Origin of the sequence: Streptomyces mayonensis, from assembly GCF_018982965.1 — a bacterium.
Taxonomy (GTDB): domain Bacteria; phylum Actinomycetota; class Actinomycetes; order Streptomycetales; family Streptomycetaceae; genus Streptomyces; species Streptomyces mayonensis.
The window spans coordinates 1-56,725 of sequence record NZ_JACBYP010000007.1 but is presented as its reverse complement, the minus strand read 5'-3'; the positions used below and the strand labels follow the sequence as shown (position 1 = coordinate 56,725).

The following is a 56,725-nucleotide window of genomic DNA, read 5'->3' as shown; positions in this document are numbered from 1 at the left end:
GTCAGTGCGCCGTGCTCGATCGCGGCCTCCAGTTGCTGCGCCAGCTGGAAGTACAGCGGCACGGGGCTGCTGCGATCCACGCTGAGGTCCAGCGACACGGTCGGGTCCACTTCTGGTTTCGGCACGGGCCGAGCGTAGCTCTGCGCACTGACGACGGGAAGTTGTGCAGTCCGATTGTCCGGACATACGGATTGACAGGGCGCGGGCTGTGAGCCCACTTTGATTCCATGCGCATCGGGGTCATCGGTACGGGCCGCATCGGCACCGTTCACGCCAACACGCTCAGCCGCCATCGCGACGTCGGGTCACTGATCCTCACGGACGCCGACCTCGCCCGGGCCCAGGACCTGGCCCACCGTCTGGGCGAGACCGCGGCACCCGGCGTGGACGAGATCTTCCAGTGGGGCGTGGACGCGGTGGTGATCACCACGGCGACGCCGGCCCACGCCGAGCTGATCGGCCGGGCGGCGCGCTCGGGGCTGCCGGTGTTCTGCGAGAAGCCCATAGCGCTCGACCTGCCCGGGACCTTACAGGCGATCGCCGAGGTGGAGAACGCGGGCACGATTCTGCAGATGGGCTTCCAGCGCCGCTTCGACGCCGGGTACACGGGCGCCCGGGAGGCGGTGCGGTCCGGGCGGCTGGGCCGGCTGCACACCGTCCGCGCGGTGACCAGCGACCAGGCGCCGCCACCGGCCGAGTACCTGCCGCAGTCCGGCGGCCTGTACCGGGACACGCTCATCCACGACTTCGACGTCCTGCGCTGGGTGACCGGCCGGGAGGTCGTCGACGTGTACGCCGCCGGGTCCGACGCCGGGCCGCCGATGTTCCGCGCGGCGGACGACGTGGACACCGGCACGGCCCTGCTCACCCTGGACGACGGCACCCTGGCCACGGTCACGGCGACGCGGCTGAACGGGGCGGGGTACGACGTGCGCATGGAACTGGCCGGGGAGCTGGACCAGATCGTCGTCGGCCTGGACGACCGTACGCCGATCGCGTCCACGGAGCCGACCGGGCCGCCGGCCGCGGACAAGCCGTGGACGGGCTTCGTGGAGCGCTTCGGACCGGCGTACGAGGCGGAGCTGGCCGCCTTCGTGCAGGTCGTGCGGGGCGAGCTGCCCAACCCGTGCGACGGGCGCGAGGCGCTGCAGGCCCTGCGGATCGCCGAGGCCTGCGACATCTCCCGCCGCGAGCGCAGGCCCGTAGGCCCCGAAGAGATCCCGGGCGCGCCCACCGGCCACCACCCCGCGGGCGTGTCCTAGCACCAGCCCGCGCCGGCAGCACCTGCCCCGCCACCGGCAGCCCTGCCCGCATCGGCGCGCCCGTCAGCGCATCTCCTGCCGGTGCCCCTCCCGTCCTGCCGGTGTTCCTACCGCTGGTGTCCCTCCTCCTGCTGCTCCACCGGGTGTTCCTCCAGCAGCCCCGCGTCGTGCGCCAGGAGCGCGATCTGGACGCGGTTGTCGAGGCCGAGCTTGGCCAGGATGCGGGAGACATGTGTCTTGACCGTGGCGACGCTCATGAACAGCTCCGTCGCGATGGCCGCGTTGGCCAGGCCGCGCCCGACCGCGACGGCGACCTCGCGCTCGCGGTCGTTGAGGGTGGCGACGCGTGCACGCGCGCGCGTGCGCCGCGTGTCGGACGTGCCTCCGGCCGCCTGCTCCATCAGCCGCCGGGTCACGGCGGGCGACAGTACCGGGTCACCGGCCGCGACCCTGCGCACCGCGTCGACGATCTCGGTGGGCGGGGTGTCCTTGAGTACGAATCCGGCCGCGCCGGCACGCAGCGCGCGCAGCACCTGTTCGTCCGCGTGGAAGGTGGTCAGCACGATGACCTGCGGGGCGTCCCGGCGGGCCCGCAACCGCTCGGTCGCCGTGAGACCGTCCACCACCGGCATCCGGATGTCCATGAGGACGACGTCCGGACGGGTCCGGTCGACGAGTGCACCGGCCTCGGCCCCGTCGGCGGCCTCGCCGACGATCTCGATGTCGTCGGCGCCGCCCAGCATGAAGGACAGCCCCGCACGTACCAGCGGGTCGTCGTCGACGATGAGCAGTCTGATCGCAGTCATGTCCTCACGTAATCACGATTGCCGACGGCCGAGTTGTACGGTGGGTACAGGCCCTCGGACTCTCCCCGGGCTCACCCCGCGCCCTCCCGGGGCCGAGGGTCAGCGGTCCCGCCCCACGGCAGTCGCGCCCGCACCTCGAAGCCGCCTTCGGGGGTGGGTCCGTGGTCCAGGGTGCCGCCGACGAGCGAGGCACGCTCGGCCAGCCCGATCAGGCCCTGCCCGGAGCCGGGTACGGACGGCACCTTCCCCTGGGGCGGGGCGTTGCGCACGGACAGCACCAGACCCTCGCCGGGTCCTCCGCCGACGGTGACCGTCACCCCGGTGCCCGGGGCGTGCTTGCGCGCGTTCGTCAGCGCCTCCTGGGCGATGCGGTAGGCGGTGCGGCCGACGGAGACCGGCACGGCGGCGGGGTCGGTGACGTGTCCGACGAGACCGACCCGCATGCCGGCCCCGCGGGACTCGGTGACCAGCCCGTCGAGCGCCGCGAGCGTCGGCTGGGGCCGGCCCGCGTCGTCGGGCTCCGCCGCCCGCAGCACGCCGATGATCTCCCGCAGGTCCTGGAGGGCTTCGTGGGCGCTCTCGCGGATGACGCCGGCCGCCCGTGCCACCTGCTCGCGGGACGCGTCGGGCCGGAACTCCAGGGCGCCCGCGTGCACGCTGAGCAGCGTCAGGCGGTGGGCGAGGACGTCGTGCATCTCGCGGGCGATGGCCTCCCGGGCCAGCCGTTGCGCCTGCTCGGCCCGCAGCGCCGCCTCGGTCTCGGCGTGCCGGGCCCGGTCGCGCAGGCTGAGCAGCAGCTGACGCTTGGAGCGGACGAGCAGGCCCCAGCCGACCACGGTGAGGGCGAGCAGGAACGCGAGGGCGACGGACGCCGGGAACGCCAGTCCGGGCTCCGGGCGCATCCAGTAGTACAGGGGCGCCACGGCGACGCTCACGCCGCCGATCCACGCCACGTACCGGAAGGGCCGGTGCACGGCGAGCGTGAACAGGGAGACGAGGACGGCGCCCCCGGCGGTGGCGGAGACGAGGGAGACGGGCAGCATCGCCACGGCCAGTTGGACCGGCCACCGGCGCCGGAGCCAGACGGCGGCGCAGGACAGGGCCCCGATCCACTGGTCGGCGCTCGCCATCGCGGGCGAGAGGTCCGTCTCCTGGTCCAGCGCGTCGGCGGCCATCAGGCCGATGGCGACCGCGCTCAGGAAGCACGCGAAGTCGACGATCCAGTCGCGTGCGGTGCGGTGCGGCCGGCCGTGGGGCGCACGCTGGGACCGCGGGTACAGGTCCTCGACCACCGCCGCGGGCAGCACCCAGCGACGCCGGGCGTACGCGGGAAGGGCAGGGGTCCGCTCGTCACTCTTCACAGTCGACAAATCTATGCATCACCGGCGGGCGGGACCCCGCTGCGGGGCGCATCACCTACCGAAGTCGCGCCGTCGTCGACTTAGGTCGCGGAGGGCGGTGCACGGCGCAGTCTTCCGTCGGGCGGGGCCCGACCGGCGGCCGACGCGGGTGAGGGGTCCGCGGGGCGAGAGTCGGTGGCATGAAGGAACTGCTGGAGCTGTGCGGCTTCCTGGCCCTGGTGCAGGGCGTCATGGGCCTGGTGCACGAGTTCACCGACTGGAACTGGGGCCTGGTGCACCGGATCGGCTTCCTCGACGGCTACGAGGTGTACGCGAGTGTGGCGCTGCTCGCCCTCGGCATCGCGCTCTTCGCGGCCGCCGAGAGCCGCAAGTCCGGGTGAGTGCCGTCGACGGGCCGCGGGGCGAAGCGGAGTGGACGCGTCCCGCGGCCGCTGGGAAAACCCGTTGCGGGCGGCCCGCCCCGGATGTCTGACTGGTCGGCCACACCACCAGGGAGGGACCATGAGCACGCCGCTGCCCACCCCCTCGTTGCACACCGCTCGCCTTCGGCTGCGCCCGTTCGAGGACGCGGATGCGAACGACCTCTTCGCGCTGCACAGCAGCGCCCGCATCCTGCGCTACTGGGACTCGCCGCCGTGGACGGAACGCTCGCGCGCCGAGACGTTCCTCCGTACGTGCCGGCGGATGGAACAGGAGGGCACCGGCGCGCGGTTGGCCGTGGAGCGCACCGGTGACGGGACGTTCGTCGGCTGGTGCACCCTGCACAGCTGGAACCCGGACTTCCGCAGCGCGTCGCTCGGCTACTGCTACGACGACACGGTGTGGGGGCGGGGCTACGCGACCGAGGCCGCGCGTGCTCTGCTCGGGTGGGCGTTCGGCACCCTGGACCTGAATCGCGTCCAGGCGGAGGCCGACACGCGCAATGCGGCCTCCGCCCGCGTGCTGGAGAAGCTCGGCTTCGTGCGTGAGGGCACGTTGCGGGAGGACTGCGTCGTGGACGGCGATGTCTCCGACTCGTGGATCTACGGGCTGCTCAGGCGGGAGTGGCAGCCGTCGCCCGAACCGGTTCCCGGCCGTTGAACGACCGGGGCACCACGAAGCGGGCGAGCGGGGTGAGCGGGGCACCGGCCGCGTCGCATGGGCGCCGGCGCCCCGGTTCCATCGGCCCGGCCCCGTCGGGTCTTCTCCCTCTGGTCCCTTCGGGCCTTCTCCCCGCCCTGCTCTGCTTCGACGCCCGGCGAGCCGCATGGACGAGGTTCCGTTCCGACTGAGTGAGGGTGGACATCAGCTTGGGGTTGTTCATCCACCCGTTGAGCAGCGCATGTGATCCTCCCAGTCGCAGGGAGTAGGACCAGGCGCTCTCCCCTCTCAGGTCTCCTTGCCATCCGGCGGCCCACCTCAGCAGGTGAGCGATCTTCTGTGTGTGGCTGTAGTGCATTGAACTCATCGGCCTAATCGGTCAGTTACGTCACATCCAGACATGCAACGGTGCACGGGCCGAGGCGGTTCACTGCGTCATCGGCAGCGAGGGCGGCAGTCGTGCGCGCGGGGTGTGCCGGTGCCGTCCGGCCGGCGCGCCCCGCGCGGGTTGGTGAGTGGTGGCGGGTCAGCCGCCCAGTTCCTGATGGCGGTCAGCCTCCCAGTTCCTGGTGGCGGGCGGCGAGACGGGCGGCTCCGTCCTCCGTGAGCGAGCCGAACAGGCGCAGCCGGGAGATGCCTCCGTCGGGGAAGATGTCCACGCGCGCGTGGGTGCCGACGGCCGTCCCGGGCAGGACGAAGCGGTGGTTGGTGTCGGGCTGCAGCCGGGTGCGTGCCAGTACCTCGCGCCATGCGCCGCCCTCGCCGTCCCTGACGGAGACCGAGGCCCAGCCGGCCGAGTTGCCCTTGAGATACGCCGTGTCGATCTCGACGGCACGGACCTGGGAGCGGTCCACCAGGCGGTACTCGATCCAGTCGTTGCCCCGGTCACGGCGGCGGCGGGTCTCCCAGCCGTCGTCCATCTTGCGGGAGCGGCCGGGCTGAATGGTGTTGGTGGCCGGGGAGTAGAAGAGGTCGGAGGCGTCCTCGACCCGGCCGCCGTTCTCCAGGGCGACCACGTCGAAGGTGCCGAGGGCGGTGAGCCAGGCCGGGTCGGGCACGACCTCGCCGTACACGCGCAGGCGGGCGATGCCGCCGTCGGGGTGCTGCTTCAGGCGCAGGTGGGTGAAGCGCTGCTCGGCCCGGACGGCGAAGCCGTTGGCGGCGTGGCCCCCGACAGGGGTGCGCGGGACGAGGGCCGTCCACTTGACGTCGTCGGCGAGCAGTTCCTCCGGCGAGGGCGAGCCTTCGAGCGAGGCGCCCTCGACGGAGACGGCCTGCGGGTAGTTGCCCCGGAAGTGGGCGGTGTCGACGACGATGCCGCGGACGACGCCGGGGGCGCCGAGGCGGATCAGCGCCCAGTCGTGGGCGTCCTCGGTGGGCCAGGGGTCGCCGGCCGACGCGCCACGGCGCCTGCGGGTCTCCCAGCCGTCCATGACCTTGCCCTTGTGCCCGAAGTGCTCGGGATCGAACTCGGCGGCCTCGGGCACCAGCAGGTTCTCGCGCTGGGCGAAGAACTCGTCGTTGGCGGCGACGACACCTGCGCCCAGTCGCCGGTCGGCGAGGTTGGCGTGCCGGGTGAAGGGGAGGCCGGCCGTGCGGTAGTCCGCGTACGGGTCGCCGCCTCCGTAGGGCTTCGCGTCGCCGGTGAAGCCTGCCGACGAGGTGTTCTGCTGGGCCGTCACAGTGATCAGGTGTTCCTCTCGGGTCGTTCGGGATGGACTGGGTTCAGGAGGTCCGGGCGGGCCGGGCCCGGTCGAGGAGCTGTCCCTTCGGCTCGGTGAACGCGCCGTCCGCCACGATGCGCCTGCCGCGCAGCCAGGTGGACTTCACGACGCCGTACAGGGTCTTGCCGGCGTACGCGGTGACGCGGTTGCGGTGCTGGAGGGCGGCCGGGTCGACGGTGAAGGTCTCGTCCGGGGCGAGGACCGCGAAGTCCGCGTCGTGGCCCGCCGCGACGGCGCCCTTGCGGCCGTCGAGCCCCACCAGGTGTGCCGTGCGCGCCGACATCCAGCGCACGACGTCCTCCAGGCCCAGACCGCGTGCGCGGGCCGCGGTCCACATGGCCGGCAGGCTCAGCTGGAGTCCGGCGATGCCGCCCCAGGCGGTGGCGAAGTCGTCGGTCTTCAGGTCGGCGGTGGACGGGGAGTGGTCGGTGACTACGCAGTCGATGGTGCCGTCGGCCAGCGCCTGCCAGAGCAGGTCCTGGTTGGCTGCCTCGCGGATCGGCGGGCAGCACTTGAACTCACTGGCGCCGTCGGGCACTTCCTCGGCGGTGAGGGTGAGGTAGTGCGGGCAGGTCTCGACGCTCACGCGTACGCCGTCGGCGCGGGCCCCGGCGATCAGCGGCAGGGCGTCGCTGGAGGACAGGTGGAGTACGTGCACACGCGCGTCGAACCGTTTCGCCTGTTCGAGCAGGGCCGCGACGGCCGTGTCCTCCGCGCCGCGGGGACGGCTGGCGAGGAAGTGGGCGTACTCGGGGCCGCCGTGCTGCGGGGCGGCGGCCAGGTGGTGCGGGTCCTCGGCGTGCACGATCAGCAGGCCGTCGAAGGCGGCGATCTCCGCCAGGGACCGGGCGAGTTGCTCCTGGTCGAGGTGGGGGAACTCGTCGACGCCGGAGGGCGAGAGGAACGCCTTGAAGCCGAAGACCCCGGCCTCGTGCAGCGGGCGCAGGTCCTTGACGTTGTCGGGCAGGGCGCCGCCCCAGAAGCCGACGTCGATGTGGGCCTTGTCGGCGGCCACCTCGCGCTTGGTGCGCAGGTGGCCGACCGTGGTGGTCGGGGGGATGGAGTTGAGCGGCATGTCGACGAGGGTGGTGATGCCGCCGGCCGCCGCGGCGCGGGTGGCGGTCCAGAAGCCCTCCCACTCGGTGCGGCCCGGGTCGTTCACGTGCACGTGGGTGTCGACGATGCCGGGCAGGACGACGTGGTCCCCGACGTCCTCCAGCCTGGCCCCCGCCGGGACGGGGGCGTCGTACGGCAGGACGGCCGTGATCTTCTCCCCGGTCACCGCGACCGACGCGGCGCGGCTTCCCTCGGGAGTGATGACACGCGTCGAACGCAGCACCAGTTCAGCTTCGGACACCCGGATCCCCTTCTGTGCGTCTTCCCTGCGTCTTCTCTGCGTGTTCTCTGCGTCTTCTCCGCAGTCTTCTCCGCCGCCAGGTTTCAACGTTCTGTTGAATTCATTGAAGGAGTCTTCACTCCCGCCTCCGGAGCGTCAAGAGGCACCCTTTGTGCAGGCATGCCGGACCACTCACCCTGGACGTTTCCACAACACGGAATTAAGATTCCAGCAAGCAGAACGTAGCTACGTACAAGCCGGTAGTCAACCGGCCGCCGGGTACGCTTCTTTCTCCCGCCAGTCCCGAAAGGAACGTGCCGTGCCGTCGTCCAGCGCCAGCACCACCGACTCAGCCAGGTCCGCCACCGGCGGCGTCCAGTCATTGGAGCGCGCCTTCGACCTGCTCGAACGGATGGCGGACGCGGGCGGCGAGGTCGGCCTCAGCGAGCTGTCGGCGAGCAGCGGACTGCCGCTGCCGACCATCCACCGCCTGATGCGCACGCTCGTGGCCTGCGGATACGTCCGCCAGCAGCCCAACCGCCGCTACGCGCTCGGCCCCCGCCTGATCCGCCTGGGCGAGTCCGCCTCCCGCCTGCTCGGCACCTGGGCCCGCCCGCACCTGGCCCGTCTGGTCGAGGAGACCGGCGAGACCGCCAACATGGCGCTGCTCGACGGCGACGAGATCGTGTACGTCGCCCAGGTGCCGTCCAAGCACTCCATGCGCATGTTCACCGAGGTCGGCCGGCGCGTCCTGCCGCACTCCACCGGCGTCGGCAAGGCACTCCTCGCGGACTTCCCGGCGGACGAGGTGCGGGCGCTGCTGGGCCGCACGGGCATGCCCGCCGCGACGGACAAGACGATCACCACGCCGGACGGCTTCGTCGCGGCCCTGGAGGACGTGCGGCGCCAGGGCTACGCGATCGACGACAACGAGCAGGAGATCGGCGTCCGCTGCCTGGCGGTCTCGGTGCCGGACTCCCCCACCGCGGCGGCCATCTCGATCTCCGGCCCCGCGGGCCGCGTCACCGAAGCGGCCACCGACCGCATCGTGCCGCTGCTCCAGCAGGTCGCGGCGGAACTGTCCCAGGCCCTGCTGGCCACGAACGGCACCCCGACCGCCTGAGCGCCGCCGCTCCTCGAAACCGCCACCGCGGCGCCGACCGGCCCGTCACAGGGACGGTCCACGCAGCCACGGCGGCGGGCGGAACGACGCCTCGGCGTAGGGCGAGGGATGCACGGCCCTGCTGCGGCCGCCCTGGACCTGGTAGACGAGCGGGGCCTGGGACAGGGACGGGTCGGGGTTCTCGTCCGGGAAGGCGGCGTTGGTCTGACCGGCCGCGCCGAGGAAGTAGGCGCCGTTGACTCCCCGGTGCACCACGCTGCGCAGCGCGGCCACCGTCTCGGCGGGCCGTCCCGGGGTGGTCAGGGTGCTCCAGGCCCGGGCGAGGACCTGGATCTGGTCGTACCCGGCGCCCGCGAGGCCGTGACCCGGCTCCCTGTCGTGCAGGCGGGCGTAGTCGCGGGCGAACCGGGCGCCCCGGGCGTCGCCGTAGCGACCGGTGACGCTGGCCCAGACCACACCCTCGGCGGCCTCGCCCGCCTCGGCCAGGTACGCGGGCACCGACGGTGTGTACACGTTGTAGACGAGCGTGGGCGAGGCGTCGCGGACGAAGGCACGCTGGAAGGCGGCCATCGCCGCCGGCGGGTGGTTGCCCAGCAGCAGCGCGTCCGGAGTGGTGCGCCGCAGCTGCCCGAAGACGTCGGACCAGTCGTCGTAGGGCGCCTCGGTCCGGATCCGGAACTCGACCCGCCAGCCCGCGGCCTCCAGCAGCTCGGCACCGCGCTCGGGGAGGATCTCCCCGTCCGCGACACGGGGTTCGACGACGCCGATCGTGCGCCGTGCGGGCCGCCACAGGCCCTGTTCGCCGGTCTGCGCGGCGAAGCGCAGGAAGCCGCGCACATAGTTGCTGCGGCGCGGGCCCGCCTGGAAGACGTTGCCGAACACGGACGGTTCCGAAGCGACCCAGGTCGCCTGGAGGTCACTGCTGCCGACGTTCAGGTACGGGATCCCGTACTCGGCGGCCCGCTCGTAACTGGCCCTTTCGTCGACCAGGAGATAGGCGCCCACCATCGCCGACAGGTCGTGGTCGGCCACCTCGCGGAACGCGGAGTCCACCGAGCCGTCGTCCTGGTTGTCCAGCGGGAAGGTGGCCAACCGCATCGGGCGGCCGGACACCCCGCCCCGCACGTTGACCTCCGCCACGGCCAGTTCGGCGCCCCGCAGCAGTTCCTCGCCGTCGGCCCCGTAGGAACCGAGCAGGGGCGCCAGCAGCCCCACGGTCAGCGGCCGGGGCACGAAACGGCGGGGTGCCGGACGGGGAGCACCGGCGAACCGGGGCAGCGCCGCGGGCCGGCGGTCGAGGGCGTCCAGCATGCCGACCCCGAGCGCGGAGAGTTCCGCGCAGCCGCCCGGCACCGGCAGCCTCAGCAGTCCGCTGTCCACCGCGAACGCCGCCGCCGCGCCGCGGCCCGGCTGCCCCAGCTTGTCGAGCAGTGACTCGACCTGCTTGCCGACCGTGCGGGGGCTGGTGCCCAGGTAGTGGGCGACGGAATTGTTGGTCAGACCGCCCGCGAGCAGGGTCAGCACGTCCAGTTCGCGCACGGTGAGCCCGTACGGCGGATCGCAGCGGCGCACCGCCGCGGTCACGTCGACGGTCCGGTCCTCGGCGGTGGGCGGCACGGCGAGGTCCACCCTGACCCACTCCCGCTCGTCCGTGATCCACACGAAGGAGACCGCGGGCCTCGGAACGCCCCGCATGGACGCCGCCCACCGGCGGACCCGGTCGTGGAGGACCAGGTCGCAGCCCAGCACGTCCAGGCGCTCGCCGTGTCCTGCGGCGTCGAAACGGGCCACTCCGGGGCGCGCAGGGTGCGCCCACCGCGCGTTTTCGGACACGTCCGGCCCACGCCGGGACCGCTCTCCCGTCATGTCCGCACCTCCTTCGTCGCTGTGGTCCCGCTGCTGGGACGGCAGCCCGACCGGCACGGCCGCCGTCTCACGTCCATGGGGAGAACGACGTATTACGGCGCATCGTCGGCCATGGGAACGTCCGAGTTCAAGGCCGGAAAACGATTCCGACATGACCTCCCACATCGCGGAAAGGGGCGCTTTCATGCGCATAGGTGTCGAATGCGGTGGCACCTTCACGGACCTGGTCGTCCTGGACGACACCGGCGCGCTGCGGGCCACCGCGAAGGTCCACTCCACCCCGGACGACCCGTCGCTCGCGGTGATCGAGGCGCTCGACCGGCTCCCCGCCGACCTGCGCGAGGAGGCCCTGCTGCTGCACGGCAGCACGGTCGCGACCAACGCGCTGCTGGAGCGCCGCGGTCCGCGGCTCGGCCTGCTGGTGACCCGCGGTTTCCGCGACCTGCTCACGCTCCAGCGCCAGGACCGGGACCGGATGTACGACCTGCGTTACGTCAAGCCCTCACCCCTGGTGCCGCGGCATCTGGTCCGGGAGGTGGACGAGCGGATCACGGCGGCGGGGGAGGTGGCCGTCGCTCTGGACGACGAGAGCGTACGGCACGCCGTCAAGGAACTCCTGGCGCAGGACGTCACCGCGATCGCCGTGTGCCTGCTGCACTCCTACGGCAACCCCGCACACGAGCGGCGGGTCGCCGAACTGATCGCTTCCGTGGCGCCGGACCTCCCGGTGTCGCTGTCCTGCTCGGTGGCCCGCGAGTTCCGCGAGTACGAACGCACCAGCACCACCGCCGTCGACGCCTTCGTGCGGCCCGCCGTCGCCGGCTACCTGTCCCGGCTGTCCGACCAGGCCGCCCGGCGCGGCATCACGGGTCTGCAGGTCATGCAGTCCAACGCCGGCGCGGTCCCGGTGCCGGTGGTGACCGCCCGGCCGGTGACCCTGCTGCTGTCCGGACCGGCCGCCGGGGTCAGCGGCGCCGTCGCGGTCGCCGAGGCCGGCGGGCTGGGCGACGTCGTCACCATGGACATGGGGGGCACGAGCACCGACGTGGCGCTCGTCGTCGACGGCGCGCCGCGGCTGACTCCCGAGGTCACCGTCGACGGGCTTCCGGTGCGCGTGCCCATGGTCGACATCACCACGGTCGGGGCCGGCGGCGGCAGCGTCGTCGGCGTGGACAGCGGCGGTCTGCTCACCGTCGGTCCGCGCAGCGCCGGCTCCCGGCCCGGTCCGGCCTGCTACGGCCACGGCGGGGAGCTGCCCACCATCACCGACGCCGACGCGGTCCTGGGGCTGCTCGGGCCCCGGCCCCTGATGGCCGGCCGCTTCGCTCTCGATCTGGACGCCGCGTCGGCCGTGTTCGCCCCGCTCGCCGCCCGACTGGGCCGCACGGTGGGCGAAGTCGCCTGGTCCGCGCATCAGCTGGCCAACGTCGCGATGGCGGGCGCCATCCGCGTCGCCTCGGTGGAACGCGGTCACGACCCGCGCGGACTGACTCTGCTCGCCTACGGCGGGGCCGGGCCCCTGCACGCCGCGGGCGTGGCGGACGAGCTCGGGATGAGCAGGGTCGTGGTCGCCCCGCACGCCGGGCTTGCCTCCGCCTACGGACTGCTGGTGTCCGGCTTCCGGCGCGAGTTCGCCCGCACCGTGCTCGTCGCCTCGGACACCCTCGACGCCGCGCGGCTGCGCACGGTGCTGGACTCGGTCACCGAAGAGGCCCACGCCGAACTCGCCGGCCAGGGCGTCGATCCCGGCAGCGTGTCCGACGGCTGGAGCGTGGACATGCGGTACGCCGGCCAGGGCTTCGAGCTGTCGGTGCCGCTGCCCGACGACGGTCCCGACCGGGTCGGCCGGCTGACCACCGCCTTCCACGAGCTGCACGCCCGGCGCTTCGGGCACGCCGACCCGCACGCCGCGGTCCAGGTGGTGACACTCCGGCTGAGCGTCACCCGGCCGCGCCCCTCCGTCGCTCTTCCCGAGGTCGCCCACCGCCCCGGTGCCGTTTCCCAGGAGTGCGCGGTGCTGGAACAGGGGGCGCCCGGGACGGCCGTGGTCCTGCCCCGGACGGCTCTGGCTCCCGGCGCCACGGCGGCGGGCCCCGCGATCGTCACCGACGACTCCTCCACGGCCTACGTCCCCAGCGGCTGGACCGCCACCGTCGACCGGGCCACCAACCTCGTCCTCACCAGGAGCTGACCCATGGCACTCGACGCCTCCCGCCTGGGGCTGATCCAGGCCGCGTTCTCCTCCGTCACCCGCGAGATGGCCACGGACCTGCGCCGGGCCGCGTTCTCCTCGATCGTCCGTGAGGCACGGGACTACTCCGTGGCCCTGACCGACGCCCGGGGCGAAGTCGTCGACCAGGCCGAATGCATCCCGATCATGACAGCGGGCATCTCCTTCGCGCTCCGCGGGCTGGCGGACGCCGTGGACCTCTCCACGCTCACCGAGGACGACGCGCTGCTCATGAACGACCCGTTCAACGGCGGCCAGCACCTCCAGGACATCTACCTCTTCACACCGGTCTTCGTGGACGGGCGGCTGGCGGCGTTCGCCGCGAGTGTCGCCCACCACGTGGACATCGGCGGCGGCAGTCCCGGCCTCAACGCCACCGCGACCGAGATCTACCAGGAGGGTCTGCGCCTGCCGCTGAGCCGGTTCTCGGTCTCCCGCGACTGGGGTCGCGGCGGTTTCGTCGAGGAACTGGTGCGCGCCAACGTCCGCGTGCCCGACCTGGTGGTCGGCGATCTCAACGCCCAGTTCGCCGCGAACCGTACGGCCGCGATCCGTCTGCGGGAGGCCGCCGCGCGGTTCGGCACGGCGGACTGCCTGGACGCGATGGACCAGCTGAAGGACTACGCCGAGCGGCGCACCAGGGCCGCCCTGGGCCGTATCCCCGACGGCGTCTACGAGTCCGTGCAGACGCTCGACGCCAGTCCCTGGAACGCCGGAACGGTCGAGGTGCACGCCCGGATCACCGTGTCGGGCGACTCCATCGACCTCGACTTCACCGGCACCGGCGACCAGGTCGAGGGCAACGTCAACTGCCCGCCGGCCTCCACCGCCTCCGCCGCAATCAGCGCCGTACGCTGTCTGCTGGACGAACCGGACATCCCGTTCAACGAGGGCTGCAACCGTCCGGTCACCGTGCACGCCCCCCTGGGCAGCGTCCTCAATCCGCGCTCCCCTGCCGCCGTCCGCAGCCGCCTCACCCCGGCGAGCCGGGTCTTCAACGCGGTCGTCGACGCCCTCGGCGACCAGGTGCCCGAGCGGACCGCCGCCACCGGCTTCGACACCACCACCGCGTTCACCGTCAGCCATCTCGACCGGGCCACCGGCGGCTACCAGGTCGTCCTCGAGATCCTCGGAGGGGGCTGGGGCGCCTGCGACGCGCACGACGGCGCGGACGCCCTCGACAACCCGATCTCCAACTGCGCCAACGCCCCCGTCGAGGCCCTGGAGTCCGACTACTCCCACTTCCGCATCGTCGAGTACGCCCTGCACGAGGAGTCCGGCGGGCCGGGCACCCGTCGCGGCGGCCACGGCATCCGGCGTACCTACGAGGCCGTCACGGACGGAGTGGACATCGCCGGGTACGCCGACCGGCACCGGACCGGTGCTCCCGGCCGGGCGGGCGCCGAGCCCGGTGCCACCGGCGCCTTCTCCGTCACCCGCGCCGACGGGTCGGTGGCTGACCTGCCCGTCGTCTTCCACGACCGGCTGCAGGCCGGCGACCGGGTCAGCGTCGTGACCGGGGGCGGGGGCGGCCACGGCCGGCCCGGCGCGTAACCGTCCCGCCGCCCGCTCGCACCGCCCGCACCGCCCGCCGGCACCACCCGCTCGCACCGAGAGCGACGAGTCCCGCACCTCACCGCACCGCGTCACCTCTTCTCCTCGTCCCAGGAGTCACGCCATGCGTCAAAGAACCGCTCCCGCCTCCGCGCCCGGAACGGAGTCGGCACCCTCGGCGTCGAGGCTCGCCTCGGCCCAGATCATCGGCACCACCATCGAGTGGTACGACTTCTTCATCTACGGCACGGCGTCCGCGCTCGTCTTCAACCAGGTCTTCTTCCCCGAGCTGCCGTCCCTGGTCGGCACTCTCCTGGCGCTCGCCACGTTCGGTGCGGGATTCCTCGCCCGCCCGCTCGGCGCCATCGTGTTCGGGCACTTCGGTGACCGGGTCGGCCGCAAACGCACCCTTGTCGCAACGCTGTTGCTGATGGGCGGCGCCACCGTCGCGGTGGGTCTCCTGCCGTCCTACGAGGTGCTCGGCGCGGCCTCTCCCCTCCTGCTGCTGCTCCTGCGCATCATTCAGGGCATGGCCGTGGGCGGCGAGTGGGGCGGTGCGGCCCTCATCGGCATCGAGCACGCGGAGCCCCGCCGCAAGACCCTCTTCGGCGCTTTCGCCCAGCTGGGGTCCCCCCTCGGCCTGGTCCTGGCCACCGTGGTGTTCCTCGCCGTCACCGCCGGCTCGGACGCCTGGCTGCAGAGCTGGGGCTGGCGCATCCCGTTCGTCGCGTCGGTGCTGCTCATCCCGGTCGGCCTGGTGATCCGCAGGAAGATCCAGGAGTCGCCGGACTTCCGGGCGGCCGACAGGTCGGCGGCAACCGCGCGCCGACTGCCCGTCGCCGAGGTGCTGCGCAAGGACTGGCGGCGCATCCTGGTCGGCGTCGGCGCGTTCTCGGGGGTCTTCGTCACCTACTACCTGCTCACCACGTTCACCCTGGTCTACGCGACCGACACGCTGGGCATGAGCACTTCTCTCACCCTGCCCGCCAACCTCATCGCGGCGGTCAGCGAGGGCCTGTTCGTCCTGGTGGGAGCTTTCCTGGCGCCCCGCTTCACCGCCCGGCGGGTCGCCACCGTGTCCGCCGCGGGCCTGCTGGTGTGGGCGTGGCCCGCCTTCGCCCTGGTGGACACCGAGCGGGCCGGGCTCCTCTACCTCGGCGTCGCGGTCAGCATGGCCTTCGTCGGCGCCGGCTACGGGGTCCTGGCCACCGAGGTCTCCCTGCTCTTCCGGCCGGAGGTCCGCTACACGGGCGCCTCGCTCTGCTACGGCATCGCCGGGTCCATCGGTGGCATCGCGCCCAGCCTGTCCACCTACCTGCTCGACCGTTCCGGTTCCACGACGCCGGTGACGGTACTGACCGCGGGCGTCGCCGCGGCGATGACCGTGGCCTGCGTCGCGCTGCCGCACAGGCGCGGGGACGACGCCCCGTCACCGGCGGGGACCTCCGACACGTCCGCCGTCGTCCACTGACCGTCCTCGTCCCGCCCATCCCGCTCGTCCCGCTTCCGGCATCCGTCCCCGCCGCCCTCTCCGCCTGCCGTCCTCTCTGTCTCCCGTCCTCTCTGTCTCCCGTCCTCCTCCGCCGCATCCGCCCTCACCCCGGAGTACCGACATGCCCGACCCCGCTCCTGTCAACGGCCAGGTGTCGTTCTGGTTCCGCCAGACCGGCATACCCGCACGGCGTGCCCCGCTGGACGGTCCCACCATCGCCGACGTCTGCGTGATCGGCGCCGGATACACCGGATTGTGGACCGCGTACCACCTGAAGAAGGCCCGGCCGGACTGGGACGTCCTCGTGCTGGAGCGCGAGTTCGCGGGCTTCGGCGCCTCCGGCCGCAACGGCGGCTGGCTCTCGGGCAAGATCCCCGGCTCACCCGGCCGGTTCGCCAGGGAACGCGGCAAGGAGGCCGTGCTGCGGTTCCAGAGGCTGATGGACCGCGAGGTCGACGAGGTGCTCGCGACGCTGGACGCGGAGGGCATCGACGCGGACGCGGTCAAGAGCGGCTGTCTGCGCGTGGCGCACGCCCCGGCCCAGCTGGGGCGGCTGCGGGCCTCGGTGGAACGTGCCCGTGACTGGGGCAACGAGGACGAGGTGCTGCTGTCGGCGGGCGAGCTGAAGGAGCGGATCGAGGTCGCCGGCGCCCTCGGTGCGGCCTACAACCCGCACTGCGCGCGCATCCACCCCGCGCGGCTGGTCACCGGTCTCGCCGAGGCCGTCGCCCGGCTCGGCGTCCGGATCCACGAGTCGACGCCGGTCACCGCGATCGCGCCCCGCGCCGTCAGCACGCCCTTCGGTCAGGTGTCGGCCCGCTACGTGCTGCGGTGCACGGAGGGGTTCACGTCCCAGCTGCCCGGCCGGCGGCGCACCTGGCTGCCGATGAACTCCTCGATGATCGTCTCGGAGCCGCTGCCCGACGAGGCCTGGCGGCACATCGGCTGGTCGGGCCAGGAACTGTTCAGTGATCAGACCCATGCGTACCTGTACGGTCAGCGCACCGCGGACGGACGGATCGCGCTGGGCGGCCGGGGGGTGCCGTACCGGTTCGGCTCACGGGTGGACGCGGACGGCCGCACGAGCGCGTCGACGGTGGCCTCGCTGGCGGCGACCCTGGCACGGCTGTTCCCCGCGGCGGCGGCCGTGCCGGTGGCCCACGCCTGGTCGGGGGTCCTGGCGGTGCCCCGCGACTGGTGTCCGTCGGTCCACGTGGACCGGGCCGGCGGTGTCGGCTGGGCGGGCGGTTACGTGGGGCAGGGCGTGACCGCGTCGCACCTCGCGGCACGCACCCTCACGGACCTCGTCCTAGGCCGGGACACCGAGCTCACCCGGCTGCCGTGGACGGGCCGCAGGTCCCGGAGCTGGGAGCCGGAGCCCGCCCGGTGGCTGGGAGTGCACGGGATGTACGCGGCCTACCGCGCCGCCGACCGTCAGGAGGCCACCCTCCGTACCACCACGTCGCCCCTGGCTCGCATCGCCGACCTCATCTCGTCCCGCTGACCCCGGCCGTCCCGGCGGGTGAGCCGCCCACGGGGCGGGCGCCGGGCCGACCACGCCCGTCCCGCCGGCGGGTCAGCGGCGCGGCGGGTCCCCGAACAGTTCGACTGCGTGGCGGACCTCCGTCAGGCCCGGTTTGAGGGCGCTGACGGATCCGACCGCGCCGGCGACCAGCAGCAGGGAGCGGCGCAGTCGCGGCACCTCGGGGACGCCGTGCGTCGCCATCGCGGCAAGGTCGGCCAGTTCGTTCTCCGCGATCGCCCGGTCGGGGAAATCGGCGGGCAGCAGGGCGAGTTGGCGGCGCAATCGGGACACCGCGGTGCGCAGCGCCGCCACCCTCACGTCTTCGTCGCCGACGGCCACGTGCCTCTGTCCCAAGCTCTGCAACTCAGCCCTCCCCCTCACACCCCGTGGCGCCGGGCGGGCGCCGGGGACGCGGGCCAGTAAACGCCACCCCGCGCACAACGCGCCACCGTGCGGACCGAAATTCAGCCTCCTTTCACTGGTCTCTCATCCCGCGCACGCCGGAGCGTTTGGCGCGCCGTCAGGTATGCAAGAGGCATGACCGACATCGAGGACCAGGCAAACGACGAGGTGGCGGACGGGGTGGCGGGACTGCTGCTCGCCGCCGGGGGCGGCCGGCGGCTCGGCGGCCGCCCCAAGGCGCTGCTCGAACACCGTGGACAGCCGCTCGTCGAACACGCGGTCGCGGCGCTGCGCGCGGCCGGCTGCGCCCGCGTACACGTCGTACTCGGGGCGCGCGCCGCAGACGTACGCGCGCGGGCGGCGCTGGACGGCTGCGTGCTCGTGGACAACCCCCGCTGGGAGCAGGGCATGGGCTCGTCGCTGCGGGCCGGGCTGGACTCGCTCGCCGGAACCCGGGCGCGGGCGGCACTGGTCTCGCTGGTGGACCAGCCGGGCATCGGCGCGGAGGCCATGGCCCGGGTGCGGTCCGGGTACCGGGACGCGTCGTCGCTCGTCTCGGCGGCGTACGCGGGCGTGCGCGGGCATCCCGTGCTGCTGGGCGCCGCCCACTGGGCGGGGATCGCGGCGACCGCCACCGGGGACCGGGGGGCACGCGCGTATCTGCGGGAGCACGCGGGGGACATCGCTCTCGTGGAGTGCGGGGACGTGGCGCGGCCGTACGACATCGACACCGAGGCGGACCTGGTCCACCTTGAACCCTGAGGGGAACCACCTTGTGTGAGGGAGGTGGCACTCAGCGCCACCTTCCCTCGATCCGGAGAATCTCGACATCAACAAACGATTGAAGTTCCACGATAAGGAAACTACTATCCACTGACCAGAAGCACCCGGCCGCGCAACGGGTGCGCAATGCCCCATACGTGCCCGCTGGCACCCGGTGCCACCGCTGAAGGAAGTGACAGCTCATGTCCGCACCAGCGCCGTCCCCGCTGGCCATCGTCGACGCCGAGCCCCTGCCCCGGCAGGAGGAGGTCCTCACCGACGCGGCGCTCGCCTTCGTGGCCGAGCTGCACCGGCGGTTCACACCCCGGCGTGACGAACTCCTCGGCCGCCGCGCCGAGCGCCGCGCCGAGATCGCCCGCACCTCCACGCTCGACTTCCTGCCGGAGACCGCCGCGGTCCGCGCGGACGACTCCTGGCAGGTGGCCCCGGCCCCGGATGCGCTGCAGGACCGCCGGGTGGAGATCACCGGTCCCACCGACCGCAAGATGACCGTCAACGCCCTCAACTCGGGCGCGCGGGTCTGGCTCGCCGACTTCGAGGACGCCTCAGCTCCGACCTGGGAGAACGTGATCCTCGGTCAGCTCAACCTGATCTCGGCGTACACCCGCACCATCGACTTCACCGACGAGCGCACCGGCAAGTCGTACGCCCTGCGCCCGGCCGACGAGTTGGCGACGGCCGTCGTGCGCCCGCGCGGCTGGCACCTCGACGAGCGCCATCTCCAGGTCGACGGCCGCCCGGTCCCCGGCGCCCTGGTCGACTTCGGCCTGTACTTCTTCCACAACGCGCAGCGCCTGCTCGACCTCGGCAAGGGCCCGTACTTCTACCTCCCGAAGACGGAGTCCCACCTGGAGGCCCGCCTCTGGAACGAGGTGTTCGTCTTCGCGCAGGACCACGTCGACATCCCGCAGGGCACGGTCCGCGCCACCGTCCTGATCGAGACGATCACAGCCGCGTACGAGATGGAGGAGATCCTCTACGAACTGCGCGACCACGCCTCCGGGTTGAACGCGGGACGCTGGGACTACCTGTTCTCCATCGTGAAGAACTTCCGTGACGGCGGCGCCAGGTTCGTCCTGCCGGACCGCAACGCCGTGACGATGACCGCCCCGTTCATGCGGGCGTACACCGAACTCCTCGTGCGCACCTGCCACAAGCGCGGCGCGCACGCGATCGGCGGCATGGCGGCGTTCATCCCCTCGCGCCGGGACGCCGAGGTCAACAAGGTCGCCTTCGAGAAGGTCCGCGCCGACAAGGACCGCGAGGCCGGCGACGGCTTCGACGGCTCCTGGGTCGCCCACCCCGACCTGGTCCCGATCGCCATGGAGTCCTTCGACAGGGTCCTCGGGGACAGGCCCCACCAGAAGGACCGTCTGCGCGAGGACGTCCAGGTGACCGCGGCCGACCTGATCGCCGTCGACTCCCTGGACGCCAGGCCGACGTACGCGGGACTGGTCAACGCCGTCCAGGTCGGGATCCGCTACATCGAGGCGTGGCTGCGCGGCCTCGGCGCGGTCGCCATCTTCAACCTCATGGAGGACGCGGCCACCGCCGAGATCTCCCGCTCGCAGATCTGGCAGTGGATCAACGCGCAGGTCGTCCTCGACAACGGCGAGCAGGTCACCGCCGAACTGGCCCGCAAGGTCGCCGCCGAGGAACTGGCGAACATCCGCGCGGAGATCGGCGACGAGGCCTTCGCGGCCGGCAACTGGCAGCAGGCGCACGACCTGCTCCTGACGGTGTCGCTCGACGAGGACTACGCCGACTTCCTGACGCTGCCGGCGTACGAGCAGCTCAAGGGCTGACGCCGCACGGACACCCTCCGTGCCCCCGGCACCGGACAGCGCCGGGGGCACGGGCCGTGTTCAGCCCAGGTGGACGGACCAGTCCTGCTCCGCGGGCGGCTTGCCGTGCAGGTCGGGGACCCGTTTGAGCCAGTCCGGCCGGCCCCGCCGCGTCCGTGCGGCGCGGGCGGCGTTCTCGGCGGCCAGCTCGGCGCGGCTCGGGAAGCCCGTGGGCAGCCACTCGTGGGACGCCTGCACGCGCGCGTGCAGGTGGCCGGCGTACGCGGCACGCACCTCCTCCGGCGTGCCGAACCCGGCCTCGCACGTCAGCCAGGCCTCGGGCACCCGGCCCACCACCTCCCGCAGCAGCTCCTCGGTCACCTCGGGGGCCAGGTCGGCGTCGGCGGCCCGGACGTCGGGCGCGCAGTGGCCGAGGGCGTGGTGACGGAAGTCGTACGCCTTCTGCGGCACCGCACCGTCCCAGCGGTGGTGGAAGACGAGGGCGGCGCCGTGGTCGATCAGCCACAGGCGCGGCGGCACGGTGCCGAGGGTCGGCCAGACCATCAGGTTCGAACTGTGCACGGTCCGGTCGACGTTCACGGTGAGGGCGTCCAGCCAGACGACCCGCCCGGCCTCCCCGGGGTCCACCGGGAACACCTCGGCCACCTCGGGCGTGAAGTCGGCGCCGCCGGACAGGTAGTCCATGCCGAGGTTGAGCCCCGCGCTGGCATGCAGCAGGTCCTGCACCTCCTGGTGCGGCTCGCTCTCGGCGATCGCCGGGTCGAAGTGCGCGAGCACCAGCTCCGGCACCCGCAGCCCCAGCTCACGCCCCAGCTCCCCGACGATCACCTCGGCGACCAGCGCCTTGAGTCCCTGCGCGGAGCCGGTGAACTTGAGGACGTAGGTGCCGAGATCGTCGGCCTCGACGACGGCGGGGACGGAACCCCCGGAGCGCAGGGGCTCGATGTAGCGGGTGGCGGTGACCTCTCTCAACACTCTCCTGGCTCCCCTGGTGACTCGTCTCCCGGGCATGCGGTGCCGGGCCGATCGCGGCGGAGCGGAGCTGTGGCGTCGCCCGTGGACTCCCCGTCGAACATGGTAACGAGGCTGATGGCGGGCCCGCCCTCCGCACCGGCCCCGGAGGGCCTGTTGGCCGACCCCCGTTCGAGTGCTTCCCGCGCGGAGCCCCCCGCGTGGCGTTTGCTTCCGGTGCCGTGCCGGGCTCCGCGCAAGGAGGATGGACCCGATCGTCACTCACGGTATCGAGAGAAGCCCATTCTGTGACCACCATCGAAGAGCCTCCCAGGCCCGCAGCCGGTGACTACTACACGGACGAACTGCCCCTGCGGTGCAGGACGCCCGGCAATGTAGTGATCAAGTGGCTGACGACCACCGACCACAAGACGATCGGCACGCTGTATCTGGTGACGTCGTTCGCCTTCTTCCTGATCGGCGGCGTGATGGCGCTGGTCATGCGCGCCGAGCTGGCCCGGCCGGGTCTGCAGATCGTGTCCAACGAGCAGTACAACCAGGCGTTCACGATGCACGGCACGATCATGCTGCTGATGTTCGCGACGCCGCTGTTCTCCGGCTTCGCGAACTGGATCATGCCGCTGCAGATCGGCGCGCCGGACGTCGCCTTCCCGCGGCTGAACATGCTCGCCTACTGGTTCTACCTGTTCGGCTCGACCATCGCCGTGGCCGGGTTCCTGACACCGGGCGGCGCCGCCGACTTCGGCTGGTTCGCCTACAACCCGCTGTCCAGCCTGGAGCACTCCCCCGGCATCGGCGGCGATCTGTGGATCACGGGTCTGGCCTTCTCCGGTTTCGGCACCATCCTCGGCTCGGTCAACTTCATCACCACGATCGTCTGCATGCGGGCGCCGGGCATGACGATGTTCCGCATGCCGATCTTCACGTGGAACGTGCTGCTGACCGGTGTGCTGGTCCTGCTGGCCTTCCCCGTCCTGGCCGGGGCCCTGCTGGCCCTCGAGGCGGACCGGAAGTTCGGTGCGCACATCTTCGACTCGGCCAACGGCGGGGCCCTGCTGTGGCAGCACCTGTTCTGGTTCTTCGGGCATCCCGAGGTGTACATCATCGCGCTGCCGTTCTTCGGCATCGTCACCGAGGTCATCCCGGTCTTCTCCCGCAAGCCGATCTTCGGCTACATGGGCCTGGTGGGCGCGACGATCGCGATCGCGGGGCTGTCGGTGACGGTGTGGGCGCACCACATGTTCGTGACCGGGAGCGTGCTGCTGCCGTTCTTCTCGTTCATGTCCTTCCTGATCGCGGTCCCGACCGGGGTGAAGTTCTTCAACTGGACCGGCACCATGTGGAAGGGGTCGCTGAGCTTCGAGACGCCCATGCTGTGGGCCCTGGGCTTCCTGGTGACCTTCCTCTTCGGCGGCCTGACGGGGGTGCTGCTGGCTTCACCGCCGCTGGACTTCCACGTCTCGGACTCGTACTTCGTGGTGGCGCACTTCCACTACGTGGTCTTCGGCACCGTGGTGTTCGCGATGTTCGCCGGCTTCCACTTCTGGTGGCCGAAGTTCACCGGCAAGCTCCTCGACGAGCGCCTGGGCAAGATCACCTTCTGGACGCTGTTCGTCGGCTTCCACGCCACGTTCCTCGTCCAGCACTGGCTCGGGGCGGAGGGCATGCCCCGCCGGTACGCCGACTACCTGGCGGCCGACGGCTTCACCGCGCTGAACACGATCTCGACGATCGGCTCGTTCCTGCTCGGCTTCTCCATGCTCCCGTTCCTCTACAACGTCTGGAAGACGTCCAGGTACGGCAGGCCGGTCGGCGTCGACGACCCGTGGGGCTACGGCCGTTCGCTGGAGTGGGCGACCTCCTGCCCGCCGCCGCGGCACAACTTCTGCACCCTGCCGCGCATCCGCAGTGAATCCCCCGCCTTCGACCTCCACCACTTCGAACTCACGGCTTTCGACCAGAAGGAGAACACCGGCCGCCGTGACGTCATCGACGCCGCGGGACACGAGGGCGAGCGGTCGTGACCCGCGGCCGGCGCCCGCACCCGCCCGCCGCAGCCGGCGCCGACGTCGCCACGCAGGCCGAGGGCTATCTGCAGGCTCGGGCCCATCACACGGCGGCCCGTGCCGAGGCGGAGGCGCTGTGCGGCCGGATGCCGTGGCTGACCGCCGCCCAGGCCGAGGACCTCACACGGCACTACGTCGACCACCGGCTCGTCCTGACGCGGACCATGCTCGGCGCGACGGTGGCACGCGCGGGGGAGCTGCGCCAGGAGTACGAAGGCCGCTACCTGGAGCTGCGGCGCGACCTGCTCCGACGGCACACGGCCGGGCTCTCGGTCCTGCTGGCCGCGGCCGCCGGCCTGCACGCGGCGGTGGCCTGGATCTGGCTGCGGTAGGCCCGGCGCGGGCTCGGCAGCGGCTCCCCGGGTGCACAGGGGGTCGCGGTGTTCCCCGGCCTTTCCGCACAGGCGCCGATCAAGACGTCTTCGGATAAATTGCTTACCCGGTACGTCGGTTCGGCTCAGCGCCACGAGGGGGCAGGCACATGAGCGGAAGGCACCACGACGAAGGGCACACCATCGCGGGATGGACCGGTACGGCCGTGACCACGGCCGGGTCCGTCGTCACCGGCCTGGGTCTGGTCGGCTGGCGTCCCGGGCTGTGGCTGGGGCCCGGTTGTCGTCGCCCTGGCGGCGCTCGTGACCTGGGTCCTGCACCTCGCGGGCTGGGGGAAGGGGCCCGGCATACGCGGCGTGGACCAGCGGGGCATCGGGATCCGCGACCGCTCCGCCCGCGCGGGACACCCGAACTGCCTCGGGTGCCGTCTTGCGGGCCGGAGGGGCGTCGCCGTCCGCGCGGCCGGAGCGCCGGCCGACGTGCCGGCCGGGTCTCCGGCGTCCTGACTCACTCCGGTGCCGCTCGGCCGCACAGCGGGTTGGGCACCGGCAGGTACCGCGCGTCCGCGCCGTCCGCGCCCGTCCAGCGGAGCAGGAGGTTGGTCTTGCCGGGGAGGGTGGGCGAGCCGATGAGGGCGCGGACCTCCGGCAGGTCGTGGCGGGCGAGGGCGCCGCGGACGGCGGGCCAGGGGTCGAAACCCCGGTGGTGCTCGCCGAGAGCCGCCGCGATCTCCAGCAGATGGTTGACCAGCAGGCAGTAGACCAGCCGTTCCCAGCCCGCCGCCCGCGGCGTCCCGGGCACCAGCTTGACGCCCTCCGCGTCGCGGAACAGCGCCTGCACCGGCGTACCGGTGGCGTCCACGGCGACCAGGGTGTTCTGGAGGTGCGCCTCCAGCACGACGCCGTTCTCGGCGAAGGCGGTCAGGACGGGCGGGACGACGACGGCGAGGTACGCGTCCCACCAGGACGCCGGGTCGCCGGTGCCGGGCAGCGGACCGTCCGGGAGGTCTTCCACCAGCGCGGCGGCCAGGAGCGGGGTCGTTCCGGGGAGCAGGTGGTCGCGGAAACCGTCGCGGACCACCACGGCCAGTTCCTCGTACGCGAAGTCCGCGGTGCGGTGACCGCGGTCGGCGAGCCAGACCGCCGCGGGGCCGAGCGCCGCGAAGGCCTCGGTGGCGGCCGTGTCGGTGCGGCGCAGCTTCAGCAGGTCGTGCCGCCACAGGCGGCGGATGTCGTTGGTGATGCGCACGTCGAGGCTGAACTTCAGGAAGAGGTCGTGCTCCGGCGCGTACACGGTGCGGATGGCCGCGGTGGGCCACACCGGGGAGCCGGCCGCGCCCAGGCGGACCAGGCGGCCGTCGGCGAAGGCGGCCCTCAGGGCCGGTGCCGCAAGGTCCAGTTGCCAGGGGTGGGCCGGCAGGAGGCGGTAGCCCGGCGGGGGGTCTCCCAGGGAGTCCAGGGCGGTGGTGTCGCCCTCGTCGACGACCGTGTCCTCGCGCACGGCGAGCAGCGTCAGCGGGAAACGTGCGTGCGCTTCGGGCGCGTACGGCAGCCAGCCGGCGTGCGGACCGCCGCCGCGCGCCTTGGGGGCGGGGTGGTGGGTGTGGCCGGTGAGCAGGGACTGCTCGGACCGGAGGTAGGGGTCGGCGGGCGGGGTGGCACGCGCGCGTGCCGTCAGCAGCGCGGCCACCGCGTCGCGGCTGTCGGTCATCTCGGTGGGCAGTTCGTGGTTGGGCAGACCCGTGTGCCGGCGCAGTTCCTCGGCGACGAGTTTCACCAGTTCGTCGTGGTCGACGCGGTGCCAGGCGTCCGCCGCGCGGATCTCCGGTTCGGCGGGGCGCCGGCCCGCGCGCACGCGCAGCAGTCTGCCGCCGGGCAGCCGGTACACCGGCCGGGCGGCGTCCGAGGGCACGGGCTCGGCGACCTCGCGCAGCAGGCAGTTCAGCAGCGGTACGGCCGCGTAGGCGTCGGCGCGTACGGAGATGTCGTCCCGCCGGGCGGGGTCGCCGCCGGGGGCCGGGGGCAGGAGATCCACGCGTTCCACTCGTTCCCAACGGTCGGTCCATGGCGGAGGTGTCGGAGGTGCCGGAAGCATCGGAGGTGCCGGAAGCATCGGGGGGTCGGAAGCATCGGGGGGCGGAGAAGATCAGTATGTCTGTTGTCGTCCTTGCGCAATGACGCAGTATTTGTACCCGAGGAGCCTGCCCGTGCACCGTCCCCCCAGCGCAGCGGCCGAGGTCGTCGAGGAGTTGGCGTCCGTACGACCCGGTCTGGTCGACCGTTTCGCCGACCGCCTGCCCGGCGCCCGCGCGGCCGTGCTGTCGCGGCTGTGGCGGGCCTTCGCCCACGAACCGCTGCCGTGGATCGCGGACCGGGAGTCCGCCGGGGACGGGCTCGTGCTGCGGCTTCGGGACGGGCGCCGGCTGACCGGCCCGGCCGCCGACCCGTACCGCACGGACGCGTACGTGTCGGCCGTGCGCCTGGACGGGGTCGCGTACGACGATCCGGCACGGCTGGTGAGAGGCCTGGGCACGGCGCTCTCCGCGGAATTCGCCGCCGAACTCGGGCACAGCGCGGCGTCGTTGGCGCTCTCGCGTGCGGCCCAGTCCGCAGCGGCGCGGGAGAGCGGGCCACAACGTCACCCGGACGAGTGGCCGGACAGCGACTGGGGCTGGGAACGGCGGGTGGTGGACGGGCATCCCTACCACCCCAACTGCCGTTCCCGGCCCGGCTTCTCGGTGGCGGAACAGCTCGCGTACGGGCCGGAGCACGGGCCCGTGGTACGGCTGGGGCTGGTGCCGGTCGCGGCCGCCGAGTGCCTGGTGTCCGGGGTGTGGCCGCGGGAACTGCGGGACGGGGCACGGCTGCTGGTGCCGGTGCATCCGTGGCAGGCGGCGCACGTGCTCGCCGGACGGTCCTGCGGGGAGGGTCCCGCCGCGCACCCCCTGATGTCCCTGCGGACACTCGCCGTGCCCGGCGGGCCGCACGTCAAGACGGCGCTGAGTGCCCGGTTGACCTCGTCGGTGCGGGACATCTCGGTCGCCTCCGTCGGCGCGTCGGCGGACGTCTCCGGCTTCGGGCAGGCACTGGCGAAGCGGCTGGACGGGCTGCTGCACGTCACCGGGACGCTGGGCGCGGTGGCCGCCGGTTCCCCCGACCTGGCCGCGGTACTGCGCGAGTCCCCCCGGGTGTACGCGGCGCACGGCGAGCACGTGGTCCCGGTGGCCGCGCTGACCAGTACCGGGCTGCCGGACTCCCCCGCGTGGCTGGCGGCGTTCGCGCGCCTGGCCCTCGGTGTGGGGCTGCGGCTGCTGGAGACGGGCGTGGCCCTGGAGGCGCACGGCCAGAATCTCCTGGTGGTGCTCTCGTCCTCCGGTGAGCCGCTGCGCCTGGTCTACCGCGACCTCGCCGACATCCGCGTCTCCCCGGCCCGCCTCGCCCGGCACGGCATCGCCGTCCCCGGGCTGCCCGCGCGGATGCTCACCGACGATCCGGTGGCGCTGCGCCGCAAGTTGTTCGGTTCGCTGGTGGCCGGCGCGCTGGCGGCGACGGCCGGATCGGGACCTGCGCTCGGCAAGGCGCTGGAGGCGGCCGTGCCCGAACTGCCGGGTACACCCGACCTCGTGGCCCTGTGTGAGGAGCGGCTGCCGGTGAAGTCGCTGACCCTGATGCGCACTTCGCCCCGGAACATGGGCGACCTGTGGACCGAACTGCCGAATCCGCTGCGGGAGACGTGACGTATCCGTTGCGCGAGACATGACGCATCCACTGCGGGAGACGTGACGTCGAGGTGTCGTGGCGATCTCGTTTTGGAGCCCGGCACCCCCGCTCAATAGGATCCGCCGATGATCACAAGAACACGGCTGGCGGCGGGTGCCTGTGCCCTGCTCGCCGCGCTGACGGCCGGGACGGCCTTCCCGGCCGGGGCGGCAGCCGGGGAACCCACGGGTGAGGACGCGCCGAAGGTCGACCTCGTGCTCGACGTCAGCGGCTCGATGCGGACGCGGGACATCGACGGCGGTACGCGGATGGCCGCGGCGAAGCAGGCGTTCAACGAGGTGCTCGACGCGACGCCGGAGGAGGTGCAGCTGGGGATCCGGACGCTGGGCGCGGACTATCCCGGCGACGACCGCAAGACCGGCTGCAAGGACACCGCGCAGCTCTACCCGGTCGGCCCGCTGGACCGCACCGAGGCGAAGACTGCGGTCGCCACCCTGTCGCCCACCGGCTGGACGCCGATCGGCCCCGCGCTGCTCAAGGCCGCCGACGACCTCGACGGCGGCGACGGTTCCAAGCGCATCGTGCTCATCAGCGACGGCGAGGACACCTGTGCCCCGCTGGACCCCTGCGAGGTGGCCCGCGAGATAGCCGCGAAGGGCATCGGCGTCACGATCGACACGCTGGGCCTGGTCCCCAGCACCAAGCTGCGCCGGCAGCTCAGCTGCATCGCGGAGGCGACCGGCGGCACGTACACCTCGGTCGAGCACACCGACGAACTGACCGACAAGGTCAACCAGTTGGTGGACCGGGCGGCCGACCCGGTGGTGACGCCGGTCGCCACCGAGGGCGCGGACGCGTGCGCCAAGGCACCGACGCTCGAGTCGGGGCTCTACACGGACCGTGAGGAGTTCGGTCAGCAGCGCTGGTACCGCGTCGACGTGGAGCCGGGGCAGGAACTGCGCGCCTCGGTGAGCGTGGGCGCCGACCGGGCCGTGAACCCCTCCCACGGGGTGCTGCTGCGGGCGGTGACGGCGAACGGCCGGGAGATCGTGCGCGGTGAGGCGGCGGGCAACGGCCGCACCGACGTGCTCTCGACGGGACTGCGCTACCCGAAGGCGGAGAGCGACGACAGCGACGAGGGGAACGCCGCGGCCGAGGCCGTGTGCCTCCAGGTCACCAACTCCTTCTCCCCGGCCTCCGGCGTGCAGACCACGCCCGGACTGCCGCTGGAGCTGACGGTCGACGTCGTGGACGGCCCGTCCGACTCCGACGACGTGGCCTCCTTCGGCCTCGGGCGCGGCTGGTGGCTGCTCGGCCTGCTGGTGCTCGTCGGCTTCCTCGCCGGTCTGCTGTGGGGCTGGCTGTCGCGGTGGCGGTTCGCGGTCTGGAGGACCAACTGATGCGGTGCACACGACTTCTGGGTGCAGCGGTGATGCTGCTCGCTCTCGCCGCGGCTCCCGCGGCGGCCGACTCCTCGCCCTCCGCGAGCCCGTCCGGGGGCGCTGCCGGTGGCGCCTCCGGTGACAGCGACGCGCCGACCGTGGCGGGCACGTCCTTCCGCACGGCGACCGAGATCGACCAGGGGCAGCGGGCCACGGCGAGCGGTTCCGCCGGCGACTACCTGTACTGGTCGTTCCCGGCCGACGCCGGTCAGCGGCCCACCGTGCAGGCCACGGTGAAGCTGCCCGAGACGCATGCCGCCGAGACCTGGCGCATCGACGTGTACGACGGCCTGCGCCGCCGCCAGGCCTGCCAGTGGGGCGCCGAGACCCGCACGGCGCAGGCGGACGCCCCGTCCCTGGAGCTGGCCTGTGTGCTGCGCACGGTGCGTGCCTGGTCGGAGCCGTGGGCCAACGACCCGCTGCCGGGCACGTACTACGTCCGGCTGACGGCGGTGAACCTGCCGGCCTCCGGCCTCGGCGCCCCGGTCTCCGCCGAGGTCCAGGTGGACTCGAAGGACATGGGCGGGGCCGCGGCGGTGGACGGTTCGCTGGCCGAACCGCTGGTGCCGGGCATCGCGGTGACGTCCGGTCAGGACGACGGCGAAGGTGACGGGGACTCGGAGGACGGCGAGCGCAACGCCGTCCTGTCCGCCATCGAGCCGGAGGACGGCTGGTCGTCGGGCTGGTGGTCGGACCGCTGGGTGTGGACCGGCATCGGCGCCGTACTGGCCGCGCTCGCGGGCATCGGCGGCTACGCGCTGACCCGCGGAACGGGCCGGCCGAGGCGAGTACCGCCGGGCGCCTGACAGCCCGTCACGGGAGGGCCCGCCCCGGGCGGGCGGGCCTCCTGCCGCCTCACCCTTCCTTCACGCCTCCCTTCACGCCTCCCTTTACGGCTCCCTTCACCCCTCCCGCAGCGCCTTGGCCGCCGTGCCGTCGCCGGTCACCTCGACACGGCCGTCGCGCACCGCCTCCCGCAGGCCGGTCTCCCCGCGGCCGAGCGCCGCGCAGGTCCCGGCGTCCAGCACGAGCCGGGCGTCGGGCTCCCCGGGCGCGGGCCCGTCCCCGTACACGGGACCGTCCTCCGCCTCGTCGGCGTACAGATGGAAGTCCCCCTCCTCCAGCCGGACTTCGACGACGCCCTCCGCCGCCCCGGCCTCCCGCAGCGCCCGCAGCAGAGGCAGCGCGAACCAGTGCGCCCGTACGGCGTCGGTGGGCCGCCGCTCCCCCAGCTCACCCGCCCCCCAGGTGCCGAGCGCCTCCAGCACGGGCAGCAGGCCGCGGCCCCGCGCGGTCAGCTCGTACACGTACGCCGCTCCGGGCGGCGGCAGCCGGCGGCGGGTCGTCAGCCCGTCGCGCTCCATGTCCTTCAGCCGCGACGCGAGTACGTCCGTGCTGACGCCGGGCAGGTCGGCGTGCAGGTCGGTGTAGCGCCGCGGGCCGGCGAGCAGCTCCCGGACGATCAGCAGGGTCCAGCGGTCCCCGACGGCGTCGAGCGCGCGGGCGGCGGAACAGAACTGGTCGTAGCTACGGCGAGCGCGAGGTGACATGCGACGCAGTGTAGACAAGTTGTTGGACTTTCCAAGCTGTCACTTGGTAAAACCAAGCAACACCAGATTCCGGAGGGGAAGCCGCGCATGGAGTTCCGGCAGTCGAACAAGCTCAGCGAGGTCTGCTACGAGATCCGCGGCCCGGTGATCGAGCACGCCAACGCACTGGAGGAGGCGGGCCACAGCGTCCTGCGCCTCAACACCGGCAACCCGGCGCTCTTCGGCTTCGAGGCGCCGGAGGAGATCGTCCAGGACATGATCCGGATGCTGCCGCAGGCGCACGGCTACACGGACTCGCGCGGCATCCTCTCCGCCCGCCGGGCCGTCGCCCAGCGCTACCAGGCACTGGGCCTGGAGGTGGACGTGGACGACGTCTTCCTGGGCAACGGCGTCTCGGAGCTGGTTTCCATGGCCGTGCAGGCTCTCCTCGAGGACGGCGACGAGGTCCTGATCCCCGCCCCCGACTTCCCCCTCTGGACGGCGGTGACGACCCTCGCGGGCGGCAGGGCGGTCCACTACCTGTGCGACGAGCAGGCTGACTGGTACCCCGACCTGGCCGACATGGAGTCGAAGATCACCGACCGCACCAAGGCGGTCGTCATCATCAACCCCAACAACCCCACCGGCGCCGTCTACCCCAAGGAGATCGTCGAGGGCATCCTGGACCTGGCCCGCCGCCACGGCCTGATGGTCTTCGCCGACGAGATCTACGACCAGATCCTGTACGACGACGCCGTCCACCACGCGGCCGCCTCCCTCGCCCCCGACCTGGTGGTCCTCACCTTCTGCGGCCTCTCCAAGACGTACCGGGTGGCGGGCTTCCGCTCCGGCTGGCTGGTGGTGACGGGCCCGAAGCAGCATGCGAAGGACTACCTGGAGGGCCTGACCATGCTGGCCTCCATGCGGCTGTGCGCCAACGCGCCCGCGCAGTACGCCATCCAGGCCGCGCTCGGCGGCCGCCAGTCCATCCACGAACTGACCGCTCCGGGCGGCCGGCTGCGCGAACAGCGGGACGTGGCCTGGGAGCGCCTGAACGACATCCCGGGTGTCTCCTGCGTCAAGCCCAGGGGCGCGCTGTACGCCTTCCCTCGGATCGACCCGAAGGTCCACAGGATCCACGACGACGAGAAGTTCGTCCTCGACCTGCTGCTCCGCGAGAAGATCCAGGTCGTCCAGGGCACCGGCTTCAACTGGCCGGGAACGGACCACTTCCGCATCCTGACCCTGCCCTACGCGGACGACCTGGAGGCGGCGATCGGCCGCATCGGCCGCTTCCTGAGCGGGTACCGGCAGTAGGCGCCCCCCGCGCTCGGACGTGCCCCCCACAGTTTCGTTCAGGCCCGGGCCTTGTGGGTCTCACACGGAGCGGCTCGTGAGAAGGGCGGCGGCCAGGGCGACGGATCCGATGTCGATGGAGACGAGGACCAGGAACCGCGCCTTGCGCAGTTCCCGGCGGTACACGCCGTAGTAGAGCTGGGCCAGTTGCAGGCCCGTGACGGGAGCGGTGAGGAGGATCGGCTCGGGGCGTCGCAGTGTCGTGGACAGCAGGACGAGCAGCACCGCGTTCGTGGCGACCAGCAGGTGGAGCAGGGCGGCGAACCAGGCCGGGGGAAGGATGACGGCGAGGGTTCTGCGCGAGACGGCACGGTCCCCGTCCCGGTCGGAGGCGTTGCCGTAGGCGACCACGAGGAGGAGCCACAGCCCGACCAGGGCGCTGACCAGGAGCGTGGTGGGGCTGAGGGTGGCGGTGACGAACCAGTAGGGCACGAAAACGGTGTAGGCGCCGGTGAAGAGGACTGTCGATTCCAGTCCGAGGGGGCGGTAGCTGAGCTTGGCGCCGCAGGAGTACTGGACGGCGAAGGCCGGGGTGAGAACGGCCACCGCCAGCGCCGGGACGGGGACGTGCCGGCCGAGCGAGGCGGCGGCGAGCAGGAGGGCGGCCAGGCCGGCGCACCATGTGACGACGGCGAACCGCGTGGCCTCCGGCAGCGTCAGCGCGCCGGTGAGCAGGGGCTTGCGCACGCGCGTGATCGCCGGCCGGTCCGCGTAGTTGCGGGCGTCGCTGCCGTTGAGGAATCCGCAGACGTCGTCGGCCGCCGAGGTGCTCCATTGGAACGCCAGGATGCCGACGAGCAGGAGGGTCAGGGGGACGGCCTTGGTGGTGACGGCGATGCCGTCGGTGTGCAGGAGCACCAGGCCGAGCGCCCATCCGTACACGTAGTGGTAGATGCGTGCCTTGCCGAGCCTGAGGTAGCTGACGGCCTTGGGAACGGGTGTGATCGCTCCGGCGGGTGGGTGCCCGGCGCTCATGTGGCGGCCCGGTTGCCGGGGTCGGCGGTGATCTCCAGCAGTTGAAAGGTCACCGGGACGTCGGATGTGTGGCGGGCGCTGTCCCGGCGGGCGGTGATCCGCGTTCCCGACGCTGTGGCCAGTGAGGTCAGCCGGGGCAGGTCCCCGAGACTGTTGAAGCCGAGGAACAGCCGGCCCGCTTCGGTCAGACGCGTCAGGCCGTCGCTCAGGTAGCGACGGTGCGCGCTGTAACCGCGGTCGAAGATCGCGTGCTGGAGCCCGTGGTCGTAGACGAACTCGTCGGGGGCGGGGACGACGTTGGAGTTCCAGAACACCAGGTCGAAGCGTTCACCGGGTGCCAGAGCATCGAAGAGGTCGCTTCGCACAGCCCGGACTCGGTCACCGACACCGTGGCGTGCGGCGTTGACCTCGGTGTTGTGGACCGCTTCCGCGGTGATGTCCACCGCCGTCACGTGTGCGCAGCCGGCGAGGGCCGCCACGACCGCGGTCACCCCCGCGCCACAGCCCACTTCCAGGAACTTCCCTCCCACCGGGAAGGGCAGCCATGCGGTGAACAGCTCGGTGGAGTCGGTGTGCACAGGAGCGAACACCCCCGGCAGCAGATCCCACCGCAGGTCGAACATCGCGAACTCCCGGGGACTGCCCTCATGCGCGTGCCGGTCCACCAGCCGCAGGCCGGTCTCGAACGGTGCCTGGGCATCGGCGAGCGGCTCGGCGAAGGTACCGGCCGCCGGGGCCGGGACGTACGGGCTGGGCATGAGACTCCCTGAAGGGCAGGCCGGGTCCGGGCACGGCGGTCTCCCGTACAGCGGCAGCCGCCGGACACACGGCCCCGCTCCCCCTTGGGACACGATCCGGCCGGTTCCGCGGGTGACGGTCACACTGCCGTACCAACGAGCCGGGTGATTCGAGCGTCACGGTGAAGAGAGCGCGCTTTGCCCTGCCTGCCTCCACGGCAGTTCATGACCGCAGAGGCACGCGTTCTCCGCGATGGAGCTCGCCGCCCGCCACCCGCGTACCGGAGAACTGCTGTCCACCGTGAAGTTCATGGTGCAGACCCTCGCCGCCGGCGAACTCCGGCGCGAGCTGCCCGTAGCCTGGACGTATGGGTGATCTTTTTCTGGTTCGGCACGGTGAGACCGAGTGGTCGCGGTCCGGGCGGCACACCGGGCTGACGGACGTTCCGCTGACCGCGAAGGGGCGGGAGCAGGCGCGGAGTCTGGTGCCGCTGATCAGGTCGCACCGGATCGGGGCCGCCTTCGTCAGCCCCTTCGAGCGGGCGCGGGAGACGGCCGAGCTGATCGGGCTGCACGAGGTGCGCGTCGAGCCGGATCTGCACGAGTGGGACTACGGCGGCTACGAGGGCGTCACGACGGTCGAGATCCACCGGGACCGGCCGGACTGGTTCCTGTTCACGGACGGGGTCGCGCCCGGCCCGCCGGACCGCCCCGGGGAGACGCCCGAGCAGGTGGGGGCGCGGGCCGACCGGGTGCTGGCCACGGTGGAGGCCTCGTTCGCCGACACCGAGGGGTGTGTGGTGCTGGTGGCGCACGGGCACTTCCTGCGGGTGCTGACCGCACGGCACCTGGGGCTGCCGCCGTCGCACGGCGCGCTGTTCCAGCTCGGCACCGGCACGCTGTGCCGGCTGGGCACGGAGCACGGGCGGCCGGTGATCGCCGCCTGGAATGTCAGACCTCCGTCGTAGTCTTCGAAGGCGTCACCGGTGAGCCGACGAGACGGAAGGGGGCGTGCCGTGGCCCTGTCGCCCACCGCCGCCCAGCGGCGTGTCATCGCTGCCGCCGATCCCGTCTCCGGACGCCTGAAGGGGACGGAGGCGCAGCTGGCGGCGCTGGTGAAGCGGGGGCTCGCCTTCCGGCATCCGCGCCCGCCGCACGACCACTTCCTGACACCGGCCGGGCATCGGATACGGGAGGCGGACGGGCGGGAAGCGGACAGGCGGGAAGCGGTCGGGCGGGAAGCGGATGGCCGGCCGGATGCCTCGGCGGCCCGGGCGTCGTCCGGACCGGCCTCGCGGGACGTGTTCGCCGCGCGGGTCGGCGGTGAGGAGCCGGTGCCGGGTGAGGCCGCCTCCGCGCGGCTGCGGGAGGTTCGGGGGGCCTGGCAGGGGCTGCTCGAGCTGCGGCGGATGACGCAGCCCGACGGGAGTACGGAGCGGCCGTGCGGGTGGGAGCGGTCGCATCTCGTGCGCGCTGCCGCACTGGCGCTGGAGGCGGCCGGGCACCGTCCGGCGGGGCCGGACGGCCGCGACGGGTACCGGGTGCGGGCGACGCCGCAGCCGGAGGCCGTCGCCGTGCACGGCCCGGACGGCAACGCGTTGCAGGCGTACGCCGGGACGCTGGAGGGGGCGGGCTGGCAGGTCGGGGAGCACACCGAGCCGCGCTCCCGGGCCCGTTACCTGCTGGCCTCCCCCCGGAAGGTGTGACGCCACCGTGCCAGGACGCACTGGGCCGATACGTCCACGAGGAGAGGCAGCAGCGGTGAGCGAGCCGTTTTCCGTGCCGGTGACCGTCCGCGGGTACGAGACCGACACCCAGGGCCACCTGAACCAGGCCGTGTATCTGAACTACGCCGAACACGCCCGCTGGTCGCTGCTCCAGGCGGCCGGGATCAGGCAGTCCGAACTGGTCGCGGGCGGGGTCGGACCGGTCGCCCTGGAGACCAGGATCCGCTACCGGCGGGAGCTCCTCGCCGGTGACGAAGTGACGGTGACCTGCGCATTCGAGTGGGGCGAGGGCAAGACCTTCCGGATCCTGCAGCTCATCCGCAAGACCGACGGCACGGTGGCGGCGGAGGCCGAGGGCGTCGGCGGGCTGATGGACCTGGCTGCCCGCAAGCTGGTCGCCGACCCGCGGCAGCGGTTCAAGGAACTGGCGGCGGATCCGGGGCTGTTCGGGCTGTAGCGCCCCGGCCGGCCGCGCGGGCGGCGACGGGGCTCACGGGGTGGCCGCGGCCCTGGACGACTCGGTGAGCTCGCCGCCCGCCTCCATCGGGTGGGTGACGTCCTCCGCGTCGCGGTCCCGGCCGCCGCCGACGTGGTTGAAGACCAGGTTGAGCAGGACCGCGGCCACACAGCCCGTCGAGATGCCGGAGTCCAGGATGATCTTCGCGTTCTCCGGGAACGCGTGGTAGAACTCCGGCGCCGCGATGGGGATGATGCCGACGGCCAGCGAGACGGCCACGATCAGGGCGTTGTTGTCCTTGTCCAGGCTCGCCCGCACCAGGGTCTGGATGCCGCTCGCCGCGACCGAGCCGAACAGCACCACGCCGGCCCCGCCGAGCACCGGGCGCGGTACGACGGCGATGAGCGAGGCGGCCACCGGGCACAGGCCCATCAGCACCAGGAAGCCGCCGCCCACGGCGACGACGTAGCGGCTGCGGATCCTCGTCATCGCGACCAGGCCGATGTTCTGGGCGAAGGCACTGCACATGAAGCCGTTGAAGACCGGGCTGATCGCGGTGCCGAGGGTGTCGGCGCGCAGCCCGGCGGCGATGGTCTTCTCGTCGGCCGGGCGGTCCACGATCTCGCCGAGGGCGAGCATGTCGGCGGTGGACTCGGTCATCGAGACCACCATCACGACGCACATGGAGACGATCGCGGCGATCTGGAACTGCGGGGCGCCGAAGTGGAAGGGCGTCGGGAAGCCGACGACGTCCGCCTCCGCGACGGGGGCGAAGTCCGTGGCGCCGAAGGGGATCGCGATGAGGGTGCCCGCGACCAGGCCGAGGAGTACGGCGATCTGTTTGACGAAGCCGCGGGTGAACCGGCGCAGGACGAGGACGATCACGAGGGTGGCCGCGGCCAGGCCGAGGTGGGTGGCCGAGCCGTAGTCGTCCGCCGTGGGGCTGGGGCCCTGCGCCCAGTCGAAGGCGACGGGCAGCAGGGATATGCCGATGAGGGTGATGACGGTGCCGGTGACGACCGGCGGGAAGAAGCGGATCGCCTTGCAGAAGACGGGGGCGGCGAGGAAGCCGAGGAGTCCCGCGACGATGACCGCGCCGAAGATGATCGGCAGCGCGTCGGACGTGTCGTCGGTGGAGGCGACGACCGCGGTCATGGGGGCGACACCGGCGAAGGTGACGCCGTTGACGAAGGGCAGCCGGGCGCCGATCTTCCAGATGCCGAGGGTCTGGAGGAAGGTGGCGAGGCCCGCGGTGAACAGGCAGGCGCCGGTGAGGAAGGTGAGTTCGGTGGCGGTCAGGCCGATGGCCGCACCGACGACCAGGGGCGGGGCGACGACTCCGGCGTACATCGCGGCCACGTGCTGGAGGCCGGTCGTCGCCATCTTGAGTGGCGGGAGCTTCTCGTCAACTGGGTGGTCGGCCACGGCGGTGTTCCTCCGGTCGGTTACACGTCGGCTCTGACGCGGGTGTCAGGGAGGTGGTGCGGGTGTGGTCGTGCGGGACCGTTGTGGGAACGGGGTACCGCTCCGGGGCGTGCGCTCGGGCGCGCACGCCCCGGAGTCGGTCGCCGTGGGCCGCTGGGGTCCACGGCTGCCGGCCGGGAGCCGTCCCTCCCGGCCGGAGTTCACGTGGTGTGCTGTTGTACGGGGTTGACCTGGCCGAGGAGCGGGCTCAGGCCTGGGCGGCGCGACGGGCCAGGCGGCGTGCCTCGTCCCTCGTGGCGTGGGCGACGGCGTCCTCGTCGACCGTGAGCAGCCTGCCGTTCTCGACGATCCGGCGGCCGTTCACGAACGACGCCGTGACCGGGGCGGCGGCGCCGAGGACCAGGGCGGTCACCGGGTCGGCGATCGAGGAGTGGGCGAGGGTGTCCATGCGCCACAGCACCAGGTCGGCGAGCTTGCCCGCCTCCAGGGAGCCGGTCTCCGCGGCCCGGCCGAGGACCTGTGCGCCGCCGTGGGTGCCCAGGCGCAGCGCCTTGCGGGCGTTCAGCGCGGCCTCGCCGTGGGCGCCGAGGCGGTTCACGAGCAGGGCGTTGCGGAGTTCGGTGTGGAGTTCGCCGGACTCGTTGGAGGCGGTGCCGTCGACGCCGAGACCGACGGGGACGCCGGCGGCGAGCAGGTCGGGGACGCGGGCGATTCCGGCGGCGAGGCGGGCGTTGGAGGACGGGCAGTGGGCGACGCCGGTGCCGGTGCGGGCGAAGGCGGCGATGTCGGAGTCGTTCATGTGGACGCAGTGCGCCATCCACACGTCGGCGCCGAGCCAGCCGGTGGACTCGAAGTAGTCGGTCGGGCCCATGCCGAACAGCTCGTGGCAGAACTTCTCCTCCTCCTTGGTCTCCGAGCCGTGGGTGTGCAGTCGCACCCCGAGCCGGCGCGCCAGCTCGGCGCTCCGGCGCAGCAGTTCGGTGGAGACGGAGAAGGGGGAGCAGGGTGCCACGGCAACCTGGGTCATGGCGTCGAAGGACGGGTCGTGGTGTTCGCGGACGGTGGCCTCGGTGGCGGCGAGCGCGTCGTCCAGGCTCTCCACCGCGAAGTCCGGCGGCAGCCCGCCGTCGGACTCGCCGCGGTCCATGGAGCCGCGGGCGAGGGTGAAGCGGACGCCCATGTCGCGGGCGGCGCGGATGATCGTGCCGGAGAGGTCGCCGGTGCCCTCGGGGTAGATGTAGTGGTGGTCCATGGCGGTGGTGACGCCGCCGCGGGCCATCATGGCGAGGGAGCCCTGGGCCGCCGCGTGGGCCATCGGCTCGTCGATGCGCGCCCACGTCGGGTACAGCGCGGTCAGCCAGTCGAAGAGGTTGTGGTCGGTGGCCAGGCCCCGGGTGAGCCACTGGTAGAAGTGGTGGTGGGTGTTGACCAGGCCGGGTGTGAGGAGGTGTCCGGTCGCGTCGATCCGGGCCACGACGTTCTCCAGGTCCTCGGGGGCCCGGCCGGCGCCGACGGACTCGATCCTGTTGCCGGCGATCACGACGTGTCCCGAGGCGTACTCGGTGTCGTCCGCGTCGACGGTGGCGATCGCGCCGTTCTCGATGACGGTGCGCTCGGCTGCCGGTGCTGTGCCGGGTGTTGCTGCCATGCTGCTTCCTTGTCTTCGGTGGGGCCCGTGGGCGGGGAGTCGAGTACCCACGGGGAGGGCACGGCAGGACCCTGGGAGGATTTGAGTGCCGGAGCCGGTGGCTCCGGGTGCCGAGGGGTCGGGGAGGATGCGCTCCCGGGGGCGGTCGGCCGGCCCCGGGACCACACCCTTCGGGTCAGAGGTTGGTCATGTCGACCGGGATGAGCTGTTCGGCGCCGTCGCGCAGGATGGTGGCCTCGATCAGTCCGTAGGGGCGGTCGGCGGCGTAGTAGACCGCGCCGTCCTTGGCGTCGTTGTCGATCCCGAAGGGCGACAGGTCCGAGCGGAAGTGGTGCTTGTTGGGCATCGAGAAGCGGATCTCGTCCACCTCGTCGCGGGAGTTGAGGACCCGTACCCCCATCTCGAAGAGGGTCTGCTGGAGCGAGTACGAGTAGGTCTCGGCGAAGGCCTGGAGCGCGTGCTTGCGCACCCCGGCGTACGAGCGGTCCCAGTCGGGGGCGTGCGGGTCGGCGCCGTCCCAGTTGTGGCGCCACCAGGTGGAGACGGTGGTGGCGAGGATGCGGTCGTGGTCCTCCTGGAGGGTCGTGTACTTGTCCTTGAGGAAGCCGAAGAACTCGGAGTTGGTGGAGTTCAGTACGGTCAGGTCCTTGAAGCCGGAGAGCACCTGGATGCCGTGGCCGTCGTAGGTGATCTGCGCGACGCGCGTCTCCTGGCCGGTGCGGACGAAGGAGTGCGCGATCTCGTCGGCGCCGACGAAGCGGGCGCCGCCCTGGGAGGTCTCGATCCGCTCCCAGCCGTACTCCTCGATGCGGATGCGGGCCCGGCGGATGGGCTCGTTGTCGTCGACGAAGTGGCGGGCGAGCTTGACGCCGAGGTCCTCGGCGCTCTCGATGCCGTGTTCCTTGGCGAAGGCGAACACGGTGTTCTTGGTGGTGTCGGTCGGCAGGACGTTGGCGTTGGAGCCGCTGCGGTGGACCTCCTCCATGTCGCCGGACAGGGCGACGGAGACGTTCAGGTCCTTGATGTGGTGCGTGTCGCCGTCCCGCGTGATCTTGACGACGCGGTTCTCGGCCTTGCCGTACTGGTTCTGTCCCAGGACGAATCGGGTCATGTGTCGGTCAGCTCCCTCGGTAAACGGAGTAGCCGAACGGGTTGAGCAGCAGCGGAACGTGGAAGTGCTCGCCGGGCACCACCGCGAAGGCGATGGTGACCTCGGGGAAGAACACGGGCCGGCCGTTCTCGCTGTCCCGGAGCGCGGGGGCGTCCTGCTGGGCCGCGGCTTGTTTCCTGGCGGAATACGTCTCGGTGAAGTACGCCTCGGTGTCGAAGCCGAGCCGTACGTGGGTGGTGCCCTCCGGCGGGGCCGGGAGGTCCTTGCACCGGCCGTCGGCGTCGGTCGCGGAGGTGCCGAGCGTCTGCCAGTCCGCGTCCGCACCGGTGCGTGCGGAGAGGTGGACGGCGACGCCCTCGGCGGGGCGGCCGGCGCTGGTGTCCAGGATGTGCGTGGACACGGAGGCGGTGGTGCTGGTGCTCATGGTCGGGCGTCCTGTTCGACGAGTCGGGTCAGGCGGATGCGGTTGATCTTCCCCAGTTCGGTGCGGACGGTCTCCCGCTCCTGCTCGGGAGAGTTGCCGATCCGTTCCCTCACCGCGTCGCGCATCTGCTCCCCGGTCCGGCCGGTGGCGCAGATCAGGAAGACGTGGCCGAACTTCTCCTGGTAGGCCAGGTTCAGTTCGAGCATCTCCGCCTTGAGTTCCTCGGCGGCGCCCGCCATGCCCGCCTGTTCGCGGGACGAGGTGGCATCGCCCGGCTTCGGGCGGCCGATCGGGGGATGTGCGGCCATGGCCTCGGCGAGGTCGTCCGCCGTCAGCCGGGCCGTGGCGGTGTCGCTCGCGGCGTACAGGGCGTCGGTGGTGGCGAACGGGCGGACGGCGAGCAGGTGCCGGGCCCATGCCGTGGCGGCGCACACCTCGTGGAGTGCGGCGCGCGCCACCGGTTCCTCGAGGGCGTTGAACCGGGCCAGGCCCGACGCGGAAGTGGACGTCACGGGAGCCTCCGTGGCCTTGAGCTGAACGGGCGTGCCGACAGCTAACGCCCTGGGAAACGAAGCGTCAACACTTTGTTGAAAAAAGGGGGCCGGAAAAGCCGCCCCCCGGTGACCGGACGGCGGCGGGAGGCGCGAGCGGACCGTGCAGGTCGGGCGCGAGGGAGGCGTGCAGTTCGGGCGCGAGGGGACCCTGCGTGTCAGGCGCGAGGAAAACGCGCAGGTCAGGTGCCCTTCTCCCGGTTGAGGTAGTTGTACACCGTGAAGCGGCTGACGCCGAGGGCGCTCGCGACCGTCTCCACTCCGTGCCGTACGGCGAAGGCGCCGCGCGCCTCCAGGGCCCGTACGACCTCCTGCTTGGTCCTGCGGTCCAGGTCGGCCAGGGGCCTGCCCTGCCGGCGTTCCATGGCGGCCAGGATGTGGTCCAGGGAGTCGGCGAGCTGGGGCAGGCGTACGGCGACGACGTCGGCACCCTCCCAGGAGAGCACGACGTCCTCCGGGCCGGCCTCGTCCGGCGGCAGCATCTCGCCGCCCATGGCGTCGACCAGGGGCTTGACGGCCGCGAGGAACGACTCCTCGGCGGGGCCGGTCACCGCTCGCCCCCTCCCTCGGCGCCGTCTCCGACCACGTTGACCTGGAGCGAGATCCGGGTGGCACCCGCCTCCAGGGAGCGGCGCAGCAGCGCGTCCACGGCGGTGAGCACCCGGCCGGCGTCCCCCTCGGCCGTGTTGCCGAACGGGCCGACGTCGACCGCGTCCAGCTCGGCGGCCTCGACGACCTCCCGGGCCACCACCGCGTGGGCGGGTGCCTCGTCGAGGTCGAAGGGTTCGGTCGTGAACTCCACTCTCAATCGCACCCGGTCAACCTAACGCGGGGTGAGCGCATTGCGCCGCCCCCTCTTGACAAGCACGACACACCCCCGGCAATCTTCCATTAAGCAGAAATGAACTTCCGCAATACGGAACAAGCGAAATCTCTCCATCGAGACGGAAGGGAGCGCGGCACCCGATGCCAGGTTTCAAGTTGAGCACCGCCGCAGATCAGCGCTTCAGCGTCAACCTGTCGATCCTCTTCACGGAACTCCCGCTCCTGGAGCGTCCCGCGGCCGCCGCCGCGGCCGGCTTCACCGCGGTCGAGCTGTGGTGGCCCTGGACCGACACGCCCACCCCCGAGCAGTCCGAGCTCGACGCCCTGAAGGCGGCCGTCGAGGACGCGGGCGTCCGCCTCACAGGGCTCAACTTCTACGCCGGGCAGCTGCCCGGACCCGACCGGGGCGCGCTGTCGGTTCCCGGTGAGGAGTCGGACCGCTTCCGCGCCAACATCGACGTGGCCGCCGGCTTCGCCCACGCGCTGGGCTGCGGCGCCCTCAACGCCCTGTACGGCAACCGCGTCGACGGCGTGGACCCGGCCGAGCAGGACCGGCTCGCGCTGGAGAACCTGGTCCTCGCAGCCCGAGCCGCCGACCGGATCGGCGCGGTCCTGCTGATCGAGGCGCTCAACGAGCGCGAGTCGCCGCTCTACCCGCTGGTGTCGGCGCCGGCCGCGCTCGGGGTCGTGGACAGGGTCAACGAGGCCACCGGGCTCGGCAACGCCAAGTTCCTCATGGACCTCTACCACCTGTCCATGAACGGCGAGGACCTGCCGCAGGTGATCGACGCCCATGCCGCGAAGACCGGCCACGTGCAGATCGCCGACAACCCGGGCCGCGGCGCTCCCGGTACGGGCTCCCTTCCGCTGGAGGACCTGCTCGACCGCCTCGGGAAGGCCGGATACGACGGCTGGGTCGGCCTGGAGTACAAGCCGGGCGACGGACCCAGCGCCCAGTCCTTCTCCTGGCTGCCGGACGGGGCCCGCGCGGCCAGCTGAGCGCCGGCCGCGGAACTTCCCGGAGACCGGCAGCCGCCGAACTTCCCAGCGAAACGCCAGAGAGGTACCCATCATGAGCACGCTCCCCAAGGTCGCCTGGATCGGTCTCGGCATCATGGGCTCCCCCATGTCCGAGAACCTGATCAAGGCGGGTTACCAGGTCACCGGCTTCACCCTGGAGCAGGAGAAGCTGGACCGGCTCTCCGCCGCCGGCGGCACCGCGGCCGGCTCGATCGCCGAGGCCGTGCGCGACGCCGACGTGATCGTGACCATGGTGCCCGCGTCCCCGCAGGTCGAGGCCATCGCCTACGGCCCCGACGGCATCCTGGAGAACGCACGGTCCGGCGCCCTGCTGGTCGACATGTCGTCGATCACCCCGCAGACCTCCGTGGACCTCGCGAAGGCCGCGAAGGACAAGGGCGTCCGCGTCCTGGACGCCCCCGTCTCCGGCGGCGAGGCCGGGGCCGTCGAGGCCGTGCTGTCCATCATGGTCGGCGGTGAGCAGGCCGACTTCGACGAGGCCGGGCCGCTCCTGGAGGCGCTCGGCAAGACCATCGTGCTGTGCGGTCCGCACGGCTCGGGGCAGACCGTGAAGGCCGCCAACCAGCTGATCGTCGCCGTCAACATCCAGGCGTGCGCCGAGGCCGTGGTCTTCCTGGAGAAGTCCGGCGTGGACCTGAGGGCCGCGCTCGACGTGCTGAACGGCGGCCTGGCCGGCTCGACCGTGCTGACGCGCAAGAAGGACAACTTCCTCGCCCGCGACTTCAAGCCGGGCTTCCGCATCGACCTGCACCACAAGGACATGGGCATCGTCACCGACGCCGCCCGCACCGTCGGCGCGGCCCTGCCGGTGGGCGCGGTGGTGGCCCAGCTGGTCGCGTCGCTGCGCGCCCAGGGCGACGGCGGCCTGGACCACTCGGCCCTGCTGCGTGCCGTGGAGCGCCTCTCCGGCGACCGGGTCTGACCTCCGTACGCACCGCGGTATGAGACCTCCGGGTGGCGGCGCCGCTGACACCTGTCCTGTCGCGCCCGAGCGGCGGCGCCACCCGGAACCCACTTCAACAAACTGTTGACGGGCCACTGCCCCAAACCTAAGCTCCACGAAGCGGAAACGAGTTTCCGCTGAACATCGCCAGTACGGTCATGGAAGGTCCACGATGTCGCAGCGCGTGCTCACCACCGAGTCCGGCGCCCCCGTCGCCGACAACCAGAACTCCGCCTCCGCCGGCGTCGGCGGCCCGCTCCTGATCCAGGACCAGCACCTCATCGAGAAGCTCGCCCGCTTCAACCGCGAGCGCATCCCCGAGCGTGTGGTGCACGCGCGCGGCTCCGGCGCCTACGGCCACTTCGAAGTGACCGACGACGTCACGGACTTCACGCACGCCGACTTCCTGAGCGCGGTCGGCAGGCGCACCGAGGTCTTCCTGCGCTTCTCCACGGTGGCCGACTCGCTGGGCGGCGCGGACGCGGTGCGCGACCCGCGCGGCTTCGCGGTGAAGTTCTACACCGAGGAGGGAAACTACGACCTCGTCGGCAACAACACCCCGGTGTTCTTCATCAAGGACCCCGTCAAATTCCCCGACTTCATCCACTCGCAGAAGCGCGACCCGTTCTCGGGCCGTCAGGAGCCGGACAACGTCTGGGACTTCTGGGCGCACTCCCCCGAGGCCACGCACCAGGTGACGTGGCTGATGGGCGACCGCGGCATCCCGGCGTCGTACCGCCACATGGACGGCTTCGGCTCCCACACCTACCAGTGGACGAACGCCCGGGGCGAGTCGTACTTCGTCAAGTACCACTTCAAGACCGACCAGGGCATCCGCTGCCTGACCGCCGACGAGGCCGCGAGGCTCGCGGGCGAGGACCCCGCCTCGCACCAGACGGACCTGGTGCAGGCGATCGAGCGCGGGGTGCACCCGTCCTGGACGCTGTACGTGCAGCTGATGCCGGTGGCCGAGGCGGCGGACTACCGTTTCAACCCGTTCGACGTGACCAAGGTGTGGCCGCACCGCGACCACCCGCTCAGGCGGGTGGGCCGGCTGGTACTGGACCGCAATCCGGACAACGTCTTCGCGGAGGTCGAGCAGGCCGCGTTCTCGCCCAACAACTTCGTTCCGGGCATCGGCCCCTCCCCCGACAAGATGCTCCAGGGCCGTCTGTTCGCGTACGCGGACGCGCACCGCTACCGCCTGGGCGTCAACCACACCCGGCTCGCGGTCAACGCACCGAGGGCCGTGCCCGGCGGCGCGGCCAACTACGGCCGCGACGGCCTGATGGCGGCCAACCCGCAGGGCCGCGACGCCCGGAACTACGAACCGAACTCCTACGACGGCCCGGTCGAGTCCGGCCGGCCGCTGTCGGCACCGCTCTCGGTCTCCGGCCACACCGGCACCCACGAGGCGCCGCGGCACACCAAGGACGACCCCTTCTTCCAGGCCGGTGAGCTGTACCGGCTGATGGCCGAGGAGGAGCGGGAGCGGCTGGTCGCGACCATCGCGGGCGGCCTCTCCCAGGTCTCCCGGAACAGTGTCGTCGAGAAGAACCTCGCACACTTCCACGCCGCCGACCCGGAGTACGGCAGGCGCGTCCAGGAGGCGGTCCGCGCCCTGCGCGAGGACTGACCCACCGGCCCGCGCACGGAACCCGGCGGGGAGGCCGGGGCCGTGTGCGCGGCCCGCGCAGGCACCGGGCGGCCCGGATGAGGGGTGCGAACCGGGTGCCGGCGCGGGCAGGGCGAGGACCGCGGCGGCCTGCGAGCCAGTGCGGTGGTGAACGGCACGGACGCTTCTCCTACGACCTGAGGGGAGCAGCGTCGCGGGCCCGTCGCACCGCCGCGGTCCCAGCCACCCGCCTCTCCCCCGAGAGGCCCCGAGACCCCGTCCGGCGGCGCGAACGACCTGTCGCGCCCGGCCTCGCACCGCCGGACGGGCACCACGTGCGGCACTTCTCGGCGAGAACTTCTCGGCGAGAACTCTTCACCGGCCGGAAGGCGCTGGATGCGGACGGTCCCGCATCCAGCGCCTTCCGGCGTTCACCGGGTGCGGATTCCCCTCCCGCGCAGCAGCCTGGAGGCATGGCAATGGCACACCCTCCCGAACATCCGCACGTCGTCGTGCACTCCCCCGCCCTGGACGGCTCCCGCCGGGTCACCTCCGGCGAGGAGACGCTCGGTGTCGCCTCGCACGTCGACGACGTCGCCGAACTGCTCCGCCTGGCCGACCTGTACGTGACCGACGTCGAGGACAGCGACCTGGTCGAGTGGCAGGGCGGCGGCCCGGAGGACTGGCCGGGGCTGCACGAGCACCCCGAGGACTGACCCGCGCGTAGGAGGCACCCGCAGCGGGCACAACCCCGGCACAACACGGGGCGCACGGGGGTGGTGTCGTGGACAGTGCCACGGAGATCGGGCGGGAGCCGCACGAGATCGCACTGCTGGGCGGTGGGCCGCCGGCCGCCGTCACGGTGGCGCTGGTCGCCCTGCACCTGCTGGGCGCGGTCGAGACCGGCCCGCGCAGGACGCTGTGCGCGACGGGCCCCGAGCCGGAGGGCCTGGGGCCGTTCGAGGGGGCCGTCCTGGACTGTCTGCACGAGCCGCTCACCGCTCGTGAGCTGGTGCGGCACACGGACGTGCGCCTGGCCCTGGCCCTGGCGCGCATCCCGCTCGCGGAGGACGGACTGCTCGGCCGCCCCTGGCTCAGGCCGAACCGGAGTGCCCGTCGGCGCGTGGAGTTCTGGCGGGAGCGGCATCCGCTGCCGGCGGTCAGGCACGGGCTGACGGACGACGACACGCTGCTCGCGGTCGCCCTGCACGGTGATACCGCCCTGCGCCTGCTGCTGCCGCGCTTCGCGCTGCGGGCCGGGCTGGCGGACCCAGGAGCCCCGGCCGAAGGAGGGCACTTCTCCCTGGGCGGCGGCGGCCGGAGCAGGTTCCGCTGGTGGAGCGGTGCGTACGAGGACTCGGTGCCGGGCGACTGGGGCTCGGGCCACGCCGACCACGCGGGCGGCGGCGGGGGCGGGGGCGGCTCGGACTGAGCGCGTACGTGGGGAGTGCCCGCGTACACGTGGGAGCGGCCCGTCCCCTGGGGGACGGGCCGCTCTCGGGCACTCGGGCGGTCGAGTGGTCGGGCGGTCGAATGGCGGGCGGGTCAGGCCTTCAGGGTCCGGACCGCTGTCGGGGCGTGCCCCGGCTCGGTCGCGAGCTCCTCGAACTCCACCACGTCGGAGATGTCGTTGGTCCCCGACATGGAGATGTTGGTGACGCGCTCCAGGATCGCCTCGACGACCACCGGCACCCGGTGTTCGGCGGCGAGCTTCTTGGCCTGCTCCAGGGCCGCGCCCAGTTCGTTCGGGTCGGTCACCCGGACGGCCTTGCAGCCCAGGCCCTCGGCGACCTTGACGTGGTCGACGCCGTAGACGCCCAGCTCGGGCGAGTTGATGTTCTCGAACTCCAGGTTGACCTGGAAGTCGATGTCGAACGCCCGCTGCGCCTGGCGGATCAGGCCCAGGTAGGAGTTGTTGACCAGGACGTGCACGTACGGGATCTTGTGCTGCGCGCCGACCGCCAGCTCCTCCAGCAGGAACTGGAAGTCGTAGTCCCCGGAGAGCGCCACCACCCGGGCGTCCGGGTCGGCCTTGGCGACGCCGAGCGCGGCCGGGACGGTCCAGCCGAGCGGTCCCGCCTGGCCGCAGTTGATCCAGTGCCGCGGGCGGTAGACGTGCAGCATCTGGGCGCCGGCGATCTGCGAGAGGCCGATGGTGGAGACGTACCGGGTCTCGGGACCGAAGGCCTTGTTCATCTCCTCGTAGACGCGCTGCGGTTTGATCGGGACGTCGTCGAAGTGCGTACGGCGCTGGAGGGTGGCCCGGCGCTCCTGCGCGGCGGCGGCCCAGGCGGAGCGGTCGGGCAGTTTCCCGGCCGCCTTCAGTTCGCCGGCCACCTCGACGAACAGCTTGAGGGCCGCCTTGGCGTCGGAGGCGATGCCGTAGTCCGGGGCGAAGATCCTGCCGATCTGGGTCGGTTCGACGTCGACGTGGACGAACTTCCGCCCCGCCGTGTAGACATCGAGTTTTCCGGTGTGGCGGTTGGCCCAGCGGTTGCCGATGCCGAGGACGAAGTCGGACTCCAGGAAGGTCGCGTTGCCGTAGCGGTGCGAGGTCTGCAGTCCGACCATGCCCGCGTTCAGCTCGTGGTCGTCGGGCAGGGCGCCCCAGCCCATCAGGGTCGGCACGACCGGCGTGCCGGTCAGCTCGGCGAACTCCACCAGCAGGTCGGCCGCGTCGGCGTTGATCACGCCGCCGCCGGCCACGATCAGCGGGCGCTCGGCGGAGTTGAGCAGGCCAATCGCCTTCTCGGCCTGGGCGCGGGTGGCGGTGGGCCGGTAGACGGGGAGCGGTTCGTAGGTCTCCGGGTCGAACTCGATCTCCGTCGTCTGGACGTCGATCGGCAGGTCGATCAGGACGGGTCCCGGACGGCCGGAGCGCATCAGGTGGAAGGCCTGCTGGAAGACGCCGGGGACCTGCGCGGCCTCCAGGACGGTGACCGCCGACTTCGTCACAGGCCCCGCGACGGAGGCGATGTCGACGGCCTGGAAGTCCTCCTTGTGGATCACCGCGGTCGGTGCCTGGCCGGTGATGCACAGGATCGGGATCGAGTCGCCGGAGGCCGAGTACAGGCCGGTGATCATGTCGGTGCCGGCCGGGCCCGAGGTGCCGATGCAGACGCCGATGTTGCCGGGGTGGGTGCGGGTGTAGCCCTCGGCCATGTGCGAGGCGCCCTCGACATGGCGGGCGAGGGTGTGCTGGACGCCGCCGGACGCCTTGAGCGCCGCGTAGAAGGGGTTGATCGCCGCGCCCGGCACACCGAACGCGTCGGTGACGCCCTCGCGCTTGAGGATCTCAACTGCCGCTCGGGCAGCGGTCATACGAGCCATCGAGTACTCCTGCTCCGGCTGTCGGATTCGCACTCCCGTCGCGCCCAGCGGTGAGCTCTTCCGTAGCAATTTCCGTATAGTGGAATGCACTTTCTACTATCTGGAAGTAATGTAGGTGGGTGGTCCAGGGCCGTCAAGAGAGGACGATGGGGTCCATGTCCGGGACCATCTCGGTGTGCTGCACCGCCTGCGGGCGCCGGCACCGCTACACGGCACCCTCGTACCCCTGCGTGTGCGGGCGGCCCGTCGCCCCGGCGCTCGACCCGGACGGGCGGGCGAGCCCGGTCACCCACCGGGCCTGGGACGAGGAGTGGATCGCGGTGCGCTGCGCGGCCTGCGGGACCGAGAGCCCCTCGCCGCGGCCCGAACTGGGCTGCCCCTGCGGGACGGTGCTGTGCGTACCGGTGGACACCACCGCCGCGGGCCGGCCCGAACGCGCCCCGGGGTCACGGGTGCCGGCCCACCGGGCGGTGCCGATCCGCACGGCCCGGGACGCGGTCACCGCCGCCGTGCTGTACCTGCGCGGGCTGGGGCACCGGGACGTGCGGCGCGCCGACCAGCGGCCGCTGTCCGGCATCGGGCTGGCCGCGCCCGGCATCGTCGTCCAGGTGGACCCGACGGCGGGCCCGGCCTCGGTGCGGGACGTGGAGTGCCTGTGGCTGACGGCGATGGCGGAGTCGGCGCGGTGCGTGTACTTCTCGCTGGCCGGTTACGCGGCGGACGCCCGGGTCCGTGCCGACCTGCTGGACGTGCCGCTGTTCGTGCTGGAGAGGACGGGCGTGCCGCGCCCGGTGAACGCGTCGGCCGTGGCGCTGGACGCCACGGCCGGCTGAGAGCCGCCCGGGTACGGACCGTCGGCCGCGCACCCGGGCGGGGACCGCCCGCTGCGGACTACCTCGCCGCGTACCCGAAGGCCGTGCCGGAGGCCGGGAGTCCGCCCTGGCCCGGCTGGTACACGGTGGGCTCGGCGTTGGGCTCGCCGAGGGTCACGTTGGACATCGGCAGGGCGTACAGCGCGCCGGTGGCGGTCGGCCCGTACGGCATGCCGACGTACAGGTGGGTGCCGGTGAAGTGGAGGCTGGAGCCGAGGCGCTGGCCCGCGCCGGGCGCGCCCGGGATGCCGTCGCCGTCGCCGGACTCGATCCACTTGTCGTGGGCGCCGGGCGAGCCGAGCATCGAGAAGACGTGCACGGCGCCGGAGCTCTTCGCCGTACCGATGGCCTCGTCCGGGATGCCGACGGCCATCTTCATGGTCGCCTCCGTACTGACCGCGCGCGGCGCGGTGTTGATCGCGGTCAGGGTGGCGCCGAAGTGGTCACCGGCCTCGGAGGTGCCGGAGACGTCGTCGTCGCCGGTGCCGGAGGAGATGCCGTTGAGCTGGGTGAAGGTGCCGTTCGCGGTGACACGGAAGGTGAGGACGCTGCCCGTCTCCGCCTTGCTGACGCCGTTCACGTTCAGTGCCTCGCCCGGTGAACCGATCGCGAGCAGCGACTCGTCGGCCGTCGCGGAGCCGGCGGGGCGGTACGGTGCCAGGGCCACGGCCGCGCCGAACAGGTCGCCGGGCTCGGCGCCGCCGGAGACGGTGTCCAGGTCCTGGTCCATGCCGAACAGCGGGGTGGGCCGCTTCTCGGCGTTCAGGTCGTGCGAGTACACCGTCACGCCGCCGGCTTCGGCGTCGGTGCCGATCGCCTCGCCGGGCACGCCGATGGCGATGTGGTGGGCGTCGGCTGCGACGCTCTCGCTGAAGCGGTCGCCCGCCTCCGCGGTGCCGGGGGTGTCGGCGCGGTCCTGGTGCAGGGTGACGTTGGTGCCGTCGTGCACGTAGAAGGCCTCGCCTGCGGCGGCGAGGCTGCCGAGGGACTCGCCCGGCGTGCCGATCACCACGAAGGGCTTGCCGGCGGCGGTGGTGCCGGCGGCGAGGGAGGTGCCCATCAGGTCGCCGGTCTCCGGGGTGGAGGCGGAGAGGGAGCCGTTGCCCTTGGCCTGCTCGAAGTGGGTCGCCTTGGTCGCCGAGGTGCCGAGCCCCTCCCGGCCGCCGTGCAGGATGTCGACCATGCCGGCGTCGGTGGCCGAGCCGAGGTCCTCGCGCGGGGTGCCGACCACGAGGTCCGTGCAGCCGTCCTCGTCGTAGTCGACGGTGGCCAGCGCCGCCCCGAACTGGTCGTCCGGCTCGGAACCGCCCGGGACCCAGTCCAGGTCCTGGGAGATCTCGGCGGTGCCCCGGCCGCCGCCGTAGACGATCCGGACGAGGCCGGCCTCGGCGTCGCCGCCGACGGCGGCCAGCGGGTCGGCGACCGCGATGTCCTCGACGCCGTCGCAGTTGAAGTCGGTGATCCGGTTGGCGCCCACCTTGGACGCCACCCAGGAGGCGAGGTCGTCGACACGGGTGACGATGCCGTCGGTACGTGTCTCGGCGGCGTCGATGCCGTAGCAGCCCGCCTGGTAGGAGCGGCTGCCGAGGGCGGCCAGCTGCGCGGTGCCGTTCACGGTGCGCACCAGGGGGCCTCCGGTGTCGCCCATGCACGCGGCCACACCGTCCTCGCCGGTGACGGTGGCGGTGGTGGCGTCGGCGGCGCCGACGGAGAAGGTGCCGGTGTGCAGGTTCAGCGGCGCCCACTCGGTCGTGGTGCGGCCGTAGCCGCTGAGGGTCAGCTCCTCGCCCGCGGTGGGTGCGGCGGTGGCCAGTGCGACGGGCGTGACGTCGGTGACCGGGCGGTTCAGCCGGGCCAGGACCGCGTCGCGGTCGGTGCGGGGCACCAGCTCCACGACCGTGCGGACCGCGCCTCCGGTGCCGGTGAGGTCGGCGCGGCCGATGGTCGCCGTGGTGGTCGAGGCGGGCTTGCCCGCGGGCACGGCGAGGCTCTCGACGGGGTACTCGGCGAAGCAACTCGCCGCGGTGAGCAGCCACTCGGCGTCGACCAGGACTCCGGAGCAGCCGCGGTCGTGGTCGCCGACGACTATCCGGGCGGTGTAGGCGCGGGTGGTGTCGGAGTCGGGGACCGCGGGGCCGGTCACGGCGGCGGCGGGGCCGGCGGTCAGCGCGACCGGCCCGGCGAGCAGGGCGGCGGCGAGTGCGGTGAGGCGCGCGTGTCTGGGCACGCGTCTGGGTCTGGAGTGCGGCATGGTCGTGTTCCTTGCTGCGGGTCCGGAGGGTCGGTTCGGCTGATTGCCCGTCACTGCTCGGGCCCTGTCGGTCACTTGACCGTCCTGGTCTCCACCAGGGCGTGCGGACGCCCCTGCCCGTCGTCGAGGGTGTCCGCCTCGGCCACCACCAGCCGTGCCGGGGTTCCCGGGGCCGCCGTCCCCGCCGGGAGACGACCCTTCGTTCCCGATCTTCCGCTGCGCGACTTTCTCTTCATAACCGTCCCATGGATCGATGCGAAACGAATCTGCGACCGGACTGCTCCACGGGGTGACCGAGACCGTGCCCGCACCCCGCGGCGTCCCGATGGAAGTCGGCGGAGATGTGTTTGTCCAACGACTTAACCGTCACAAAAAGGTCACCGATTGCAAGGGGCATGTGACGTGCGCCACTTGAAAGAAAGTTGCACGGAACGACGTGGAGCTTCTGTGGAGACTGCGTGAAGATCCAGTAACGCATTTCCCGTTCGACAGCGCACCCACCTCGGCGTATTTACCTTCCGCGAGAGTCCTTTCGCTCAAATGACGGTGATGATTCGGTGACGGCGAGGTAATGCCCGGCGTGCGCTCCCGACGCCGTGCCGGCGGTCCCTCAACGCTGCGGGGTGCCGAACCGCTCGCGCAGCTCCACCTTGCGCACCTTCCCCGAGACGGTCATCGGGAAGGAGTTCAGGAGCTGGAGGCGGCTGGGGACCTTGTAGTGGGCCAACTGCCCGTCGCAGTAGGCCCGCAGCTCCTGGAGCGTGAGCGGGTCGGCGGCGTCGCGCACGACGACGCAGGCCAGCACCTCCTCGCCGTAGCGCTCGTGCGGTACGCCGACGACCTGGACGTCCGCGATCTTCGGGTGGCCGTACAGGAACTCCTCGATCTCCCGCGGGTAGATGTTCTCGCCGCCCCGGATGATCATGTCCTTGATGCGGCCGACGATCTCCACGTACCCGTCCTCGCGCATCACCGCGAGGTCCCCGGTGTGCATCCAGCGCCCGGCGTCGACGGCCTCGGCCGTCCTCTCCGGCTCCTCCCAGTAGCCGAGCATCACGCTGTAGCCGCGGGTGCGCAGTTCGCCCGCCTCGCCGCGGGGCACGGTCACTCCGGTGACCGGGTCGACGACCTTGACCTCGATGTGCGGCAGGACGCGGCCGACGGTGCCGGTGCGGTGTCCGAGGTCGTCGTCCATGCGGGTCTGCAGGGAGACCGGGGAGGTCTCGGTCATGCCGTAGCAGATGGAGACCTGCTCCATGTGCATCTCGGCGACCACCCGTTTCATCACCTCCACCGGGCAGGGCGAGCCCGCCATGATGCCGGTGCGCAGGGAGGTGAGGTCGTAGGAGGCGAAGTCCGGGAGGTTCAGCTCCGCGATGAACATCGTCGGGACGCCGTACAGGGACGTGCACCGCTCCCGCTGCACCGCCTCCAGGGTCGCCGCGGGCTCGAAGGACGGGGCGGGGACGACGATGCACGCGCCGTGGGAGGTGGCGCCCAGGTTGCCCATGACCATGCCGAAGCAGTGGTAGAAGGGAACCGGCAGACACACCCGGTCCTGTTCCGTGTAGCCGACCGTGCGGCCCACCCAGTAGCCGTTGTTGAGGATGTTGTGGTGGGAGAGGGTGGCGCCCTTGGGGAAGCCGGTCGTGCCCGAGGTGTACTGGATGTTGACCGGGTCGTCGCAGCTCAGCCCGGCGGCGAGCTGCTCCACCTGTTCCTGCGGCACCGACGCGGCGCCCGCGACGAGGGCGTCCCAGGACGGGTCGCCGATGTGGACGGTCTCGCGCAGCGCGGGGCACCGGCCGCGGACCTCCTGGACGATCGCCCGGTAGTCGCTGCCCTTGTGGGCGAGGGAGGCGACGAGCAGGGTGATGCCGGACTGCCGGAGGACGAACTCCAGCTCGTGGGCCCGGTAGGCGGGGTTGACGTTGACCATGATGACGCCGATGCGGGCGGTGGCGTACTGGACGAGGATCCACTCGGGGCAGTTGACGGCCCAGATGCCGACCCGGTCGCCCTTGGTGACACCCTTCGCGAGCAGTCCGCGGGCCACCTCGTCGACGGCGGCGCCGAACTCGGCGTAGGTCCAGCGCCGTCCGGACGGCACGTCCACGAGGGCCTCGCGGTCCGGGTGGGCGGCGATCGCGCGGGCGAGGTTCGCGCCGACGGTGTCGCCGAGCAGCGGGGTGGTGCTGGTGCCGTGGGCGTACGACGGCTGCGGCGCGGGCGGGGTCATCGGAAGTCCTCCTCGCGGTACTCGTTCGCGGAACCGGCCGCGGTGGCCTCGCGCAGCTCGATGCGGCGGATCTTGCCGGAGACGGTCTTGGGCAGCTCGCCGAACTCCAGGCGCCGCAGGCGCTTGTAGGGGGCGAGCGTGGAGCGGGAGTGCTCGAAGAGCGCCTTGGCGGTGTCCGGTCCGGGCTCCCAGCCGGCCGCGAGCACGACGTACGCCTTGGGCACCGCGAGGCGCAGCGCGTCCGGGGCCGGTACGACCGCCGCCTCGGCGACCGCCTCGTGTTCGAGCAGCGCGCTCTCCAGCTCGAAGGGGCTGATCTTGTAGTCGGAGGCCTTGAACACGTCGTCGGCGCGGCCCACGTAGGTCAGGTAGCCGTCCTCGTCGCGGGCGCCGATGTCGCCGGTGCGGTAGTAGCCGCCGGCCATCGCCTCGGCCGTGCGGTCGGGGTCGCCGTGGTAGCCGGTCATCAGGCCCACGGGGCTCTGGGACAGGTCCAGGGCGATCTCTCCCTCGTCGGCGCCGGGCGCGCCGCTGACCGGGTCGAGGAGTTCCACGCGGTAGCCGGGGCTGGGGCGGCCCATGGAACCGGTCTTGAGGATCTGCCCGGGGCTGTTGGAGACCTGGACGGCGGTCTCGGTCTGTCCGAAGCCGTCGCGGATGGTCACGTTCCAGGAGCGGCGTACCTGTTCGATGACCTCGGGGTTGAGCGGCTCACCGGCGGCGACGACCTCGCGGGGCGGGGTGGCTAGCTGCGTGATGTCGGCCTGGATCAGCATGCGCCACACGGTCGGCGGGGCGCAGAAGGTGGTCACGCCGGCCCGGTCCATCTCGGACAGCAGCCGGGCCGCGTCGAACCGGGTGTAGTTGTACAGGAAGACGGTCGCCTCGGCGTTCCAGGGCGCGAAGAGGTTGGACCACGCGTGCTTGGCCCAGCCGGGCGAGGAGATGTTCAGGTGGACGTCGCCGGGCTGGAGGCCGATCCAGTACATGGTCGACAGGTGGCCGACGGGGTACGACACGTGGGTGTGCTCGACCAGCTTGGGGCGGGCGGTGGTGCCCGAGGTGAAGTAGAGCATCAGCGGGTCGTCGGCGGCGGTGGGGCCGTCCGGGGTGAAGGCGTCGGAGGCGGTGTGCGTGTCCTCGTAGGCCAGCCAGCCCGGCGCGCTCGTGCCGCCGACGGCGACACGGGTGTAGTCGCCGGGCACGGCGTCGAACTTGCCGGTGTCCTGGGAACGGACGATCACGTGTTTCACCCGGCCGCGGTCGACGCGGTCGCGCAGGTCGGCGGGGCCGAGCAGCGGGGTGGCCGGGATGACGACGGCGCGCAGTTTCATCGCGGCGAGCGCGGTCTCCCAGAGTTCGGCCTGGTTGCCGAGCATGACGAGGACGCGGTCCTCGGGGCGCACCCCCCACTCGCGCAGCCGGTTGGCGACGCGGTCGGAGCGGGCGGACATCTCGGCGAAGGAGACGCGGACCTCGCGGCCGTCCTCCTCGACGATGTGCAGGGCGGTGCGCTCGTTGCCCTCGGCGACGACGTCGAACCAGTCCAGTGCCCAGTTGAAGTACGCGGGCCGGGGCCAGGCGAAGCCCTCGTAGGCGGCGGTGTAGTCCGTACGGTGTTCCAGCAGGAAGTCCCGTGCGCTGCGGAACAGCTCCGTGGCCGTCGTCATCTGTCCTCCTTCGTGCCGGACCTTGCCGGGCGGCTCGATCTCATCGTGTAATCCGTGATGCAGGTCTCACTACCCCCGAACGGGGGTGTGCGCCCCGGGACGGGCGCGAGGAGGGCGGAACGAGTGGCGGTGGACGCGGCCGACGGGGTGGAGATCCGCAGCGCGCTGCTGCGGCTGCGGCGGGCGACGGGCCTGCCGGTGGCCTTCGGCGGGCTGGTGGAGTCCGGACGGCGGCAGGTGCGCATCAGCGAGCTGAGCGGCACGGCGACGGCGGCGCTCAGCGCGCTGGCGGTGACCTCGGGCAACGGCCTGGGCGGGCGGGCGGTGGCGCTGTCGCGGCCGTGCGCGGTGACGGACTACTCGGTCTCGCGGCAGATCAGCCACGAGTACGACCTGCCGGTCGCCGCCGAGGGGCTGCGCTCGGTGCTGGCGGTGCCGGTGGTGGTACGGCGCCGGGTGCGCGGCGTGCTGTACGGCGCCCTGCGCACGGCCGAGCCGCTGGGCGACCGGACGCTGGGTGCGGCGGTGGCGGCGGCGCGGGACGTCGAGCAGGCACTGGTGCTGCGGGACGAGGCGGGCGACCTGCTGGCGGCGGCCCGGCCGGGGGCCCACGGCCGGGGACCGGGTGTCGCGTCGGGTGTCGTGGCCGGTGCCGCGCCGGGTGCCGCACCGGTTTCGTCCCGTGACGCGGTGGGCGGCGCGGTGGGCGGTGCGATCGACGGTGCGGTCTGGGAGCAGGTGCGGGAGGCGCACGCCGCGCTGCGGGCGCTGGCGCCCAGGATCACGGATCCGGTGCTGCGGGACGAGCTGCTGCGCGCGTGCGGCCTGCTGGCGACGGGGGACGCTCCCCGGCCCGGACCCCGGCTGGCTCCGCGCGAGGTGGACGTCCTGGCGTGCGTGGCGGCGGGCGCCACCAACGCCCAGGCCGGGCGGCGGCTCGGCGTGGGCCCGGAGACGGTCAAGAGCTATCTCCGTTCGGCGATGCGCAAACTGGGCGCCCGCACCCGCGGCGAGGCGGTCGCGACGGCCCGCCGGACGGGGTGGCTGCCGTGAGCCACGGATGCCGGGGGGGTGCGGCAGGGGGCACGTGCCGGAGGGAGTGCGGCAGGGGCGCGGCG

50 protein-coding genes and 1 pseudogene (1 of these 51 cut by a window edge) are annotated in these 56,725 nt (G+C 72.4%); 28 read left to right on the top strand and 23 right to left on the bottom strand.

Annotated elements, in window-relative coordinates; all coding sequences use genetic code 11:
• Positions 1-98, bottom strand: partial view of a myo-inositol degradation transcriptional regulator gene (locus HZS56_RS04180; RefSeq protein WP_216719347.1) — the 5' end (the start) only. Its footprint begins 640 nt before the window's first position; the window shows 98 of its 738 coding nt (coding positions 1-98); it begins with the start codon at positions 96-98; its stop codon lies beyond the left edge, outside the window.
• Between the two features lie 129 nt (positions 99-227).
• Between HZS56_RS04180 and HZS56_RS04175 the strand changes: the two genes are divergently transcribed.
• Positions 228-1,262, top strand: a complete 1,035-nt coding sequence (locus HZS56_RS04175; protein WP_216719295.1) for a Gfo/Idh/MocA family protein — start codon at positions 228-230, stop codon at positions 1,260-1,262.
• A gap of 107 nt (positions 1,263-1,369) precedes the next feature.
• On the opposite strand, the gene HZS56_RS04170 is transcribed toward HZS56_RS04175, so the two are convergent.
• Together HZS56_RS04170 and HZS56_RS04165 are read right to left on the bottom strand one after the other, a co-directional pair.
• Positions 1,370-2,068, bottom strand: a complete 699-nt coding sequence (locus tag HZS56_RS04170) for a response regulator transcription factor (protein WP_216719294.1) — start codon at positions 2,066-2,068, stop codon at positions 1,370-1,372.
• A gap of 71 nt (positions 2,069-2,139) precedes the next feature.
• The gene (locus tag HZS56_RS04165; protein ID WP_216719293.1) at positions 2,140-3,438 is read right to left on the bottom strand and encodes a sensor histidine kinase; all 1,299 of its coding nucleotides are present in this window, start codon (positions 3,436-3,438) and stop codon (positions 2,140-2,142) included.
• A 170-nt stretch (positions 3,439-3,608) separates the two neighbouring features.
• Here HZS56_RS04165 and HZS56_RS04160 point away from each other — a divergent pair, with 170 nt between their 5' ends.
• Together HZS56_RS04160 and HZS56_RS04155 are read left to right on the top strand one after the other, a co-directional pair.
• Complete coding sequence (locus HZS56_RS04160) at positions 3,609-3,809, top strand: hypothetical protein (protein WP_216719292.1); 201 nt, start codon at positions 3,609-3,611, stop codon at positions 3,807-3,809.
• Between the two features lie 121 nt (positions 3,810-3,930).
• The gene (locus HZS56_RS04155) at positions 3,931-4,509 is read left to right on the top strand and encodes a GNAT family N-acetyltransferase (RefSeq protein ID WP_216719291.1); all 579 of its coding nucleotides are present in this window, start codon (positions 3,931-3,933) and stop codon (positions 4,507-4,509) included.
• 551 nt (positions 4,510-5,060) lie between these two features.
• Here the strand turns inward: HZS56_RS04155 and alc are convergent.
• Positions 5,061-6,191, bottom strand: a complete 1,131-nt coding sequence (gene alc, locus HZS56_RS04150; RefSeq protein ID WP_216719290.1) for an allantoicase — start codon at positions 6,189-6,191, stop codon at positions 5,061-5,063.
• Positions 6,192-6,234: 43 nt separating this feature from the next.
• A complete protein-coding gene (gene allB, locus HZS56_RS04145; RefSeq protein WP_216719289.1) occupies positions 6,235-7,590 on the bottom strand; it encodes an allantoinase AllB in 1,356 nt (451 codons plus the stop codon).
• A 298-nt stretch (positions 7,591-7,888) separates the two neighbouring features.
• On the opposite strand from allB, the gene allR reads away from it, so the two are divergent.
• On the top strand, positions 7,889-8,692 hold the full coding sequence (gene allR / locus HZS56_RS04140; protein ID WP_216719288.1) for an allantoin degradation transcriptional regulator AllR: 804 nt from the start codon (positions 7,889-7,891) through the stop codon (positions 8,690-8,692).
• A gap of 45 nt (positions 8,693-8,737) precedes the next feature.
• Here the strand turns inward: allR and HZS56_RS04135 are convergent, their stop codons facing one another.
• Positions 8,738-10,558: an ABC transporter substrate-binding protein gene (locus HZS56_RS04135; protein ID WP_216719287.1), complete on the bottom strand. Its 1,821-nt coding sequence runs from the start codon at positions 10,556-10,558 to the stop codon at positions 8,738-8,740.
• 151 nt (positions 10,559-10,709) lie between these two features.
• Here HZS56_RS04135 and HZS56_RS04130 point away from each other — a divergent pair, with 151 nt between their 5' ends.
• The 4 genes from HZS56_RS04130 (at position 10,710) to HZS56_RS04115 (ending at position 17,338) form a co-directional block, all read left to right on the top strand.
• Positions 10,710-12,749 carry a hydantoinase/oxoprolinase family protein gene (locus HZS56_RS04130; RefSeq protein WP_216719286.1) on the top strand — a complete coding sequence of 680 codons (2,040 nt, stop codon included), beginning with the start codon at positions 10,710-10,712 and terminating at the stop codon, positions 12,747-12,749.
• Between the two features lie 3 nt (positions 12,750-12,752).
• On the top strand, positions 12,753-14,342 hold the full coding sequence (locus HZS56_RS04125) for a hydantoinase B/oxoprolinase family protein (protein WP_216719285.1): 1,590 nt from the start codon (positions 12,753-12,755) through the stop codon (positions 14,340-14,342).
• Between the two features lie 124 nt (positions 14,343-14,466).
• Positions 14,467-15,813, top strand: a complete 1,347-nt coding sequence (locus tag HZS56_RS04120) for an MFS transporter (RefSeq protein WP_216719284.1) — start codon at positions 14,467-14,469, stop codon at positions 15,811-15,813.
• A gap of 142 nt (positions 15,814-15,955) precedes the next feature.
• Positions 15,956-17,338 (top strand): NAD(P)/FAD-dependent oxidoreductase, encoded by a 1,383-nt coding sequence (locus HZS56_RS04115; protein WP_216719283.1) that lies wholly within the window; start codon positions 15,956-15,958, stop codon positions 17,336-17,338.
• Between the two features lie 72 nt (positions 17,339-17,410).
• Here HZS56_RS04115 and HZS56_RS04110 read toward each other — a convergent pair whose 3' ends face one another.
• Positions 17,411-17,722 carry a DUF5955 family protein gene (locus tag HZS56_RS04110; RefSeq protein ID WP_253913704.1) on the bottom strand — a complete coding sequence of 104 codons (312 nt, stop codon included), beginning with the start codon at positions 17,720-17,722 and terminating at the stop codon, positions 17,411-17,413.
• Positions 17,723-17,896: 174 nt separating this feature from the next.
• On the opposite strand from HZS56_RS04110, the gene HZS56_RS04105 reads away from it, so the two are divergent.
• Together HZS56_RS04105 and aceB are read left to right on the top strand one after the other, a co-directional pair.
• Positions 17,897-18,523 (top strand): nucleotidyltransferase family protein, encoded by a 627-nt coding sequence (locus tag HZS56_RS04105; protein ID WP_216719282.1) that lies wholly within the window; start codon positions 17,897-17,899, stop codon positions 18,521-18,523.
• A 203-nt stretch (positions 18,524-18,726) separates the two neighbouring features.
• Positions 18,727-20,349 (top strand): malate synthase A, encoded by a 1,623-nt coding sequence (gene aceB / locus HZS56_RS04100; RefSeq protein ID WP_216719281.1) that lies wholly within the window; start codon positions 18,727-18,729, stop codon positions 20,347-20,349.
• A gap of 60 nt (positions 20,350-20,409) precedes the next feature.
• Here aceB and HZS56_RS04095 read toward each other — a convergent pair whose 3' ends face one another.
• Complete coding sequence (locus tag HZS56_RS04095; RefSeq protein ID WP_216719280.1) at positions 20,410-21,324, bottom strand: HipA family kinase; 915 nt, start codon at positions 21,322-21,324, stop codon at positions 20,410-20,412.
• A gap of 284 nt (positions 21,325-21,608) precedes the next feature.
• Here HZS56_RS04095 and ctaD point away from each other — a divergent pair, with 284 nt between their 5' ends.
• The 3 genes and pseudogenes from ctaD (at position 21,609) to HZS56_RS39035 (ending at position 24,226) form a co-directional block, all read left to right on the top strand.
• On the top strand, positions 21,609-23,345 hold the full coding sequence (gene ctaD / locus HZS56_RS04090) for an aa3-type cytochrome oxidase subunit I (protein WP_216719279.1): 1,737 nt from the start codon (positions 21,609-21,611) through the stop codon (positions 23,343-23,345).
• Positions 23,342-23,719: a hypothetical protein gene (locus HZS56_RS04085; RefSeq protein WP_216719278.1), complete on the top strand. Its 378-nt coding sequence runs from the start codon at positions 23,342-23,344 to the stop codon at positions 23,717-23,719. The genes ctaD and HZS56_RS04085 overlap by 4 nt, the downstream gene beginning before the upstream one ends.
• A 149-nt stretch (positions 23,720-23,868) precedes the next feature.
• Positions 23,869-24,226, top strand: a pseudogene (locus HZS56_RS39035) (HGxxPAAW family protein).
• A 1-nt stretch (position 24,227) separates the two neighbouring features.
• Here HZS56_RS39035 and HZS56_RS04080 read toward each other — a convergent pair.
• Positions 24,228-25,763 (bottom strand): IucA/IucC family protein, encoded by a 1,536-nt coding sequence (locus HZS56_RS04080; protein WP_308407986.1) that lies wholly within the window; start codon positions 25,761-25,763, stop codon positions 24,228-24,230.
• A gap of 163 nt (positions 25,764-25,926) precedes the next feature.
• Between HZS56_RS04080 and HZS56_RS04075 the strand changes: the two genes are divergently transcribed.
• The 3 genes from HZS56_RS04075 to HZS56_RS04065 all read left to right on the top strand — a co-directional run bounded on the left by HZS56_RS04075 (position 25,927) and on the right by HZS56_RS04065 (position 29,687).
• Entirely contained in the window at positions 25,927-27,456 is a 1,530-nt protein-coding gene (locus HZS56_RS04075) for an IucA/IucC family protein (protein ID WP_216719276.1), read from the top strand.
• Positions 27,457-27,564: 108 nt separating this feature from the next.
• Entirely contained in the window at positions 27,565-28,839 is a 1,275-nt protein-coding gene (locus HZS56_RS04070; RefSeq protein WP_216719275.1) for a VWA domain-containing protein, read from the top strand.
• Positions 28,839-29,687: a hypothetical protein gene (locus HZS56_RS04065; RefSeq protein ID WP_216719274.1), complete on the top strand. Its 849-nt coding sequence runs from the start codon at positions 28,839-28,841 to the stop codon at positions 29,685-29,687. Before HZS56_RS04070 ends, HZS56_RS04065 begins: the two co-directional genes overlap by 1 nt.
• Positions 29,688-29,783: 96 nt before the next feature.
• Here HZS56_RS04065 and HZS56_RS04060 read toward each other — a convergent pair whose 3' ends face one another.
• Positions 29,784-30,431: a winged helix-turn-helix transcriptional regulator gene (locus HZS56_RS04060; protein ID WP_216719273.1), complete on the bottom strand. Its 648-nt coding sequence runs from the start codon at positions 30,429-30,431 to the stop codon at positions 29,784-29,786.
• 87 nt (positions 30,432-30,518) lie between these two features.
• Between HZS56_RS04060 and HZS56_RS04055 the strand changes: the two genes are divergently transcribed.
• Positions 30,519-31,727 (top strand): pyridoxal phosphate-dependent aminotransferase, encoded by a 1,209-nt coding sequence (locus tag HZS56_RS04055; RefSeq protein WP_216719272.1) that lies wholly within the window; start codon positions 30,519-30,521, stop codon positions 31,725-31,727.
• Positions 31,728-31,787: 60 nt separating this feature from the next.
• On the opposite strand, the gene HZS56_RS04050 is transcribed toward HZS56_RS04055, so the two are convergent.
• Together HZS56_RS04050 and HZS56_RS04045 are read right to left on the bottom strand one after the other, a co-directional pair.
• A complete protein-coding gene (locus HZS56_RS04050; protein ID WP_216719271.1) occupies positions 31,788-32,741 on the bottom strand; it encodes a UbiA family prenyltransferase in 954 nt (317 codons plus the stop codon).
• The gene (locus tag HZS56_RS04045; protein ID WP_216719270.1) at positions 32,738-33,499 is read right to left on the bottom strand and encodes a methyltransferase; all 762 of its coding nucleotides are present in this window, start codon (positions 33,497-33,499) and stop codon (positions 32,738-32,740) included. Before HZS56_RS04045 ends, HZS56_RS04050 begins: the two co-directional genes overlap by 4 nt.
• Positions 33,500-33,731: 232 nt before the next feature.
• Here HZS56_RS04045 and HZS56_RS04040 point away from each other — a divergent pair, with 232 nt between their 5' ends.
• From HZS56_RS04040 to HZS56_RS04025, 4 genes are read left to right on the top strand one after another with little or no spacing between them, the layout of a single operon-like run.
• Positions 33,732-33,854 (top strand): hypothetical protein, encoded by a 123-nt coding sequence (locus HZS56_RS04040; protein ID WP_374201070.1) that lies wholly within the window; start codon positions 33,732-33,734, stop codon positions 33,852-33,854.
• Positions 33,847-34,446 (top strand): histidine phosphatase family protein, encoded by a 600-nt coding sequence (locus HZS56_RS04035; protein ID WP_216719269.1) that lies wholly within the window; start codon positions 33,847-33,849, stop codon positions 34,444-34,446. The genes HZS56_RS04040 and HZS56_RS04035 overlap by 8 nt, the downstream gene beginning before the upstream one ends.
• A 48-nt stretch (positions 34,447-34,494) precedes the next feature.
• Positions 34,495-35,184, top strand: coding sequence for a hypothetical protein (locus tag HZS56_RS04030; RefSeq protein WP_216719268.1), 690 nt, complete (start codon positions 34,495-34,497; stop codon positions 35,182-35,184).
• A gap of 55 nt (positions 35,185-35,239) precedes the next feature.
• Complete coding sequence (locus HZS56_RS04025) at positions 35,240-35,662, top strand: acyl-CoA thioesterase (protein WP_216719267.1); 423 nt, start codon at positions 35,240-35,242, stop codon at positions 35,660-35,662.
• Positions 35,663-35,695: 33 nt separating this feature from the next.
• Here the strand turns inward: HZS56_RS04025 and HZS56_RS04020 are convergent, their stop codons facing one another.
• The 7 genes from HZS56_RS04020 to HZS56_RS03990 form a co-directional block, all read right to left on the bottom strand.
• The gene (locus HZS56_RS04020; protein WP_216719266.1) at positions 35,696-37,087 is read right to left on the bottom strand and encodes a nucleobase:cation symporter-2 family protein; all 1,392 of its coding nucleotides are present in this window, start codon (positions 37,085-37,087) and stop codon (positions 35,696-35,698) included.
• A gap of 247 nt (positions 37,088-37,334) precedes the next feature.
• A complete protein-coding gene (locus HZS56_RS04015; protein WP_216719265.1) occupies positions 37,335-38,735 on the bottom strand; it encodes an 8-oxoguanine deaminase in 1,401 nt (466 codons plus the stop codon).
• Between the two features lie 175 nt (positions 38,736-38,910).
• Positions 38,911-39,846, bottom strand: coding sequence for a factor-independent urate hydroxylase (gene pucL, locus HZS56_RS04010; RefSeq protein WP_216719264.1), 936 nt, complete (start codon positions 39,844-39,846; stop codon positions 38,911-38,913).
• Positions 39,847-39,853: 7 nt separating this feature from the next.
• The gene (uraH, locus tag HZS56_RS04005; protein ID WP_216719263.1) at positions 39,854-40,270 is read right to left on the bottom strand and encodes a hydroxyisourate hydrolase; all 417 of its coding nucleotides are present in this window, start codon (positions 40,268-40,270) and stop codon (positions 39,854-39,856) included.
• Entirely contained in the window at positions 40,267-40,782 is a 516-nt protein-coding gene (gene uraD / locus HZS56_RS04000; RefSeq protein WP_216719262.1) for a 2-oxo-4-hydroxy-4-carboxy-5-ureidoimidazoline decarboxylase, read from the bottom strand. Before uraD ends, uraH begins: the two co-directional genes overlap by 4 nt.
• 221 nt (positions 40,783-41,003) lie before the next feature.
• Positions 41,004-41,315, bottom strand: coding sequence for a helix-turn-helix domain-containing protein (locus HZS56_RS03995; protein ID WP_247699098.1), 312 nt, complete (start codon positions 41,313-41,315; stop codon positions 41,004-41,006).
• Between the two features lie 53 nt (positions 41,316-41,368).
• On the bottom strand, positions 41,369-41,635 hold the full coding sequence (locus HZS56_RS03990) for a YkoF family thiamine-binding protein (protein ID WP_216719260.1): 267 nt from the start codon (positions 41,633-41,635) through the stop codon (positions 41,369-41,371).
• Between the two features lie 152 nt (positions 41,636-41,787).
• Here HZS56_RS03990 and HZS56_RS03985 point away from each other — a divergent pair, with 152 nt between their 5' ends.
• The 5 genes from HZS56_RS03985 (at position 41,788) to HZS56_RS03965 (ending at position 46,677) form a co-directional block, all read left to right on the top strand.
• Positions 41,788-42,645: a TIM barrel protein gene (locus HZS56_RS03985; RefSeq protein WP_216719259.1), complete on the top strand. Its 858-nt coding sequence runs from the start codon at positions 41,788-41,790 to the stop codon at positions 42,643-42,645.
• 73 nt (positions 42,646-42,718) lie between these two features.
• Positions 42,719-43,609 carry a 2-hydroxy-3-oxopropionate reductase gene (locus tag HZS56_RS03980; RefSeq protein ID WP_216719258.1) on the top strand — a complete coding sequence of 297 codons (891 nt, stop codon included), beginning with the start codon at positions 42,719-42,721 and terminating at the stop codon, positions 43,607-43,609.
• A gap of 193 nt (positions 43,610-43,802) precedes the next feature.
• Entirely contained in the window at positions 43,803-45,266 is a 1,464-nt protein-coding gene (locus tag HZS56_RS03975) for a catalase (RefSeq protein WP_216719257.1), read from the top strand.
• A 458-nt stretch (positions 45,267-45,724) separates the two neighbouring features.
• On the top strand, positions 45,725-45,961 hold the full coding sequence (locus HZS56_RS03970; protein ID WP_216719345.1) for a hypothetical protein: 237 nt from the start codon (positions 45,725-45,727) through the stop codon (positions 45,959-45,961).
• A 68-nt stretch (positions 45,962-46,029) separates the two neighbouring features.
• Positions 46,030-46,677 (top strand): TIGR04222 domain-containing membrane protein, encoded by a 648-nt coding sequence (locus HZS56_RS03965; RefSeq protein ID WP_216719256.1) that lies wholly within the window; start codon positions 46,030-46,032, stop codon positions 46,675-46,677.
• 113 nt (positions 46,678-46,790) lie between these two features.
• Here HZS56_RS03965 and gcl read toward each other — a convergent pair whose 3' ends face one another.
• A complete protein-coding gene (gene gcl / locus HZS56_RS03960) occupies positions 46,791-48,575 on the bottom strand; it encodes a glyoxylate carboligase (protein WP_216719255.1) in 1,785 nt (594 codons plus the stop codon).
• A 146-nt stretch (positions 48,576-48,721) separates the two neighbouring features.
• Here gcl and HZS56_RS03955 point away from each other — a divergent pair, with 146 nt between their 5' ends.
• Positions 48,722-49,408 (top strand): hypothetical protein, encoded by a 687-nt coding sequence (locus HZS56_RS03955; RefSeq protein ID WP_216719254.1) that lies wholly within the window; start codon positions 48,722-48,724, stop codon positions 49,406-49,408.
• 58 nt (positions 49,409-49,466) lie between these two features.
• Here the strand turns inward: HZS56_RS03955 and HZS56_RS03950 are convergent, their stop codons facing one another.
• The 3 genes from HZS56_RS03950 to HZS56_RS03940 form a co-directional block, all read right to left on the bottom strand.
• Positions 49,467-51,698 (bottom strand): trypsin-like serine protease, encoded by a 2,232-nt coding sequence (locus HZS56_RS03950; protein WP_216719253.1) that lies wholly within the window; start codon positions 51,696-51,698, stop codon positions 49,467-49,469.
• Positions 51,699-52,308: 610 nt separating this feature from the next.
• On the bottom strand, positions 52,309-53,937 hold the full coding sequence (locus HZS56_RS03945; RefSeq protein ID WP_216719252.1) for an AMP-binding protein: 1,629 nt from the start codon (positions 53,935-53,937) through the stop codon (positions 52,309-52,311).
• Positions 53,934-55,607 (bottom strand): AMP-binding protein, encoded by a 1,674-nt coding sequence (locus HZS56_RS03940; RefSeq protein ID WP_216719251.1) that lies wholly within the window; start codon positions 55,605-55,607, stop codon positions 53,934-53,936. Before HZS56_RS03940 ends, HZS56_RS03945 begins: the two co-directional genes overlap by 4 nt.
• Positions 55,608-55,730: 123 nt before the next feature.
• On the opposite strand from HZS56_RS03940, the gene HZS56_RS03935 reads away from it, so the two are divergent.
• Positions 55,731-56,660, top strand: coding sequence for a response regulator transcription factor (locus HZS56_RS03935; protein ID WP_308407985.1), 930 nt, complete (start codon positions 55,731-55,733; stop codon positions 56,658-56,660).
• Positions 56,661-56,725: the final 65 nt, after the last annotated feature.

Bases quoted from the DNA above. Each gene is read 5' to 3' on its own strand.
- HZS56_RS04160 (WP_216719292.1), top strand. From the start codon at position 3,609: ATGAAGGAACTGCTGGAGCTGTGCGGCTTCCTGGCCCTGGTGCAGGGC.
- HZS56_RS04120 (WP_216719284.1), top strand. From the start codon at position 14,467: ATGCGTCAAAGAACCGCTCCCGCCTCCGCGCCCGGAACGGAGTCGGCA.
- HZS56_RS03970 (WP_216719345.1), top strand. From the start codon at position 45,725: ATGGCACACCCTCCCGAACATCCGCACGTCGTCGTGCACTCCCCCGCC.
- HZS56_RS04175 (WP_216719295.1), top strand. From the start codon at position 228: ATGCGCATCGGGGTCATCGGTACGGGCCGCATCGGCACCGTTCACGCC.
- HZS56_RS04115 (WP_216719283.1), top strand. From the start codon at position 15,956: ATGCCCGACCCCGCTCCTGTCAACGGCCAGGTGTCGTTCTGGTTCCGC.
- HZS56_RS03955 (WP_216719254.1), top strand. From the start codon at position 48,722: ATGGGGTCCATGTCCGGGACCATCTCGGTGTGCTGCACCGCCTGCGGG.
- HZS56_RS03950 (WP_216719253.1), bottom strand. From the start codon at position 51,698: ATGCCGCACTCCAGACCCAGACGCGTGCCCAGACACGCGCGCCTCACC.
- HZS56_RS04035 (WP_216719269.1), top strand. From the start codon at position 33,847: ATGGGTGATCTTTTTCTGGTTCGGCACGGTGAGACCGAGTGGTCGCGG.
- HZS56_RS04045 (WP_216719270.1), bottom strand. From the start codon at position 33,499: ATGCCCAGCCCGTACGTCCCGGCCCCGGCGGCCGGTACCTTCGCCGAG.
- HZS56_RS03940 (WP_216719251.1), bottom strand. From the start codon at position 55,607: ATGACGACGGCCACGGAGCTGTTCCGCAGCGCACGGGACTTCCTGCTG.
- pucL (WP_216719264.1), bottom strand. From the start codon at position 39,846: ATGACCCGATTCGTCCTGGGACAGAACCAGTACGGCAAGGCCGAGAAC.
- HZS56_RS03985 (WP_216719259.1), top strand. From the start codon at position 41,788: ATGCCAGGTTTCAAGTTGAGCACCGCCGCAGATCAGCGCTTCAGCGTC.
- HZS56_RS04125 (WP_216719285.1), top strand. From the start codon at position 12,753: ATGGCACTCGACGCCTCCCGCCTGGGGCTGATCCAGGCCGCGTTCTCC.
- HZS56_RS04130 (WP_216719286.1), top strand. From the start codon at position 10,710: ATGACCTCCCACATCGCGGAAAGGGGCGCTTTCATGCGCATAGGTGTC.
- aceB (WP_216719281.1), top strand. From the start codon at position 18,727: ATGTCCGCACCAGCGCCGTCCCCGCTGGCCATCGTCGACGCCGAGCCC.
- HZS56_RS04050 (WP_216719271.1), bottom strand. From the start codon at position 32,741: ATGAGCGCCGGGCACCCACCCGCCGGAGCGATCACACCCGTTCCCAAG.
- HZS56_RS04070 (WP_216719275.1), top strand. From the start codon at position 27,565: ATGATCACAAGAACACGGCTGGCGGCGGGTGCCTGTGCCCTGCTCGCC.
- uraH (WP_216719263.1), bottom strand. From the start codon at position 40,270: ATGAGCACCAGCACCACCGCCTCCGTGTCCACGCACATCCTGGACACC.
- HZS56_RS03945 (WP_216719252.1), bottom strand. From the start codon at position 53,937: ATGACCCCGCCCGCGCCGCAGCCGTCGTACGCCCACGGCACCAGCACC.
- HZS56_RS03975 (WP_216719257.1), top strand. From the start codon at position 43,803: ATGTCGCAGCGCGTGCTCACCACCGAGTCCGGCGCCCCCGTCGCCGAC.
- gcl (WP_216719255.1), bottom strand. From the start codon at position 48,575: ATGGCTCGTATGACCGCTGCCCGAGCGGCAGTTGAGATCCTCAAGCGC.
- HZS56_RS04065 (WP_216719274.1), top strand. From the start codon at position 28,839: ATGCGGTGCACACGACTTCTGGGTGCAGCGGTGATGCTGCTCGCTCTC.
- HZS56_RS04055 (WP_216719272.1), top strand. From the start codon at position 30,519: ATGGAGTTCCGGCAGTCGAACAAGCTCAGCGAGGTCTGCTACGAGATC.
- HZS56_RS04040 (WP_374201070.1), top strand. From the start codon at position 33,732: ATGGAGCTCGCCGCCCGCCACCCGCGTACCGGAGAACTGCTGTCCACC.
- HZS56_RS04170 (WP_216719294.1), bottom strand. From the start codon at position 2,068: ATGACTGCGATCAGACTGCTCATCGTCGACGACGACCCGCTGGTACGT.
- HZS56_RS04155 (WP_216719291.1), top strand. From the start codon at position 3,931: ATGAGCACGCCGCTGCCCACCCCCTCGTTGCACACCGCTCGCCTTCGG.
- HZS56_RS03980 (WP_216719258.1), top strand. From the start codon at position 42,719: ATGAGCACGCTCCCCAAGGTCGCCTGGATCGGTCTCGGCATCATGGGC.
- HZS56_RS04135 (WP_216719287.1), bottom strand. From the start codon at position 10,558: ATGACGGGAGAGCGGTCCCGGCGTGGGCCGGACGTGTCCGAAAACGCG.
- HZS56_RS04105 (WP_216719282.1), top strand. From the start codon at position 17,897: ATGACCGACATCGAGGACCAGGCAAACGACGAGGTGGCGGACGGGGTG.
- HZS56_RS03995 (WP_247699098.1), bottom strand. From the start codon at position 41,315: ATGGGCGGCGAGATGCTGCCGCCGGACGAGGCCGGCCCGGAGGACGTC.
- HZS56_RS04060 (WP_216719273.1), bottom strand. From the start codon at position 30,431: ATGTCACCTCGCGCTCGCCGTAGCTACGACCAGTTCTGTTCCGCCGCC.
- HZS56_RS04015 (WP_216719265.1), bottom strand. From the start codon at position 38,735: ATGGCAGCAACACCCGGCACAGCACCGGCAGCCGAGCGCACCGTCATC.